Here is a 57,190-nt window from a genome sequence, read left to right on the forward strand (position 1 = left end):
CGCCATGCCAATGTAGGAGCGCGCCCTGCGCGCGATTTCGCGGGCAGGGCCCGCTCCTACAGGTTGCCGGGTGGCACGGTATTTCTTCCCCGTAGGAGCGGACCTTGTCCGCGATGGCCGGACATCCCGGCGCGTTTCGCGGATGAGATTCGCTCCTACGCCACCCCATCCATGCCATGCCAATGTAGGAGCGGGCAAGGGTGCGCCGAGGCGATTTTCGTAGGAGCGAGCTTGCTCGCGAACAGACTCCGCTGCGGGGCTCATTCGCGAGCAAGCTCGCTCCTACGAGAAGCCATGCTCGCCTGCTACAACCGTTCGCGGTTGTACGCCGCTCAGGCCCCGTCGTAGGCCCCGCGCAGCGCCGCGATATCCAGCTTCTTCATGCCCAGCAGCGCCTGCATCAGGCGTTGCGACGCCGCCGTCGCCGGGCCGGCTATCAAGTCCGCGAGCACGGCCGGCACTATCTGCCACGACAGGCCATACCTGTCCTTCAGCCAGCCGCACTGCTGCGCCTCCACCGGGCCGCCGGCGGACAGGCGTTCCCAGTAGTGGTCGATCTCCTCCTGGCTGTCGCAATTCACCTGCAACGACAGCGCCTCGCTGAACTTGAACAGCGGCCCGCCGTTGAGCGCGGTGAAGGCGACGCCGTCCAGCTCGAAGGCCACGGTCATCACCGAGCCCGGCGAGTGGCCGTGGATTTCCTGGCCAGCCTCGCCGTAATGGCTGATGGCGCCGATGCGCGAGTTGGGGAAGATGGCCGTGTAGAAGGCCGCGGCCTGCTCCGCCTGGTCGTCGAACCACAGGCAGGGGGTGATGCGCTGGATGCGGGACATGGGCTGTCTCCTCGTCTGGGCGCGCGGCCACCTTGGCCGCGCCCTGTTCCTGGTCGTCCGGCGGGACGCGGAATCGACAAGTCTGGAACAGCTCCGACGAACGCGCCCGCGCGCCGCTCAGCGGCCGAAGCGGCTGGTCTGCATCTCGCGCAGGCGGCTCAGGGTGCGGCGGAAGGGGAACTCCAGGCCGCCCTGGGTGTACAGCGCCTCCAGCGCCACCTCGGCCTCCAGGTACAGCGGCACGCCACGGTCGTAGCATTCGTCGACCAGGGCGATGAAGCGGCGCACGCCGTCGTCCCGGGCCGACAGCGCCGGCAATTGGCGGTCGCCAGCCACCACCCGCCGGGCGCCGTCCTCGGTGCCGCGGGCGATGCGCGCCTCGCGACGCTCGCCGCCCAGCTCGGGGATGTCGCCAAGCAGGATGGCGTGGAAGCGATCGCACAGGCCGATGAAGTCCTGGGCCGACCAGGGCCGCTCGCAGAGGTCGGCATAGCGGCACCAGAGCACCCCGCGGCCGTGGCGCACCACGGCCAGTTCGCGGTTGCCCAGCGCCAGCGGCGCCTCGCTGCCGCTGCCGGCCAGCGCGGCGAACACGTAGCCCAGGGCGCTGGGCACCTCGGCGCGGCACAGCCAGTAGCGCTGCACCGGCGCGCCCGGGTGCAGGCGGTGGTCCTGGCCGCCGTCGGTGGCCAGCACCTGCATGTGGCGCTCCAGGGCGGCGATGGCCGGGAGGAAGCGCTCGCGGTTGAAGCCGTCGGCGTACAGCCCATCGGGCGGCTGGTTGGAGGTGGCGACCACCACCACGCCCTGCTCGAACATGGCCTGCAGCAGGCCGCCCAGCAGCATGGCGTCGCCGATGTCGCTGACGAAGAGTTCGTCGAAGCACAGCACCCGCACCTCGCCGGCCAGTTCGGCGGCCAGCGCCTGCAAAGGCGCGGCGGTGCCGGACAGCTGGAACAGGCGGCGGTGCACCCACTGCATGAAATGATGGAAATGCTGGCGCCGCGCGGGCACCCGCAGGCTGGCGTGGAAGCGGTCCAGCAGCCAGGTCTTGCCGCGCCCCACCGGGCCCCACAGGTACACGCCCGCTGGCCGCTCGCCACGGTGCAGGGCCGCCTGGCATTCCTCCAGGCGCTGTGCCGCGTGCCATTGCGCGGCATCCTCGACGAACCCCCGCTCGCTCACAGCGAGGCGGTAGGCAGCCAATGGCGAAGACCGCTCCACGGCGACTCCTTACTCGGCCGGGACGATGATGGAGACCCGGCGGTTCTCCATGCGCCCGGCGGCGCTACTGTTGTCCGCCACCGGGCGCTGCATGCCGCGGCCGATGACTTCGAGGTTGTCCCGGGGCATGCCGATGCCGGCCAGCACCTGGGCCACAGACTGTGCCCGGCGCACCGAGAGCTGCTGATTGTAACCCGCATCGCCGTAGGAATCGGTATGGCCTTCCAGGCGCAGCTTGTCGATGCCCACCGCCAGCAACGCATGGCCGATGCGCTCGACCTCGCCGCGGCTGGACAGGTCGATGCTGTCGACGTTGTTGCCGAACAGCACCTTGCTCGACAGCCCCAGTTCCCAGCCCTCGTCGCCCAGCTGGAAGCCCTGCTGCTGGAGGGCCGCGACCTGCTCGGCGCTCAGCCCCTTCTGCGGCGCCGGCGGCGTCTGGCAGCCGGCCAGCAGCAGCGTCAGCAGCAGGCCGATGAACAGGCGGCTAGGTTTCAGGGGCTTGGCTATCACGGGCTATCTCCTTGTAGTCCTCGGTGTTGGAATCCGTGTCCTCGCCGGCCAGGCTGCGCATGCCCCGGCCGCGGCGCTTGGCCTGGTACATGGCGCCGTCGGCACGGTGCAGCAGCTCGGCCAGGGTGCGCCCGTGGCGCGGGTAGAGCGCCACGCCGACGCTCAGCGAGGTGCTGATGCTGCTGCCGTCCGGCAGGGCGATGGGCGCCGCCATGCTGGCCAGGATGTCGTCGGCGACGCGCAGCGCCGCGCGGCTGTCCGGCAGCGGCGCCAGCAGCACGGCGAATTCGTCGCCGCCCAGGCGCGCCACCAGGTCGCTGTCGCGCAGCTGGCCGCGGATGCGCTCGGCAATCGCTACCAGCACCCGGTCGCCGGCCGCATGGCCGAGTTCGTCGTTGATCGCCTTGAAGCGGTCGGAGTCGATGTACAGCACCGCTGCCTGTTCGCCGCGCTGGGCCAGTTCGCGCAGGGTGCGGCTCAGGCGGCCCTCGAAGAAGGCGCGGTTGGGCAGGTGGGTGAGGCTGTCGTGATTGGCCTGGTGCGCCAGGGAGGCGTTCTCGCGCTCCAGGTGCTGCTGCCAGGCTTCCAGCTCGTCGAGCAGCGCGTTGAAGTCGCCGCCCAGCTCGTCCAGCTCGGCGATGCGCGCCGAGGGCACGCGCCGCGAGAACTGGCGGTCGCGGCGCACCGCGTGGGCCACCCGGGCCAGGCGGTCGAGCGGCGTGACAATGCGGCTGACCATGCGCCGCGACAGGTAGAAGGCGCCCAGGGCGGTCAGCAGCAGGCAACCGAGCATGCCGCCCAGGCCGGTGATCAGGAAGGTCAGCAGGCGCCCGCCGGAGCCGGTCAGGCGGATCTCGCCGATCTGCCGGCCATCGTGGACGATGGGCTGCACTTCCTCGTGGTTGAGCCACCAGCGCCCGACGAAATGCCGCAGCGCGCTCACCCCGTGGCCGCGCTCCCAGGTCGCCAGCAGGCGGCCCTGGGCGTCGTACACGGCGCAGCGGCGCACTTCCTCGGTGCTGGCCACCAGGCGCAGGGCCTCCTCGGCGGCGGCGCTGTCGTTGAACACCACCGCGGCCTCGACGGTGTAGGCCATCGAACGGCCGATCAGGTGCAGGTTGTGCTCGGCATAGGCGCGCAGGGTGAGCAGGCCGACCACCGCCACCGCCAGCCCGGCCATGCACACCGAGGCCAGGGCCACCCCCAGGTGCGCGCGGTACAGCAGGCGGCCCAGCGACTTGCGCCGGGTGCTGCGGCGCTCGGTCAGGCGCGGCAGGTTCATGGCTGGCCCCTCCGCCGGCCGAGGTTGAGCACGTTGGGGTGCACCCGCACGCCGCTGTGCGCCACCGAATCCAGGTTCACCGCGAAGGACGGCGGCGTGGCGCTGAAGTCCAGGCAGAACACGCTGCCGACGCTGCAGTCGGGGTCGTGCTCGCTGAGCGACAGCACCGGATGCCCGGCGACCCCGGCGAACGCGCGCCGGCGCTGCGCCTCATCCAGCAGGCCGAGGTAGAGCACGTTGCAGCGCTCGCCCAGGGCGGGGTCGTCCACCTGGGCGCGGCGCACCTCGACGCGGCGGCCGTTGGCCTGCAGCAGGCTGCCCCGGCGCAGCAGGGCCTCGGCGTATTCGCTTTCGCCCAGCACGCACAGCTCCAGTGTCTGCGGCTCCCGCGGCCAGCGCACGTAGCTGAGGATGCCCAGCAGCATGCCGCGCAGGGCCGCGCCGTCGCCGTCCGCGGCGCCGGAAGCCGCCAGGCACAGGGGCGCCGCCAGCACCCACAGGGTGAGTACCAGGGCACGCTGCAGCAGTGCGGGACGAAGGGCGGGAAAAACGAAGGACACGATGACGGCTCGGCGAGTACCAATACGGCGACAGCACGCGCGGCATCTTAATGGATTGCGGCAGGAATGTGACGTAGAGCTGACTTTTAGTTTGACCTGAAACAAGTTTCGTCAGTTTTATGACGTCATTTTCAGCAGAGGCTTACCAAAGGTTGGCAGCGCGTCGGCTTCACTTGGCAGGATCCGATCCTCTGCATCGATTGCTGCCAAGGCGGCGCGGGCTTCCAATGGGGGCACGGCAGCACAGCGCCGCAACCACTCACCAGGAGGCCGCCATGACCCTCGACATCCAAGGGGTGAAAGTCCCCGACAGCCAGCTCGCCTGCGAGATCACCGAACTGGTGCGCGACACCGCCACCCCGCTGCTGTTCCACCACTCCTCGCGGGTGTACTACTGGGGCGCGCTGGCCGGCGCGCGCCGGGGCCTGCAGTACGACGCCGAGCTGCTGTACGCCGGCGCCATGTTCCACGACATGGGCCTGCTGCCGCGCTACTGCAGCAAGTGCGAGCGCTTCGAGGTGGACGGCGCCGACTGCGCCGCCGAGTTCCTGCGCAGCCACGGCATCGCCGAGCGCGACGTGGAGACCGTGTGGACCGCCATCGCCCTGCACACCACGCCGGGCATCCCGCAGCACATGCGTGCGGAGATCGCCCTGGTCACCGCCGGGGTGGAGATGGACGTGCTGGGCATCGACTACGCCGAGTTCCCCGAAGCCGTGCGCGACGCCGTGGTGGCCGCCCACCCGCGCGGCGGCGACTTCAAGAACGACATCATCGAAGCCTTCTACCAGGGCATCAAGGACAAGCCGCAGACCACCTTCGGCAACGTCAAGGCCGACGTCCTGGCGCTGAAGGACGCGCAGTTCGAACGCGCCGACTTCTGCCGGATCATTCTCGACTCGGACTGGCCGAGCTGAGGTTGCCCGCGGCCGGCTCAGAGGCCGGCCGCCTCCTCCACCAGGCCCTGCAGCCACTGCATGAACAGCCGCACCCGCGGCGGCTGGCGGCGGTGCGCGTAGAGCAGCGTCACCTCCAGCGGCGCCGGGCGCAGGTCCGGCAGCACCTCCACCAGACGGCCGTCGGCCAGGTAGTCGCGCAGGCCGTGGCGCGGCGCCTGGATGATGCCCAGCCCGCCCAGGCAGGCGCCCTCGTAGGCCTCGGCGTTGTTCACCGTCACGCTGCCGGCCATCGGCAGGAAGTGCGTCCTGCCCTCGCGGCGGTATTCGAAGCCCGCCGGGCGTGTGCCCAGCACGGGGACGTAGTGCACCAGGCGATGCCCGGCCAGGTCGTCCAGGCTGCGTGGGATGCCGAAGGCCTGCAGGTAGGCCGGGCTTGCGCAGTTGAGCTGCTCGAAGCCGCCCAGCGGGCGCGCCACCAGCGAGGCGTCCGCGGCTCCGCCCACGCGCAGCACGCAGTCGAAGCCCTCGCGCACCAGGTCGACGCGGCGGTCGGTGCTGCTCACTTCCAGTTCCAGCTGCGGATGGCGGGCGGTGAATTCGCCCAGGCGCGGCATCACCACCTTGCGCGCCACTATGGTCGGCATGTCCACCCGCAGGCGCCCGGCGAGCACCTCGCCGTCGCGGCGGAACAGCCCCTGCAGCTCGTCCATCTGCGCCAGCAGCTCCTTGCTACGCTCGTAGAACACCAGGCCGTCCTGGGTCGCCCGGACCTTGCGCGTGGTGCGCTGCAACAGGCGGGTGCCGAGCAGTTCCTCCAGCGCCTGGACCTGCTCGGAAACGCTGGAGCGCGGCAGCCCCAGCTGCTCGCCGGCCTGGGTGAAGCTGGAGAGTTCGGTGACGCGCACGAAGGTGCGCAACAGTTCGGGCTTGATCATGGGCGGCGGGGCCTGCGGATTGTTCGGCTATGACGAGCAGTATTTCCGATTCCGCCAGGTTTATCAGCAACCAGCAGGACAATAACCTTGTCCCCGAAGCCAACCCCCACAGGAGCCACGCCATGTCCCGCAAGATCGCCCTCATCACCGGCGCCAGCCGCGGCCTGGGCCGCAACGCCGCGCTGCACCTGGCCGAAGCCGGCGTCGACATCATCGGTACCTACCGCAGCCAGGCCGACGAAGCCCGCATCGTCGCCGACGAGATCGAACAGCACGGTGCCCGGGTGCGGATGCTGCCCCTGGACGTCGCCGACAGCGCCAGCTTCTCCGACTTCGCCCAGCGCGTGGAAAGCGTGCTGAAGGAGCACTTCGGCCGCCCGCAGTTCGACTACCTGGTGAACAACGCCGGCATCGGCATCCACGCGGCCTTCGCCGAGACCACCGAGGCGCAGTTCGACCAGTTGCTGAACATCCAGCTCAAGGGCCCCTTCTTCCTCACCCAGAAGCTGCTGCCGCTGCTCGCCGATGGCGGGCGTATCCTCAACGTCTCCACCGGCCTCACCCGCTTCGCCCTGCCCGGCTATGCCGCCTACGCGGCCATGAAGGGGGCGATGGAGGTGCTGACCAGGTACCAGGCCAAGGAGCTGGGCGGGCGCGGCATCTCGGTGAATATCCTCGCCCCCGGCGCCATCGAGACCGATTTCGGCGGCGGCCTGGTGCGCGACAACGCCGAGGTCAACCGGCAGATCGCCGGCAACACCGCGCTGGGGCGTGTCGGCCTGCCGGATGACATCGGTGGCGCCGTGGTGGCGCTGCTGGCCGATAACAGCCGGTGGATCAATGGCCAGCGGGTGGAGGCCTCTGGCGGCATGTTCCTCTGAGGGCCGGTCCACGCTCTGCTGCGTGTCGGCATAACTGCGTTAAAAGCAGGCGAGGAAGCGTAATGTTGTTCACTTAAGAAAGAATGCCGTTTCTCTCCATGAGAGAAACGGCATTTTCATGTGGGATGGGGCTAGGGCTTCGATCTCTAACCCGTCATTCCCGCGAACGCGGGACGCGGCTCCATCGCGAACAGCGCTTGCGCTGGCCCGAAGGGGAATAACCCAGCTGCCTTCTTGCTTGGTGTAACGCGCCGCACCGAGTGTTCGGAGATTTTTTGTTTCGCCCCCTCGGGCGAGTCCCTTTTGTCAAACGGTGGAAGGCCACCCCCGCAAAAAGGAACCAAAAAGGCTTGCCCCGCATACGGGCCCGATGGAGCCGGGCTACCCTCGCGAACTCCCCCGCCACGGAGGCCCGCCCCGAGGGTACGTCCCTGTAGCCCGCGGGGCTCTCGCGACATCCATGTCGCATGACCTCCTGAGCGCCGGTTTCGCTCGGCCTTCTGAAGGGGCGTTCCGGTGCGCGCGGAGGTTTCTCTGGAAGTCCAAGAGCAAACGCGCTTTTGCTTTTGCTCTTCGTAGGAGCGAGCTTGCTCGCGAACCTCTCGAACTGGCCGGCGACATCTGCGCCCGCGTTCAACTCCGCCCCCACACCTCTGCCAACCCTGGCTCCGCCCCCGCTTGAGAGGGGACCGTTCGGCATGAAGCGCAATCACGAAGCTCCCTGATTCCCCCCTGTCCAGCCAACCCCATCGCGGACGGAGTCCGCTCCTACGGTTCCAGGAAGCATGGGCGTAGGAGCGGACTTTGTCCGCGATCGGATTCACCGGCCCCACCGAACGCTCCGATGGCACGGCCAACGGCGTATAACCGCGAACGGTTATACGCCCTACGCTCCCGCCTTCGCTGAACCATGAACAGCATTACGCTCCCTCGCCTGCTTTCGCTCGCGAGATCGTGACCAGCTTTCAGGCGGCACCGGCTACTTCAGCTGGCGCTGGGCGCAGATCTCCGGCAGGTCGGTGCGTCGCAGGTAGGTCTGCAGCGCCTCGCCGAACTCCAGGCGCTCGGCGATGTTCTGCGCCTGGAGGATCTGCAGGCATTCGCGGCTGAGGGTCATCAGCTCGCCGGTCTTCTGCGCCCAGACGAACTCGCAGGCCGGGACGATGCTGTCCTCGTCCACGTCGAGGCCGAAGGAGTCCTCGCTGAAACGCACCAGGTACTTGCCAGTCTTGCGGTTGAAGCCGACGAAGCCCTTCAGGCGATCGGCGGCGGCGCAGATGTCGGCGGATGTCAGGGCCATGGTCTTTCCTCCCATTCTTTCTCGGATCGCGGCCCGCGCCCTCCCCCGGGCCAGGCCGGTGTGTCAGGCGTTCTGCGTCAGGTGCCGGGCGATGGCCTGGCGCAGCGGCGGCAGGCCCTGGGCCAGGCGCAGGCCGGCGTTGCGCAGCAGGCGCGCCGGCGGGCGCGGGTCGTTGTACAGCCCAGCGATCAGGCTGGTGGCCTGGTACAGCGGCCAGGTCGCCAGGCGGTGCGCCAGGGCGTAGCGGCGCAGCGGGCCCGCCGCGCCCGGGTCGCCACCCTTGCGCTTGGCTACCAGCACTTCGGCGGCCAGGCGCCGGGCGCTCTGCAGGCCGAAGTTGAAGCCATGGGCGGTGACCGGGTGCATGCCCACCGCGGCGTCGCCCAGCAGCGCGCAGCGCGGGCCGGCGAAGCGGTCGGCGTAGACGCCCACCAGCGGGTAGCAATGGCGCTGCCCGAGCAGGGCCATGCTGCCCAGGCGGTGTTCGAAGCGGCGCTCGATGTCACGGGCGAAGGCCGCCTCGTCCAGCGCCAGCACCTGGGCCATCTCGTGCTGCGGCAGGGTCAGCACCACCGACGAGACGTCGCCGTTGAGCGGCAGCAGGGCCAGGGTCTGGCCGTAGCCGAACCATTCCCAGGCCACCTGCTGGTGGGGCTTGGCGTGGGCCATGCGGCAGACCAGCATGGTCTTGCCGAAGTCTTCCATGCGCGCGCCTATGCCGAGCATGCGGCGGGTTTCCGAGAAGCGGCTGTCGGCGGCCACCAGCAGGTCGGCGGTCAGTTGCTCGCCATCGTCGAGGGTGAGCCGGGCGCGGTCGCCGGCGACCCTGGCCGATTGCAGTGCGCGGCCGTCGAGCAGGGTCACGTCGGCGCAGTCCTGCACCTCCTCGAAGGCGGCGCGGCGGATCGCCCGGTTCGGCACCAGGTGGCCGAGCTGGCCGGCGCCGGCCAGGCCGGCATCGATGCGCAGGGCGAATAGAGAGGGGCCGTTGAGCACCTGGGCATCGCGCAGCGGCGCGATGTCCTGCGCGGCCAGCCGCGGCCAGATGCCGAGCTGTTGCAGTTGGTTGCGCGAGGCGTGCGTCAGGGCGATCTCGCGGCCGTCTTCCGCCGGCTCGGCCAGGGCGGCGCGGGCCTGGCGCTCGATCAGCAGGATCGACAGGCCATGGCCGGACAGGGCGCGGGCCAGGCAGAGCCCGGCGGGGCCGGCGCCGACGATGGCGATATCCACGTGCATGGGTGACTCCTCTCGCGGGATGGGCGGTCACGGAGTCTAGGGCGGGCGCCCGGCGCGTTTCTTGTCGTGGATCAGTAGCCGGCGGCGGACGGGCCTGCGGCGCCGGCGCGCATACCCCCTTGGAGGCATCAGGTGCCGGCGCGCAGCGGCCCCAGCTCGCGCAGGCCATGGCGCACGCTCAGGCCTTCCAGCTCGGCGAGGTAGTCGTCCAGGCCCAGCAGGCCGACGCAGGGCGTGGCGCCGCGCTTGTCCAGGCGCCCGGCCGCCAGCTTGCGGGCCAGGGCAACCGCCGCCATGCAGGGGATGTTCGGCCCGTGATCGTCGGCCGCCTGCAGTTCCCAGCACAGGTGCAGGGGCCGGCCATCGGCGCCCTCGCCTTCCAGGCGCACGAACATGCCGCTGCGCCCGTCGCCCAGCGGCTCCAGGCCCTGGGCCAGGCGTTGCAGCCAGGGGCTCAGGCGGCTGGCGTCGCGCAGCACGCCCAGGCGCACCAGCCAGGACAGCGCCCAGGTACCGAAATGCGTGGTGCGCAGGCCCAGGCCGGCGCCGAAGCGCACCTCGCGCACCGTCGGGTAGCGCTGCGGGAAGAGTTCCAGGTCGGGCACGTCGCAGTTGGCCAGCCAGCGCCGCCCCAGGGGCGCCGGGAAGCGGTGGGCGACCAGGTCCTGCCAGCCGTACACCGCCTGCCAGCGACCGTCGCGCAACTGGCGCAGCGGCTTGCCGCAGTAGCCGAGCACGGCCGCCAGGGTGGCCTGGCCGGGAATCTTCGCCGACGAGCTGATGCCGTGGTGGATGACGTCCAGGCGGGCGAAGCGCGGCAGCAGTTCATCGACCACCGCGGCGCTGAGCGCCGGCACCGAGCTGGCGCCGGCGCACACCAGCACCCCGGCGCTGCGCGCCGCGCGGTCCAGCTCGCCGATGGCGCAGACGAACTCGCGGGCGTCGGCCAGGTCGACGTAGTGCGCCCCCGCCGCCACCGCGGCGCGCGCCGCCCGGTAGTCCTGGGCCTGGAACGGGCCGGCGGTGGAAATCAGCAGGTCCACCCCCAGCTCGCGCAGGCGCCCGGCGAGGGTCGGCTGGTTCATGTCCAGGCACACCGCCTCGCCGCCCACCTCCGCGGCCAGCAGGCCGGCGCGCTTGCGGTCGCGCCCGGCGACCAGCACGCGCATGCCGTCGATGCCGGCCAGGCGGCGAACGATCAGGCTGCCGAAATTGCCATAGCCACCGAGCACCATGACGCGAAAATGGCCGGGTGATGCCGACATCGTTCCTCCTTGACGATCAGCCACTCAAACGGCCCACAGGGTAACGCGCGGTGAACGCAACGAACATGACAACCTCGCCGCCGCGCTCAACCGGGCTTGCCGGCGGGATGGCGCGGCAGGTCGTCGTCCAGCGGCCACCAGTTGGCCGCCGAGGCCACGTGGTAGTGAGCCTCCGGACGGCTCGGCAACTCCCCGTCGAGGGCGCCGGCACGCAGCCGCAGGATGCCGGGCAAGGCGTCGCGTTCGCTGTAGATCGGCGAGCCGCAGCGCGCGCAGAACCAGCGGCGCTTGCCCGGCGAGGACTCGAAGGCGCGCAGCTGCTCCTGGCCCGCCAGCAGGCGCAGGGCCTCGCGGCGCACCGGGATGTTGGTGGCGAAAGGCCCGCCCTGGGCCTTGCGGCACTGCCCGCAGTGGCAGACCTGGATGGGCGCCAGCTCGCCTTCGAGCACGAAGGCGATGGCGCCGCACAGACAGCTTCCCCGGTACATGTGTCCTCCGACATGACAGGCGAGGCTGCAGTCTAAGGCAAGCGCCGGCCCGCTGCAGCCGGCGATCGGGATGGCGTGAGCGCCTCAGCGCGGTTGCGCGGCGATCTCCCCGCGCTGCCATTGCGCTTCGCGGTTGGCCAGGGCCTGGCCGATGTCCGCCAGGGAGTCGGACTTCAGCTGCGCCGGCAGCGGATCCAGCCCGACGCTGGCGAACACCTGGCCATAGGCGTTGCGCAGCTCGGCATAGGCCAGGTCGCGCTGCAGGTCGGCCTGCAGGTTGTTCAGCTCGCCCTGGATCAGCTCCAGCTCGCCGATGCCCTGGGCCTGCCGGCGGTTGCGCAACTCCTGGGTGATCTGCCCGTCCAGGCTGGCCAGCTCTTCGCTGGTCTGGAACTGCCGGCGCGCCTCCTGGTAGTTGGCGTTGGCCACGTAGAGCTGCGCCAGCACCGCCATGGACAGCGCCTGGCGGCGTGCCGCGGCGACATCCTCGCCGGCCTTGGCGACCTTGATCGCGGCCGGGGCGGAGAGCACGTTGAACAGGTTCCAGGTCACCTTCACGCCGTAGTCGGCCCAGCTCTGGTTGACCAGGTAGCTGTTGCTGTCGTAGTGGCCGCCGGCGGAGAACTCCAGGCCCGGCAGCAGGCGCAGCATGGCCTTCTTGGTCTCGGCGGCGCTGATCCGCGCCTGGTAGTCCTGCTCGCGCAGTTCCGGGCGCGAGGCCAGGGCCTCGCGTTCCAGGCTGTCCATGCCGACCTTGAGTTCCGGCAGCGGGTAGTCGTCGGCCGGCATGGCCAGCCGGACTTCGGTGCCCGGCGCCAGGTTGATCAGCGTGGCCAGTTCGGTCTTGGCCAGCGACAGCGCCTTGCGCTGCGCTTCCAGCTGGCGGGTGGCCTCGATCAGCGAGCGCTGGTAGCCCATCGCCTGGACCGGGTCGCCGATGCGCTGGCTGCTGAGGTTCTGGCTATCCTTGCGGGCCTGCTCGACGCGCGCCATCAGGCCATCGATACGGCCCAGCAGGCGTTCGGCGGCCACCGCCCGCCAGTAGGCCGAGCGCACGTCCTGGACGATGGTCTGGCGCACCTTGCGCCGGCGCTCCTCGATGATCAGGCGCTGGTCGGCCTGTTGCTTGGCGCTGACGTAGCTGACGCCGAAGTCCAGCACGTTCCAGACCATGGTCAGGTCGGCGACGTCGCGGTCGCGGTCCTGGGAGGTCGAGGGCTCCAGGGACTGCTGGTTGGTCAGCACGCTCTTGCTCGACGAGGCGCTGACGTTGTTGCGCCCGGCGTAGCCGGCCTCCAGGGCCATGCGCGGCAGCATGTCGAAGGTGGCGAGGTCGACCTGGCGCTGGGCCAGGGCCTCTTCCATGACCTTCAGGCGGCCTTCGAGGTTGTACTTGATCGCCCGCGCAGTGGCCTCGTTGAGCGTCAGCTCGCCGGTGAGCGGCTCCTGCGTGCGGAACATCCCGGCCAGATCGTCGCGGGCACGCTGTTCGCTCATCGCGCGGCTGATCGGTTCGCTGGTCACGGCGCAGCCGCTGATGGCCAGCGCCAGCAGGCTGACGCTGAAGAATCGGAAATGCCTGTTCATTGTTGTCGAGCCGCCCCCTGTACGGCTTCTGCTGTTTTCACGCCCCGCCATCAGCTGGCCGGCCGCTCCTGGCCGAGCTCGCCGAAGGCGTTGGCCAGGTCGGCGACCTGGCGCTGCTCGCGCTGATTCATTTCCTGCAACTGCTGTCCGAAGCCGGACGAAGTGAAGATCCCCCGCAGCCCCTGGCCGAGATCGCCCTGGCGCGGGCCGAAGGCCGACAGCGCTTGCTCGTCGCCCTCCCGCGCGGCACCGAAGATCGCTCCCAGCGTGGTCGAACCGAAGACGCCGGCATCGCCGCCACCGAAGCCGAGGAAACCATGCCCGCTGCCATCGCCGAAGGCGCTGTTGCCGGCATTGGCGAATATCTGTGCGATCTGCGTCTGGCTCGGCCCCTCGCGGAACAGGCTGCCGAGCAGCGACTGCGCCGCGCCACGGTTGCTGCTGTCCAGCAGCGGCGCCTGGCCGAGCGTCGGCGCGCCGAGGCTCTGCGACATCGGCGGCGGCGGCACGCTGCCGCCGGGAATGCTCCCGGGCAGCGCCGGCTGTATCCCCTGCTCGGCGCGGAACTGCGGGTCGCCGTCGCTCAGCGAGCCCTGCACCAGCAGGCCGCTGGTCGACGGCAGGCTGCCGAGTGCCAGGCTGGCGGCATTGCCCACGGCATCGCTCAGGCGTGCGCCATTGGCGAGTATCTGATCGCCCAACTGGATGCCGTCGATATCGGCCTGCCCGCTCTGCACGGTATAGGCGAACACCAGCCGGCTGCTGCCCGAGCCGGAAACGTAGTCGGCGTAGACCACCCCGCCACGGTCGAGGGTGATGGCGATGCGCGGCACGCCGGAATGGGTGTCCACCTGCACCGCTTCGCTGAAGTCGACGCTGAACTCCAGCGTCTGCCCCGGCGTGTAGCGGCCATCGGCCGGCAACTGCACGGCGGTGATCTGCGGGTTGCTGTGGTCCAGTGCGTAGCTCGGGCCGGTCAGGCCGGTGGCCAGCGCGTTGCCGGCCGCATCGCGGGCTACCGCGTTGGCGCGCACCGATAGGGTGAGAGTGCCGTCGCCACCGACCTCGCCCACGCTGACCCGCCAGGTCAGGTCGTTGAGCTGCACCACCGACAGAATCTGCCCGTGGGCGGAGCCGCTGGCCTGCAGGGCGAGGTCCTGGGCGCCGAGGAAGGCGACCCGCTCGGAGAAGCTGACGTCGTATTCCAGGGTATCGGCATTGCTCGGCGAGGCATCTACCCGGGTGATCGACGTGACCGTCGGCGCGGTGGTATCGACCAGCACCGCGCTGCTGTCGCGCACGCCATGCAGGGTCAGTTGCACATCGTTGCCGGCCTGGTCACGCATGACGGCGCCATGGGATTCGAGGCCGACGACCTGGATGCCATCGGCATCGTTGTCCCCCGGTTGTATCCGGTAGGAGAACATGCCGTAGGACGAGAAGTTGCCGATGAAGTCGGCGTAGACGGTGCGTCCGCCGATATCCAGCACCAGGCGCGGCGTGCCGTTGCTGGTATCCAGCAGGATGTTCTCGCTATAGCCGACCATCAGCATCAGCGAGTCGCCGGCCTTGTAGATCCCGTCATGGTAGACCGCAACCGACGTCACGCCGGGCGCAGTGGTGTCGACCACGGCGCCGGAGGTGTCGCTCAGGGCGGTGAGCGTGCTGTCCAGCGGGTTGCCGGCAGCGTCGGTGATGGTGCTGCCATTGGCCTGCAGGGAGAGGATCCGGATGCCACCGGCATCGTTGTCGCCCGGCTGCACCAGGTAGCGGAAGCTGATGCCGCTACCGGTGCTGGCGACGAAGTCGGCGTACACGGTGCGCCCGCCGAGTTCCACCAGCAGCCGCGGAGCGCCGCCGCTGGTATCGACCAGCAGGTTTTCGCTGCCGGTGATGGAGAAGTTCAGCGCGTCCCCCGCCTTGTAGTAGCCGGCGTAGGGGCCGGTGGCGAGCGTCACGGTCGGGCCGGTTGTATCCAGTAGCACGCCCTGCGTACTGCCGACCCCGTCGAGCGTCAGTTGCAAGGCATTGCCCGCTGCGTCGTGCAGGGCGCCGCCGTTGCTTTCCAGGTGCAGCACCTGGATACCGTCCGCATCGTTGTCGCCAGGCTGTACCTGGTAGCGGAAGGTCAGCGCCGTGCTGCCGGAGCCGGACAGGTAGTCGGCATAGATCGTCCGGCCGTCGAGGTCGAGCGCCAGGCGCGGCGTCCCGTTGCTCGTATCGACCAGTACGGCTTCGCTGGCGTTGACCGTGAAGGTCAGTTCGGTCCCCGCCCTGTAGCTGCCGTCGGCAGGCACGTCGACGCTGACGATGAGCGGCGCGGAGGTATCGACGATTACACCGGCGGTGCTGCCGACGTTGCTCAGGGCCAGGTTGGCGTCGTTGCCGGCATTGTCGCGCAGGGTGGCGCCATTGCCTTGCAGGCCCACCACGGTGATGCCATCGGCATCGGTATCACCGGCCTGCACCTGGTACTGGAACACCAACGCACCGGTACCGGAGCCCGAAACGTAGTCGGCGTAGACGGTGCTGGAGCCGATGGTCAGCGCCAAGCGCGGGCTGCCGTTGACGAACACCGCCTCGCTGGCATTGACCGTGAAGTTCAGCACATCGCCGGCGTTGTAATGACCGTTCGCCGGAACGCCAACGCCGGTCACCACCGGTGCGCTGGTGTCGACCAACACGCCCGCGGTGTTGCCGACGCTGTTCAGCGTCAGGACGGAGTTGTTGCCGGCGCCGTCGCGCAAGGTGCCACCGTTGGCGTCAATGGAGCCTACGGTGATGCCGTCGGCATCGTTGTCGCCGGCTTGCACCTGGTACTGGAACACCAGCGTGGAAGTACCGGAGCCGGAAACGTAGTCGGCATAGACCGTGCTGGAACCGATGGTCAGTGCCAGGCGCGGGGAACCGTTCACCGTGACCGTTTCGCTGGCGTTGACCGTGAAGCTGAGCAGGTCACCGGCCTTGTAGGTGCCGTCGGCGGGTACATCGACGCTGGAAACGACAGGCGCCAGGGTATCCACCCGCACATTCTGGCTGGGAAGAATGTTGTTCAGCGTCAGCAGGGCATCGTTTCCGGCGCTGTCCTTCAGACTGCCGCCGTTGGCCTGCAGGGACGTGATGGTAATGCCGTCGGCATCGTTGTCCCCCGCCTGCACGAGGTACTGGAACTCCAGTTGGGTACCGCCGGAGCCGGCGACATAGTCGGCGTAGACGGTTTCCGAACCCATGACGAAGGCCAGGCGCGGGATGCCGCCCTGGGTGCTCACCTGCACCGCTTCGTTGGTAGAAACAGAGAAAACCAGGATGTCGCCGGCCTTGTAGGTGCCATCTCCCGGGCCGAGCACCAGGCTGACCTGGGGAGCGCTGTGGTCGATGGCATAGGTTTCGCCCTGCAACCCACCGCTGAGGGCATTGCCGGCCTGGTCCTTGATGCTGTTGTCGTTGGCCAGGTCGAGTCGCAGGGTGCCGGTACCGGCCACGGCGGACACCACCACGCTATAGGTGCGCGAATCGACGGTGCTGACCGAGCTGACGACTCCGCTCGCTGTCTGGCTGCCCACCAGCACGAAGTCGGAAGCATCCACGCCGCTCACCGCTTCGCTGAAGGTGACGGTGTAGCGCACCGAGGTTCCATTGCTGGGCGACGCATCGACGCGAACGATGCCGCTGGCCGAGGGGGCGACGCTATCCACCAGCACGCCGCTGGTGGCGCCGACGTTGTTGAGCGTCAGGTTGGCAGCGTTGCCGGCGATGTCGTGGATGCCGCCACCATTCAGGTCGACGCTGCCGATGCTGATGCCGTTGCTGTCCAGCTGACCCGACGGCACGCCGAGACGGAACACCAGCGCACTGCTGCCAGTGCCGGAGAGATAGTCGGCGTAGTAGGTCTGGCCGCCGATATCCACGGCGAGCCGCGGCGTGCCATCGACTATGGCCGCCTCGCTGAGATTCAGGGTGAAGTCGAGGTTCTGCCCCGCGCGATAGATGTCGTCGGACGGCACGCTGACGTTGCCGATCAGCGGAACCACGCCGTCGACCACTATGTTCGCGTTGGCGCCCAGAGAGCCGGCGGCGCCCGGTGCTGCCAGGGTCAGCGTGGCAACGTCACCGCCGGCATTCTTGATGCTCCCGCCGTTCAACTGCAGCGCCGAAGTGGCGGCGACGTCGAGGTCGGCACTTACGTCGCCGGCCTGCACGGTGTAGAGGAAGGTCAGCACATTGCTGCCGGAGCCGCCGGAATAGCTCGCGACGCGGTCGACCAGTCCGGTCTCCAGCAACAGGCCTGGCGTGCCGTCGACGAACACGTTCTGGTCGAATGTCACCTGCAGCTGGATGGTGTCGCCGGCCTTGTAGGTGCCGTTCGGAGTCAGGGCCACGACGTCCTGCGCCTGCGGGTTCGGGATGCGAACCTGCAGGGCCACGCTGGTGGTGGTGGTGCCCCCGGATCCGTCGGTGACCGTGACCACCAGGGTATCGCTGCCCTGGTATCCGCTAGTGGGTTGGTAAACGAGGCCGTTCAGGAAAGCGTTCAGGCCGGACAGGGGCCCAGCGGTTGACCATGTCTGAGAGGGCATGCCGGAGTACAGGATGGAACCATGGCTGACGGAAACGCTCAGCAAGAAACCACTGTCCGCATTGTCGACATCGCTCACCACTATGGCGTTGCCGTTGGCGTCGCTGAACGTCAGGCTGCCGAGTGAAGAAACGCTCTGCGCCCCCGGAACGCTGACGGTCGGCGCATCGTTGACCGCGTTGATCGTGAGGCTGACGTTCGCCAGGGCGCTCAGCGCATCGGCCGGGCCGCTACCGCCGTTGCCGCCATCGTCGATGCCGATGGTCAGTTGCACGCTGCCGTTGAAATTGGCGGCCGGCATATAGGTCAGGTTGTTGCCGGCAATGAAGGCATTGAGGTCCGCCAGGCTGCCGCCGAGGGTCAGTTGGCCACTGCCCGTGCCGCTGACTGTCACGCCAGCGCCGCCCAGGGCGAACAAGGCGCCGCTGGGCACGCTGAAGGTCACGCTCATGGTGCCACTGCCGGCATCCACGTCGCTGAAGCTGATGCCGCTCAGCGCCAGGCTGGTGTCTTCGTTGGAAGAATAGGCCAGAGGCGCGGTGATCTGCGGCGCATCGTTGACCGCCACCACGTTCACGCTGCTGGCCACGGCCAGGTTGGTCGTGTCGATCCCGCCGTTGGTGGTGCCGCCGCTGTCTTGGATATGCGTCAGCGTCACCACGCGGCTGCCGGCGCCGGGGGTGTCGCCGAGGACACGATAGCTGAGCCCGGCCACCAGGTTCTGGGCATCGCTCGTGCTGATGCCGCCGGCCTTGCCGATGGTCACGCTGGCGGTGCTGCCACTGACCGACACCGTCACGCTCATGCCATTTGTGGTGGTCAGGGCGTTGCCATTGACCAGCGCGACATCGGTGCCGTCGATGCGCAGAATCTCGTTGCCGCCATCGCGCAGGCCGCTGACGCTCAGGCCGATGCCGGTGATCGACTGGCCGCTTTCGCCGGCGCTGATGACCACGTCGCCGAACAGGGAGACCGCCGAGCCATTCTCGACGTAGGTCGGCGCGCTGCCGGTAGCGGTGAGGCTCGGCGGGTCGTTCACCTCGACCACGTTCAGCGTGAGGTTGGCGGCGCTGCTGGTGGCGCCGTCGCCATCGTTCACGGTGAGGCTCAGGGTACGCGTCGCGGTGGATGGGTCGTTCAGGTTGCTGTTGCGGTAGGTGATGGCGTGGATCAGTGCCTGCACCGCCTGCGCAGTGGCGTTGGCGCTGGTGAAAGTGACGACCAGGTCGTCGCTGCCGGAGCCGCCGGCAAAGGTCCCGATGACGACGCCGCCATAGGTCACGCTGTTACCTGAGACACCGATCTGGCCGGTGCCTGTGCCCTGGTCGAGGATGCCCAGCAGATCCTCGCCAGTCGCCCGGTTGGCGGTGATCGAGACAGTCAGGTTGCCGCCGTTGAAATCACTGGAGTCGCTGTCGCTGACGGTGGCGGAACCCGCGGCGTCGAGCAGTACCGCCGCGCCGCCCTCGGTATGGCTGACAGGGCCGCTGCCCAGGTTGTCGATCACCGGCGCCTGGTTGACAGGTCCGGCCAGGATGAAATCGTTGCCGGTGCCGCCAACGTAGCTGACCGTCAGTTCCGTGCCATTGCCGGCGGCCAGGACGGTGCTGCCTTCGGCGAGGCCGGAGAAGGTGCCGGATATGGCATCGCTGCCATCGTTGACGATCACCGCGTAACTGTCGCCCAACCCCGCCGGGTAGCCATGGCTGACCGATAGGGTCGCCGCGCTGCTGAGGAAGACGAGGCCGTTGACCAATACCTGGTCATAACTGCCCGGGGCGCTACCGTTGATCTCGGCCTGCAGGACCGAGCCGCTGTTCATGATCAGGTTGCCGTTGATGCTCAGGGTGCCGGCCCCGCCATTGCCGGGTGACAGCGTGCCGCCGCTGGCGATCACCACAGCTCCGGCCAGCGTCGCCGTGCCGGTGCCGCCCAGCGTCGCGCCGGAGAGCACGCTCAGGCTGCTACCCGCCAGCGAACCGTTCAGCATCAGGGTACCGCCCTGTATCGAGGTGGCGCCGGTATAGCCGCTGCTGCCGCTGAGGGTGAAGGTGCCGGTACCGGTCTTGGCCAGGCTGCCGCTGCCGTTGATCGAGCCGGCGAAGGTCGTGCTCAGGTTGGCGCCGCCTACGGTCAGGGTATTGCTGCCAAGTTGCACCGCGCCGGCGCCGGCCAGCGCGGCCAGGGTTTCATTCGACGACAGCGACAGGCTGGCGCCGCTGTTCACCGTCACGCTGGAAACATCGGCAATGGCATTGCCGCCGCTGAGCGCCAGCGTCCCGCCGGCCACCATGGTGTCGCCGGTATAGGTATTGCTGCCCGCCAGCATGGCGGTGCCGCTGCCGGTCTTGGTCAGGCTGCCGCCGCCCGAAACCACCCCGGCCAGGGTCGCCGTGCCGCCGGAGATGGCCAGGGTGCCGCCGGCGCCGCCGAGCACGACGGCGTTGTCGACGGTGAAGGATGCGCCGTTGTTGCTGAGGGTGCCGCCATTGAGCGTCAGGGTGCCGGAGGAAAGCTGGTCGTCGCTGGAAATCTGCAGGGTGCCGCCGGCGACGTTGATGCCGCCGGACATGCCCGCCTCGTTGCTCGCGCTGGTCAGCCCCAGGGTGCCGCTGCCGGTCTTGCTCAACGCACCGCTGCCGGCCAGGGCGCTGCCCAGGGTGACGGTGTCGCCGGCGCCGTTGCTCAGCGTCAGGGTGGTGCCGCCGCCGAGGCTGATGGTTCCGCCGGTGATCAACAGCCCACTCGCCGCATCGGTGTCCAGCGTCAGGCTCTCGCCGATGCTGAGGTTGCCGGCCAGGTTGATGGTCTGCCCTGCCAGGGCGCCGCTGAAGACGATGGTCTGGCTGCCGGTGGCATCGGCCGCGGCGATAGCTACCGCCTCGCTGAAGCTGACGCCGTTGCCGGGGTCGATGGTCGCGGTGTCGGTGGCATTGGTGACGTAGATGAAATCGCTGCTGGCAACGACGTCCGCGCTCGCGCTGGAACTGCCGTCGCTGAGCGTGAAGCGGATGCTGGTATCGCCGGACGGCGTGTCGTTGCGGTAGGTGATGTGCCGCGCGACATCGTTCACCAGCGCGGTGGTGGCCGCGGTGCCGCTGCTGGTGTAGGTGATGGTCAGTACGCCGCCGCTGTTGGTGAACGTGGCGAAGGTCAGCCCACCCGCCTGCAGGTTGTTGCCGCTGACCGTGAACGAGGCGTCGCTGGTGTTGAAGTCGAAGCTGTCGGTGGAAACGGCAGCGCCCGGGCGCTGTACCGTGAGGCTGGCGCCGCTCCAGTCGCCGCTGCCGGCGTTGCGCGCGCCGAACTCGGTGTCACTGAGGGTGGCGTTGCCGCCCACGTCGAGCGTCACGCTGCTGCCGACGCCAGCCCAGGCGACGCTGTCGCCATTGAGGTTGCCCAGGCTGGGTGCCGAGTTGATCACGATGGCCTTGTTGGCCCCCAGGGACCCGGCTGTGCCAGGGCTGGCGAGCGTCAGGGTGGCATCGTTGCCCGCCGCATCGCGGATGCTGCCGCCATTGAGGGACAAGGCGTTGCTGGCGAGGTAATCGAGGTCGGCGCTGCTGTCCCCCGCCTGGACCGTGTAGTTGAAGGTCAGGGTGGAGGTGCCGGAACCGCTGACGTAACTGACCGCCCGGTCGGTGGCGCCGGTTTCCAGCGTCAGTTGCGGGGTGCCGGTGACCGTGACCGCCTCGTTGAAGGAGACCTGGATCGAGATGACGTCGCCTGCCTTGTAGACGCCGTTGGCAGTGGACGAGGAAACCGAATTGACGGAGGGCACCAGGGTATCGATGGCGTAGTTGCCGGAGTCCTTCGTGCCGGAACCGGCCAGGCCGCCCTGCACGGCGTTGACCCCGCCCAGGTTGACGGTGATCACGTTGCTGGCATCGGTGACGCCGGTGTTGGGGGTGAGGATCCCGCTCCAGGTGACGCCACCATCGCTGGAGCTCAACCCGCTGATGACACCGTTGGGCACGGTCAGGTCGGCGGTGGTGAAACCGGTGACGGCGGTGTTGAACGTGAAGGTGACACCGGAGGTCTCGCCGGCGTTCAGGTTGCTGTCGGTGAAGACGACGGAAAGCAGGTCGGGCGCGGTGTTCAGGCTGACCACGGAGCCGACGCTGGTGGCAATGCTGCCGCTGTTGTCGCCGGTCCAGTTGGCCGAGTTGGTCACCCGTGCCAGCCAGGTGGCACGGTCGGCCGAGGTGGTCGGGCCGGTGTACTGGATGTTGTCCAGCTCCAGCGAGCCGCCGCCGGGGATGCCGACCGCGTTGATCCCATTGCTCAGGGCGTTCTGGCTGTTGACGCCGTCGGGGAGCATCGAATCGCGCAGGGTGACAGCGATCGAAGTGTTCCAGCCGTTGGCGTCGACCGCTCCGGCGGAGTTGTTGAAGCCGAAGATGAAGTAGGGGTTGCTGTCCGTGTCCTGGTAGATGAACAGGCCATCGCCGGCCAGGTTCAGCGGGTCGGTGATGGTGTAGGGGGTCACGCTTATCTGCGAACTGAGGTCGATGCCGGTAGTGACGTTGGTCAGGGTGGTCGCCTGGTCGGAACCACCGAAGAACAGTTGCAGGCGGGTGCCGGCGGCGATGGTGCCGGTGGTGGTCCAGGTGACGGTGCCGTCGCCCGTGGAGCTCGTGGTGAAGGCATCGGAGGCCTGGTCCCAGCCCTTGTCGGTGAACTTGATGACCGTGCCGGCGGGGATGTCGACCAGGGTCGCCAGGGTCACGGTGTCGGTGAGCGCGTTCCAGCCGAGCACCACCATGTCGCCGGCATTCAGCGTGTTGAGCACGTGGTCGTAGCTCACGCCCGCCAGCACCGACTTGCTCTCGATGGCGCCGGTGGCGGCTTCCAGCACCCAGTCGCCGCCCTTGTCGGCATCACCGCTCCAGTCGGTCGAGGCCGCCACGTCGGCGTCGGTGTAGCCGGCCAGCTTGGCCAGAAATGCCGAGCCGTCCGCGCCCTTGCCGACATCGCAACCATAGATCAGCAGGTCGCCGTCGGCACCGAGGCTGGCGCCGATCTGTTCGAGCTGGGCCTTGGCGGTATCGACGTTGTCCAGGGTCAGGCGCGTGGAGCCCACCTGCACGCTGGCTTCGCCGCCATGGGAAATCAGGTGGATCGCGTCGAGGTCGGTCCGCCCCTTGAGGTAGTCGGCCATCTGCTGCAGGCCGTTCTTCGACGGGTCCAGCACCACCACTTCGCTGCCCTTGGGCAGTTGGCTGGTCAGCTGCTTGTAGTCCTGGACGTTGCCGTCGACGAAGACCACCTCATGCCGGGCTTCGGTTGCCGTTGCCGCCGAGGCCGGCGCTGCGGCAGTGTCCTTGCCCGCGACGTCGTGCTGGCCGGCAGCCTCGACCGCCTGCGCCGCCTGGTCGGCCACCACCGGCACCGAGGCGTCGAACATCATGCGCGGTTCGAGTGCCTGGATGAGCGAGGCCCTGTGCGCATGGCTGGTTGGTTTGCCGCCAGTCTTGTTGCGTTTCCAGAATGCCATGCTGACCTCGAACGGAGTGCCGCCTGGGCGGCTGGGGACCGGTGCCCCTGGCCTGCCGACGGGCAAGTGCCTGAACTACGTTGCGGAACGGGCGCCGTTGCCGGCGCCTGTCCGAAACCCTGGTGTTGCTGCCCCGTGCCTCAGTTACGGCTCGGGAAGATCCCTTCCAGGGCGATGATGAAGTTGATGCCCTGGAAGGGATTGCGGATAGCCACCGGCATGTTGTTGCCGACCGAGGCGGTCTGGCCGGTGACGTTGGCGTTGAAGGGCGCCAGCGTGGTGCTGCCCGGCGCCTGGGCATACACCTTCACTTCGGCGCCAGCGGTGTTGTCGACGGTGGTGGCCAGGACGCTGGTGTTCGAGGGCGACATGCTGGTGCCCTCGGTCGTGGCTACGGGGATCGAAACCGAGGCCGTGCCCGTGACCGTATGGGCGTGAGCCGGCAGATTGTTGATGGTGAGGGTGATGGCCTCGCCGCCGCCGACCTGCCCCAGGTCCACAGGGCTCAGTCCAGGCTGCTGCCCGAAGCCGACCGGGCTGCGGCCACGCAGATCCGGCAGGGCGAAAGTCTGCACGCCGTTCCCGCCGTAGGTGACGCCGAGGATGGAAAACAACGCAGCGTTCTGCGCAATGCTCATAGTCTGCCCGTAACACAGGGCATAGCCCCTGGGCGCGAAATTGCCGCCGAACATCTTGATCTCACCGAGGAACGGATCACTCATTGCCTGCCTCTCCCTTGCCTGTCGCTATTGGGGCGGGCACTGCGCCCGCCGGAATCGGTAGCCCCGTCATGCGGGGTTCTCCATGTGGAACACCGCCTGCAATACCTGGCGCCCGTGCTCGTCCGGCAGGCTCGGGCTCATCAGCAGCAGCCAGCCTTCGTCGCCCGGCGGCGACACGCGGAACACCGCCTGTTCGGCGCGCAGGCCGGACGGCAACGCGAAGTGCGCGGAGAAACACTGGTATCCGGGGCTCATCGCAATGCCGTCGATGACCTCCAGCAGTTCCACGTCTATCGTCTGCGCGGCATCGATCCACAGTTGAAAGGTCTTCCCCGTGGCCTGCTGAAGCGCTTCGCGGGTGGGCATCGGATACATGCGTGATTCCTGGCCTTCAGTGGCTGGTCGGACGGCTGCCGGAAGCCGGCCTCCGCATCTTCAGGTAGACCCCGTTCTCGCCCTCGACGACGAACCCGTGGCGCAGGTAGAGGCGTTGCGCCGGGTTGTAGTTCTCCACGTACAGGCCGACGCTGAGGCCTTGCGCGTCGGCCCGCCCCAGCCACTGGCGCAGCAGCGCGCCGCCGATGCCGCGGCCACAGGCCTCGGGCAGCAGGGCGAGATCGATGATCTGCAGGTGCTCGGGCCCCCAGAACAGGTAGGCGCGGCCGACCGACTGGCCACCGGCCTCGATCACGCAATAGTCCGCATCGGGGAAATGCGCCTGGTAGTAGCTGTGCTGGGCGTCGAACTGCTGGGAAAGGAAGGCGTCGATAGCTGCCGGGGCCCAATCGACCTGGGCCATCTCGCCGGCTCGGGTGGAGGCGTATAGCGCACGCAGGAACGCCTGATCGGCGTCCACGAGAGGGCGAAGCTGCAACTCGAAAGTTGGCATGGCGTCGTGCATCCTTGCGACGGCCCCTCTTCGGGAGCCACATCCGTTATCGTTTTTGTGTTGAACCGAACGCTGGAAGCCTATCCGATGCTGAAGGCGTATCGCCAGCATTTACTGAAAGAAACGTAAACTTTTTCTCAATCACTCGTATGAATTCAACAGGCGCAGAGCCTCCAACCTGTCATAAGGCTCCTGGGCCCAGCGCCGTACCGCCTCGCGGACCGCTTCTGTCGCGGACTCGCGCTTGTGCAGGCTGTCCGCGCTGAAGGCCTGCGACGGCTGCTTGGCGTCGACCGCGGCGATCTCCTGCAGCCGTGCCAGGTCGGCCTCGCGCACCCCGAACAATCCGCCCAGGCGGCCCCAGAGCGCGCCAGGCAGCTCGGTGTAGTTCAGCGCAATGCCGCCCTCCTCCCGGCACAGGCGCAAACCCCGCTCGAGGATCTGACCGACCATCCGGCAGCTGTATTCCAGCATCGGCATGTCCTGCCCGCCCGGCAGCGCCTCATCCAGCCCCGATGGCCCCAGCAGCCCCGGCACCCGCTGCATGCCCGGCTGGCGCAACTGCGAGACGACGATCTCCAGCGGGTCGCGATAGAGGAAGAGGCGCGGCGTGTCCGGGTACAGCCCGCACAGCAGCGAGGCCTCGAAGACGTTCCAGGCGTCGAGCTTCACCAACAGCCGCCCTTCCCCGCCCAGGCGGCGCTGGCCATAGGCGGAAAACAGCGCGCGCACCCAGTCCGCCTGCCGCCCGGCCACGCCGGGGTCGCGGTAATGCGCGCGCAGCACGGCATCCAGCGGTGGCGGTTCGGAAAGCACGGTGTGGCGCGGCAACCCGGCAAGCATCTGCGCCAGCAGCGTCGAACCGCAGCGCGAGGCATGGAAGATCAGTACGCCGGGCGCAAGTCCCGGGCTGGCCCGCCGCCAGCCGAGCAAGGCGTCGACGGCGGTCTCGCGGCGAAACGCCTGGTTGAACGGCAGGCGCAGGGCCTGCTCGACGTCGTCGCGGAAGAACGGCCGGGTCGGCGCCCGGTCACCGAACCAGCACCAGTCCACCCGCCATTCGCCGTCCCGCGGCCAGATGCGGATGGGCAGCCAGCCATACAGGGTTGCGCAGGTCATCGTACTGTCCATTGTTCGCTCCAGGCCTGGCGCCCCTGGCGCATCGCCGCCCGCACTTCCGCCTCGGCGAAGCACAGGCCCGCGGCTTCACCCTGGCGGATGGCTTCGCGGATGAAGGCCTGGGAATCGACGCATTCGCGCAGGCGCCGCGCCAGGGCCGCATCCTGCTCCACCCGCCGACGAAACTCGAGGAATGCCCGCACCGCGCGGCCCGGCAGCAGCTCAGGCGTGCCCTCCAGCCCCTGCTCGACGAGCGCCAGCAGCCAGGGCTCGGGCGCACAGTCCAGCACCAGGTGGATGCGCGCCTGCGTGCTGGGGTTGTCCACCCGGTGGGGTCGCGACAGGTCGAGGAACCAGCATTCCCCCGGACGCATCGGCACCTGCAAGCCGTCGAGCAGGAACTCCACCGCCTCCGCGCTGCGCAGTGGCACGTGCAGGCGCAGATCGCCGCCGGGCATCCCCAGGTCGGGATCGCAATGCTCGTGGATCCGCGCCCCGGGCCCGAGGCGCAGCAGGCGCGCGCTGCGCACGCTGCTGCGGAAGACGCCCAACAGCTGGTGCCAGGCTGCCTCCTGCTGCCACCAGTCGCTGGCGCGGGGCGCGCCATGGCCGGGAGCCAGCGGCAAGGGGGCATCGACCGCCGAAATCAGCGCCACGCCGCTCCAGTCGCCTTCGTAGTAGCCACTGTTGAAATGATGCTGCCAGGCCCCGGGCTCCACCCGGTCCAGCGCCGCCAGCAGCGGCGGCAGGTCGATGGCGATGGGCAGGCGCGAACAGCTTGGCCGGGGCTTGTCTGGCATGGACGGTTTCCTTGTCTCTCAACGGGCGGCGCCGTGCCGCGTCAGAATCCACTCTCGCGCACGCCCAGCGCGGCCAGGCGCCGCCAGGCGTAGCCGAGCACCGACTGGCCACGTCCATCCAGCACCACGACGCCGCGCAGGGGCTGTGCGGGCGCCTGCGGCGCATCCAGCAGGCTCAGGCGCACACCGTACTGGGCCTGCACCGGCTCCGCGCGCTGCTGGGCATCGCGGCGCACGGCGATCGGGCCCTGGTGATCGGAACTCAGGGCCTCCAGCTCGAGGAAGGCCACGCCGTTGGCGTCGACGCTGTCCAGCCGCACCGCCAGGGCCGGGCGCGCCGGATCGTCGGCGATGAAACGCCCGTCGGCCCCCGCCGCCACGCGCCAGAGGTCATCTTCGGCCAGGTAGCCGCGCAGGCGCAGGCCGGGCTCGACCACGCGCACCAGGGTGTCGGCGGGCTTCAGCCAGCGCCCCGGCTCCAGGTCCGGCAGCAGGTCGCGCACCATCCCGGCTTGCGGCGCGCGCAGCTGCAGGCGCTCGCGCTGGGCGGCGAAGCCGCGGTACTCGGCCACGGCCTCGGCCAGCTGCTGTTCGAGAATGCCGGCATCGGCCGCCGTTTCGCTGCGGCCGGACTGGCGGCGCAGCTGCAACTGGAGGATGTCGATCTTGTGCCGGGCGATGGCCTGGCGCGAATCCAGGTCGGGAGACTCCAGCTCCAGCAGCAGGTCGCCCTGCGCCACGGCCTGGCCATCCTTCACGTACGACTGCTTCAGGCGCGCCGCCACCGGCGCGTGCAGGGCGTTGGTGCGCACCGCCTCCAGCAGCGCCGGCACCTCGACCGAACTGCGCCAGGGCAGCACCAGCAACGCCAGTACGGCCAGCAGGCCGGCACCGCTGAGCAGGACCTTGCCCGGAGCGGCCTGGTCGCGGCGTCGCCACCACTCGTGCAGTTCCTTCCAGATCGGCAGGCCGAGGAACCAGACCAGCTCCACCAGCATGAGGAAGATCCCCAGCACCTTGAAGAACAGGTGGTACACCGCCAGGGCGATGCCGAAGAACAGCACGGCGCGCCACAGCCAGGAACCGTAGCCCCAGACCAGCAGACGCCGCGCCATCGACGGCGACCAGGGCTCCGGCGCCGGCTCGCCGTAGCCGAACAGCGCCTCGCGCAGGCGCCAGCGGCACAGCGCAAAGGCCCGTGCCTGGAGGTTCTCCACGCCCCACAGGTCGCTGAGCAGGAAATAGCCGTCGAAGCGCATGAAGGGGTTGAGGTTGATCGCCAGGGTGGTGATCCAGGTGGCGCTGGCCAGCATGAACGCGGACGTCCGCAGCGGCCCGTCCGGCAGCAACGACCAGGCGAGCAGCGCCAGCACCGCCAGCACCAGCTCGGCGAGCACGCCGCCGGCGCCGATCAGCAGGCGCGAGCGGCGGTCGTTGACGCGCCAGGCGTCGCTGACGTCGGTGTAGAACATCGGCAGCAGCACCATGAACGCCACGCCCATGCTCTGTACCCGGCAGCCGGCGCGCTTGGCCATGAACGCATGGCCGAACTCGTGGCAGAGCTTGGCGAAGGTCAGGGCCACGCCGAAGGCCAGCGCGCCACCGAAGCTGAACAGGTGCGGGAAGGTGGCGATGAAGCGCTCCCAGTCGCGCGCCACCAGGAATACGCCCAGCCCCAGCACCAGCGGCAGCCCCCAGCGCAGCAACCAGCCGCCATGGCGCGCCAGCAGCGGCCAGGCGCGGTTGAGGAAGACATCCGGACGCCACAGCGGCACCCGGAAGAACAGGTACTGATGCAGCACGCGACGCCACAGGCTCTGGCGCAAGGCGCCCGCCTTGGCGCCATAGCTGGCCCGCTGCTCGGCATCGACGGCGGCGATCAGGTCATGGCCGCGGAGGAAGCGCAGCAGTTCCTCCAGCTCGGCCTCGCCCAGCGGCCCGCCGGTTTCCGCATTGGCGGCCTCCAGCACCCGCCGCGGGTCGACCAGCGACCAGTGCCGGAGCAGGCGGACGGCAGCGGCCCCGAGCTTGAAATAGCGCCCGCGCAGCGGGTCGGCCAGGGTCCATTGCGGCGAGCCGTCGAAGCCCGCCGCAGCCGGCGACAGGCTCAGGTCGGGGCGCAGTGCCGGCAACATCAGAAGCCGAGCCTCTGGCGCAGCGCCGCCAGGGGCCGGCGCAACAGGTAGTAGGCCAGCGGCGCACGCTCACCCGACAACTTGGCCGTGCCGCGCAGGCCGATACGCGGCGGCGCGTCGAGGAAGGCCGCGTCCAGGCGATAGGCCAGTTGCCCGGCAGCCGTGGCCTGGGCCTCGTAGGCGGAGCGTTCGAGACGGGCGGCCTGGCGGTTCAGCGGATCGCTGTCGAGGAACAGCGCGACCTCGGCCCCCGGTGCCAGGGCGATGGCATCGCCCACCGGCAGTTCGATGCGCAGCTCGGCCTGGGCCGGGTCGGCAATCTGCATCAAGCGCTCGCCGGTCTGCACCGGCCTGCCGGTCCAGCGCTCGGCATCGGCGAACACCGCAATGCCGGCGCGCTCGGCGCGTACTTCGCTGCGGGCCAGCAACTGGCGGGCGTAGTCCAATTCGGCACGCTTCTGCTCCACGCGGGCGGCCAGCAGGTCGATCCGCGCGCTGGATTCGGCGTCGGTGAACGCCCGCTGGGTGCTGGACTTCAGCTCGGCCTCGGCAACCCCCAGGGCGCGCTCGGCGACATCGGCCTGGGCCTTGAGGCTGGTGGCCTCGAAGCGCACCAGCAGATCGCCGGCGGCCACCGGTTGGTTGGGCTTGACCAGGAATTCGGCGATCACCCCGTCCAGCGGCGCGGCGACCACCCGCCCGCCCAGGGGCACGACTTCCGCGGGCGCCAGCACCGACTGGCGCACCGGCAGCAGGAGCAACAGGCAAAGCGCGCCGGCGATCGCCAGCACCTTCTTCTTCGGCCAGCGCAGGCGCCAGGGCTTGCGCGGCTGCAAGGCCAGCCAGGCATGGGCATAGGTGCCACCGAGCTGGTTCAACAGCGCCTGCTCGGCCTCGCTGAAGGGGCGCTCACGGGCCAGCCAGAGCCCACCGAACGCCTCGCCGCTGCGGTCCAGCAACGGCAGCCAGTAGGCCTGGGCCACCGACAAGGCCTGCCAGTCGGCCCGGCTATCGCCATCCAGGCTTTCGCTATCGACGGCGCCGGCGAAGCCCAGCTGCGCCTTCGCCTGCAATTGCCCGACGGCGCGCTCGACGAAAGCCACGAATGGCGCATTGGGCTCCACCACGCTGACACCGGTAAGCGCGCGGACCTTGCCGGCGATCAGCAGGGCCGCATGGTGGTAGCCGAACAGCAGTTGGCCATCGTTGACCATGGAGAAGGCCAGTTGCTCGGTGCTGGCGGCCTCGCGCGCCTGGCGCTCGAGGCCGAGGAACTGGGCGAAGACCCGCTCGGCGCCGCCGACGGCTGCGTTCATGGGTTCTCCGCGAATTGCGCGGTGCCGCTCATGCCCGCCACCAGGCCGTCGCCGGCCGGAGCGCTGGCGATCAGCAGCAGGGTCTGGCTGGCTTCGTCGATGCGCGCGCCCAGGCGTTTTATCTCCACCTGCAGCGGCTGGCCGGTTTCGTCCGGGGTGAAGCTGAAATGCTGGCCGGGCTTGAGCTTGGCCAGCCAGCGCGAGGGCACCAGCAGGCGGATCTCCAGGCTGCGGTTGTCGACGATCTCCAGCAGCGGCGCGCCGCTGGCCACGCTCTCGAACGGCTGCGCCTTGCGCTGCACCACCTGGCCATCGTAGGGAGCCTGCACGCTGCAGCGGCGCACCTGTACCTGGTAGACCTGGGCCTGGGCCTGGGCTTCGGACTGCTTGGCCTCGGCCAGGGCCACTTCATAGCGGCCGACGGAGTTCAGCGAGGCCAGCTGGCGATTGTGCGAGAGTTCTTCGCCGGCGGCCCGCACCGCGGCCTGGGCGGCATTGAGCTGGGCCTGGTAGGCAGAGCAGTCGAAGCGCACCAGCACGTCGCCCTTGTGGAAGGCCTGGCCTTCGGCGAACGGCATTTCCAGGATGCGCCCGGCCAGTTCGCTGGACAGCATCGCCTGCTCGCGGGCATGCAACACGCCACGGACTTCACGCTTGGCGCCTGCCGAGCCGTCCACGGCCGGTAGCGGCAACAGCGGGTCCGGCGCCGCTTCCTGCGCAGCCTGCGCCTGCCCTGCCAGTCCTACCGCGATCGATATCGCGTACCACATGCGCCTCTGCATTCCCTGCCCTCCACGACCGGATGCGCGGAGTCTAAGGGAGTGGCGTTCTGTAGGAAATGGCCTTCTGCCATTTCGCCTGACGGACTTCTCCCGCCGCGAGTCAGTCGCCGTAAGGCGGGTATTGCTCGCCCGGCGCGCGTTTGTGGCGCTGCGGGCTGGGGCCTTCGCGGGGTGGGTGAGGTGGCTGCGGCGGGTCGATCTGTGGGTCGGCCAGGTCCGGCGAGTCGGGGTCGAAGCCCAGACTCCTGACGATTTCCGCGTCCTGCTCGGCGTCCTGCGGGTAGCCCGGCAGACCGCGGGCGGCGTTTTCGCCGTCGCGTTGCGGCCAGGGTTTGCCCAGCCATTTGTGCAGAGTCGGGTTCATGGCGACCTCCGGTCGATGCGGCGATGGCCATTGGAGGACGATGGCGGGCGCAGGTTCGCTCTTTTCGTCGGACAGCCGTTCAATGTCCGGCCGGCGGTGGCAGACGGATGTGCCGCGCCAGTTCCTCGAACAGCGTGACCACGGTGCGCAGGGCCCGGCAGTCCGGCCGCGTCAGCAGCCACAGCGCAGTGGCGCAACCCGGCAGGTCGGGCCGCAGCACGCGCAGGCCGTCGCCTTCGCGCAGCAGGTAGTCCGGCAGCGCCGCCAGGCCCAGGCCGGCGCGGCACAGTTCGAGCACCGAGAGGATGCTGCCGCAGCGGTAGGCCGGGGTGAGCGCCGGGTACAGCTGGCGGCGCCAGGCGACGCTGGGGTGGTCGGGCATGAATTCGTCCGGGGCGATCCAGCTCAGTTCGCTCCAGTCGCGCCCGGCCTGGGCGGCCAGGTAGCTTTCGTGGGCGCACAGGGCGTAGCGCACCTCGCCCAGGCAGCGGCCCACCAGGTAGTCCGGCGGCGCGGTGGTCAGGCGCAGGGCGACGTCGGCATCGCGCCGGCTGAGGTTGGCGAAGGCGTTGGAGGTGGAAAGCTCCAGGTGCAGGCCGGGGTAGCCGCCCATGAAATGACCCAGCGCCGGCAGCAGCAGGCCGTGCAGCACGGCGTCGGTGCAGGTCAGGCGCACCGTGCCGCTGAGCACTTCGCGGCCCTGCTCCAGGCCCACCCGCGCCGCCTCCAGGGCCTGCTCGGCCAGTTCTGCCTGGCGCGCCAGCTGTTGCGCGGTGGCGCTGGGCAGGTAGCCGGCGCGGCCCTTCTCGAACAGCGCCATGCCCAGGGCCTTCTCCAGCCGGCGCACCGCGCGGAACACCGTGGACACGTCCACTGCCAGCAGTTCCGCCGCCCGCGCCAGGCTGCCGCCGCGCACCAGGGCCAGTACCAGGGAAAGGTCGGCGTATTCCAGTCGATATTGCATTGGCGCACTCTTGAATTGCGCAACCGCCCATTTCGATTGCATCGGCGCAACTATAAATTGCCCGGAGAAGCCCGCCAACGGGCGCCAGCGCAGGGGGAACGAGCGATGCGGAAGGTGCGGAAACTACTGCGGATCGGCCTGATCGGCGACCGCGACAGCCGGGTCACCGCGCACTGGGCCATTCCCCTGGCGCTGCAGCAGTCGCTGCTGCCCCACGCCGGCGCCCTGCGCCTGGAGTGGCTGGATACCGAGCGGCTGGCCAACGGCCTGGCGCTGGACGCCTACTCCGGCTTCTGGTGCACCCCCGGCAGCCCCTACCGCAGCACCGAGGGCGCGCTACGCGCCATCACCTACGCGCGCACCCGCGGCGTGCCCTACCTGGGCACCTGCGCCGGCTTCCAGCACGCGCTGCTGGAGCGAGCCCGCAACGTCCTGGGCTGGGACGACGCTGCCCACGGCGAGGTCGAGCCCCGCGCGGCGCGGCCGGTGATCCACGCCCTGCCCTGTTCGCTGATCGAGGTGCGCGAGGACATCCGCCTGCAGCCCGGCTCGCGCCTGGCCAGCGTCTACGGCAAGCCGAGCATCCGCGAAGGCTATCGCTGCAGCTATGGCGTCAACCCGGATTACCAGGCGGCGCTGTTCGACAGCGGCCTGCACGCCACCGCCCATGGCGAGGACGGCAGCATCCGCGCCCTGGAGGCCAGCGACCATCCGTTCTTCGTCGCCACCCTGTTCCAACCCGAGCGCAAGGCCCTGGCCGGGGTCAGCGTGCCGCTGGCCGAAGCCTTCCTGCGCGCCGCCAACCAGTACGCCAGGAGCGCAGCATGACCGCCACGACGCCGGAGCCGCCCTACTTCGCGGTGATCTTCACCTCGCTACGCACGCCGCTGGAAGCCGGTTATGGCGAGGCGGCCGAGCGCATGCTCGAACTGGCCGCGGGGCAGCCGGGGTTTCTTGGGGTGGAGTCGGCGCGTGGAGAGGATGGGCTGGGGATCACGGTGTCGTACTGGCAGGACGAAGACAGCATTCGCCGGTGGCGGGAGAATGCCGAGCACAAGCTGGCGCGTGAAGGTGGGCGGCGGGATTGGTACGAGCGCTTTCGCGTGCGGGTGGCGAGGATCGAGCGGGCCTATGGATTTGAGCGTCAGGGCTGAAGGCTTTTCGTAGGAGCGAGCTTGCTCGCGAATGAGCCCCGCAGCGGCGTCTGTTCGCGAGCAAGCTCGCTCCTACATTATGACGATTACGCCCACCACCGAACCTACCTGTAGGAGCGCGCCCTGCGCGCGATTCGCTACAACCACCAACGCAACAGGAAGAACACCCCCATGCTGAGCAGCACGCTGAGCAGCGTGTTGCGCGTCCACAGCACCAGCCCCACCGCCACCAGCGAACCCAGCAGGTAGGGGTTGTCCGGGCGCAGGTTCAGCTGGTGCTCGGGCAGGAACACGATGGGCCCGCAGATGGCCGTGAGCATGCCCGGCACCGCGAAGCCGAGGAATTGCCGGACGTTGCTGCCCAGGCGGATGGGCAGGCGCGGTTCGAGGAACACGTAGCGGTTGAAGAAGACGATCAGCCCCATGCCGATGATCACGGCCCAGACCATCATGCCGACCTCCCGCTGAACTTGTTGCAGACAAAGCCCGCGGTCATGCCCGCCAGGCCCGCGAGCACCAGGGCCGAGCCCAGTTGCCAGTAGCTGAACAGCACCGAGCAGAACAGCGACACCGCCACGCAGACCACCGTCGGCACGCTGCGCACCACCGGCGCGATCAGCGCCACGAAGGTGGCGGCTACCGAGAAGTCCAGGCCCAGGTGCTCCAGGCCCGGGATGCTGCTGCCCAGTAGCACGCCGGCCAGGGTGAAGAGGTTCCAGGCCACGTAGAAGGTCAGGCCCACGCCTAGGGCGTACCAGCGGTTGAAGGTCTCGCGGTCGTGCTGGCTGGTCAGGGCGAAGAATTCGTCGGTGAGCAGGAAGCCCAGGCCCAGGCGCCAGCGCCCGGGCAGTCCGGCGATCACCGGGCGCATGCTCATGCCGTAGAGCAGGTGCTGCGAGGTCAGCAGCAGCGTGGTGATCATGATCGAGAAGAACCCGGCGCCGCCCTTGAGCATGCCGATGGCCACCAGTTGCGCGGCGCCGGCGAAGACGATGGCCGACAGGCCCTGGCCGTGCAGCGGCGAGAGGCCGGCCTCGATGGCCAGGGAGCCGGCCAGCAGGCCCCAGGGCAGCACCGCGATGGACAGCGGCATGATGGCGATGGCGCCCTTGAGGAAGGCGCGGGAGGGAAGCAGTTGTTCTGACATGGATGACGCTTTCGAGGCAGTAAGGCGCCCAGCTTGGCAGAAACCTTCGTCGCCCGCCTTGAACGTTCTTGCGCACTTGCCAGTGGCACATCGGAAAGTGTTAGGCACTTTCTGCCTGGAGTAGATGAATTTTCCGACTGACCGTTCGTAGGCCGATACCTAGGATGGCTGCAGCTCCCACTACCTCCTTGCGGTCCCTGTCGTGCGTATCTTCCTGCTGTCGTTGTTCTGCCTGTTTCCCCTGGCCACATCGGCCGATCTGCTGGACGCGCCGACCTGGCGCAGCTACCAGGCGCAGGAAGGCGCCCTGACGCAGTTCTTCCGCCCCGGCGCGCAGCCCGGCCTGAAGCCCGGCGCCCCGGACGGCGACATGCACCGCCTGCTGCAGAGCGCGCAGGAACTGGTGGGCACGCCGTACCGCTGGGGAGGTACCTCGGCGAAAACCGGCTTCGATTGCAGCGGCCTGCTGGTCTACCTGTTCCGCAAGGAGATCGGCCTGGAACTGCCGCGCACCACCCGCTCGATGATCCGCCAGAAGCACCGCCAGGTGCCGCGCCACGCGCTCAAGCCGGGGGATGCGGTGTTCTTCAGCCACAACGGCGGCGCGCGGGTCAGCCATGTCGGGCTGTACCTGGGCGATGACCGCTTCATCCATGCGCCGCGCAGTGGCAAGTCGGTGCGCATCGATTCGTTGAGCAACAATTATTGGGATCGTAATTTCACTACGGCGCGGCGGTTCAGGCACTGAAGGCCCACCCACGCCATTCCCCCGTCCGCGATGTGCATCGGACTCGCACCGGGGGCGGATCGCGGATAAATCCGCTCCTACAAGGTGCAGGGGAAACCGCCATCTGCACGGCTGAAGGCATTCACTTGTAGGAGCGGACCTTGTCCGCGATAACCGGACATATCGGCGCGATTCGCGGATGAGATCCGCTCCTACGCCGCCCCACCTACGCTGTTCCATGTAGGAGCGCGCCCTGCGCGCGAATCGCGGGCAAGGCCCGCTCCTACAGGTCCGGCGCGGGTCCGCACCGGGATAGATCACACGTTACAGGCGAACACGGCTTTTCGTAGGAGCGAGCTTGCTCGCGAATGAGCTCCGCTGCGGAATTTGTTCGCGAGCAAGCTCGCTCCTACGAAGAGCGGTTCGGCGCAGGTCAATCGGCCTTGGCCGCCTTCTCGCCTTCGGCGGCGATCTGGCCGGCGTCCCAGCCGCCGCCCATGGCGGCTATCAGTTGCACGCTGGCCACCAGGCGGTTGCCGTAGAGGCTCAGGACGTTGCGCTCGTTGGACAGCGCGGTGGTCTGGGTGGTGACCACGCTGTTGTAGTCCACGGTGCCGGCCTTGTACTGGTTGCTGGTCAGGCGCAGGGCTTCGCGGGCGGCGTCCAGGGCTTCGTTCTGCGCCCCGCTCTCCTCTTCCAGCACCTTGAGCTGGACCATGTAGTCCTCCACCTCGCGCATGCCGTCGAGCACGGTCTGGCGGTAGCTGGCCACGGTCTGGTCGTAGCTGGCCTCGGCCTGTTCCACCTGGGAGGAAATCAGGCCGCCGTCGAACAGCGTCATGGCGAACTGCGGGCCGATGGACCAGTAGCGGTTGGGCGTCTCGATCCAGTCGTGGAAGCTGCCGCTGCGGTAGCCGCCGGCGGCGCTGAGGGTCAGGTCCGGGTACCAGGCGGCCTTGGCTACGCCGATCTTGGCGTTGGCCGAGATCACCTGGCGTTCGGCGGAGGCGATGTCCGGGCGCCGCTCCAGCAGCTGCGAGGGCACCAGCGCCGGGATCGGCGGCAGCTTCGGCACCTGGCCGGTGGCGGCCAGGCCGAAGTTGGCCGGGGCCTGGCCCACCAGCACGGCGATGGCATGCTCCAGCTGCGCGCGCTGGTACTTGAGGTCGATGGCCTGGGCCTCGGTGCTCTTGAGCTGGGTGCGCGCCTGGGCCACGTCGGCCTTGGTGACGATGCCGGCGTTGTACTGGTTGGTGGTCAGCTTGAGCGCGCGTTCGTAGGCCTCGACCGTGTCGTTGAGCAGCTTGATCTGCTGGTCCATGACGCGCAGCTGCAGGTAGTTCTGCGCCAGTTGCGACTGCAGCGACAGGCGCGAGGCGGCCAGGTCCGCGGCGCTGGCGTCGCGGCTGGCGGTGTCGGCTTCCAGCTGGCGGCGCAGCTTGCCCCACAGGTCCAGTTCCCAGCTCACGCCCAGGCTCGCGCTGTAGCTGTTGCTGATGCCGCCGCTGCCGCCACTGCTGACCGTGGAGCCATCGGGCAGGCGCACGCTGCCACTGCCACTGCCGCCCTGGCCGGAGCGGGTCTTGCCGACGTCGGCGCTGATGGTCGGGAAGAAGGAGGCGCGCGAGCCCTTCACCAGGGCCGCGGCCTGGCGGTAGGACGCCTCGGACTGCGCCAGGGTCTGGTTGGCCTTGAGCAGGCGCTGCTGCAGATCATCCAGCACCGGGTCGGCGTACAGCGTCCACCACTGGCCATGGCCCGCCAGGTCGGCCGGCTGCGCCTGGCGCCAGCCCTCGCCTTCCTTGAAGGCGGCCGGCACGCTCAGCTCGGGGCGCTTGTAGTCGGGGCCGACCGCGCAGCCGGCGAGCGCCGCGCACAGCGCCAGGGCGAGCAGGCTGCGGGATGGGTTCGGGCGGTTCATAGCGGAGTCTCCAGGGCGCCGTCGGTGCGCACGCCGCGCTTCTGGTTGACCCAGTGGCGCAGGCGGTCGAGGTAGAGGTAGACCACGGGGGTGGTGTAGAGGGTGAGCAGCTGGCTGCCGATCAGGCCGCCGACGATGGTCATGCCCAGCGGGCGGCGCAGCGCGGCGTCGCCGCCGATGCCGAAGATCAGCGGCAGCGCGCCGAGGATGGCAGCCAGGGTGGTCATCATGATCGGCCGGAAGCGCTTCATGCAGGCTTCGAGGATGGCTTCGCGCGGCGACAGGCCAAGGGTGCGTTCGGCGTCCAGGGCGAAGTCGATCATCATGATGGCGTTCTTCTTGACGATGCCGATCAGCAGGATCACCCCGATCAGCGCGATCAGCGACAGCTCGGTGCGGAACAGCATCAGCGTAAGCAGCGCGCCCACGCCCGCCGAGGGCAGCGTGGAGAGGATGGTCAGCGGGTGCACGTAGCTTTCGTAGAGGATGCCCAGGACGATGTAGACCGCCACCAGCGCCAGCAGGATCAGCCAGGGCATGTCGTTCTGGGTGTCCTGCACGGCGCCGGCGTTGCCTTCGAAGCTGGCCTGGATCTCCAGCGGCAGGTGCAGCGGCTCCAGTGCCGCCATCACGGCGTCGCGGGCCGGGCCGATGAGCGCGCCGGGGGCCAGGTTGAAGGAGAAGGTGGTGGCGGCGAACTGCCCCTGGTGGTTGACCGACAGCGGCGCGCGGCTGGGCTCCACGTGGGTGAAGGCCGACAGCGGCACCTGCTGGCCGTCGCTGCCGATCACGTAGACCTGGCGCAGCTCTTCGGGGGTCTGCTGGAACGGCTGGTCCACCTCCATCACCACGTGGTACTGGTTCAGCGGGTTGAAGATGGTCGACACCTGGCGCTGGCCGTAGGCGTTGTTCAGCACCGCATCCACCGCCGCCACGTCGATGCCGAGGGTCGCCGCGCGGTCGCGGTCGATCACCAGGCGGCTCTGCACGCCCTTGTCCTGGGCGTCGCTGTTGACGTCCACCAGTTGCGGGACCTTGTTCAGCACCGCCTCGACCTTGGGCGCCCAGTCGCGCAGCAGGGTCAGGTCGTCGCTGCGCAGGGTGAACTCGTACTGCGCGTTGCTCTGCCGGCCGCCGATGCGCACGTCCTGCCCGGCCGTGAGGTAGAGGTTGGCGCCGGGGATTTCCGCCAGCTTCTTGCGCAGCCGCGCGGCTATGGCCTCGGCGGAGTCGCGCTCGGTGATCGGCTTGAGGGTGACGAAGAAGGAGCCGGTGTTGCTCGACTGCCACCTGCCGCCGCCGACGAAGCCGAGCACGTTATCCACCCCCGGGTCCTGGGAAAGGATGTTGCGGAACTCCGCCATCTTGCGGTCCAGGGCCTGGAAGGAAATGCTCTGGTCGGCCACCGCGAAGCCGCGCAGGCGCCCGGAGTCCTGCTGCGGCAGGAAGCCCTTGGGCACGATGGCGAACAGGTAGAGGTTCAGCGCGATGCAGCCGAACATGATCACCACCATCAGCCGCGAGTGCTCCAGCGCCCAGCTGAGGCTGGCGCGGTAGCGCAGCATGAAAGCGACGAAGTAGCGGTTGCTCTGCCGCGCCACCGAGGCCTTCTGCGGCCGCTCGGCGCGGCGCAGCAGGCGCGCGCAGAGCATGGGCGTGAGCGTCAGGGAAACCACCAGCGAGACCAGGATGGCCGCCGCCAGGGTCACCGAGAACTCGCGGAACAGCCGCCCGGTGATGCCGCCCATGAGCAGCAGCGGGATGAACACCGCCACCAGCGAGAGGGTCATCGACAGCACCGTGAAGCTCACCTCGCGGGCGCCGCGGATGGCCGCCCGGACCGGGTGGTCGCCCTCCTCGATGCGCCGGGCGATGTTCTCCACCACCACGATGGCGTCGTCCACCACGAAGCCGGTGGCGATGATCAGCGCCATCAGCGACAGGTTGTTCAGCGAGAAGCCGCACAGGTACATGACAGCGAAGGTGCCCACCAGCGACACCGGCACCGCCAGGCTGGGAATCAGCGTGGCGCGGCCGTTGCGCAGGAACAGGTAGACCACCAGGATCACCAGCAGCACCGAGATCACCAGGGTCAGCTCGGCCTCCTCCAGGGAGGAGCGGATCGACGGGCTGCGGTCGTCCATGACGCTGAGCTTGACCTGCGGACCGAGCACGTCCTGGATGATCGGCAGCTGCGCGTGGATGGCGTCGGTGGCCTCGATGATGTTGGCGCCGGGCTGGCGGGTGACGATCAGCAGCACGGCCGGCAGGTTGTCGGAGAAGCCGGCGTTGCGCACGTCTTCCACCGAGTCGCTGACCTTGGCCACGTCGCGCAGGCGCACCGCGGCGTTGGTCTCGGCGTTGTAGTGGATGATCAGCGGCGCGTACTCGCTGGCCTTGCGCAGCTGGTCGTTGGCGTCCACCTGCCAGTGCCGCTCGCCGAACTCCAGGGCGCCCTTGGGCCCGTCGGCGTTGGTGTTGGCGATGGCGGTGCGCACCGTATCCAGGGAAATGCCGTAGTGGCTGAGCTGGTCCGGGTTGACGTCCACCCGCACCGCCGGCAGCGAGGAGCCGCCGATGCTCACCTGGCCCACGCCCTTCACCTGGGCCAGCTTGGGCGAGACGATGGTCGAGGCCAGGTCGTACATCTCGCCGCGGGTATAGGTGTCCGAGGTCAGGGTGAGGATCATGATCGGCTGGTCCGACGGGTTCGCCTTGCGGTACGTCGGGTTGTTCGGCATGCCGGTGGGCAGCAGGCTCATGGCCGCGTTGATCGCCGACTGCACCTCGCGGGCGGCGCCGTCGATGTCCTTGGACAGGTCGAACTGGATGATGACGGTGGTGTTGCCCAGGGAGCTGGTGGAGGTCATGTCGGTGACCCCGGCGATGCGCCCCAGCGAGCGCTCCAGCGGCGTGGCCACGGTGCTGGCCATGGTCTCCGGGCTGGCGCCGGGCAGCGACGCCTGCACCACGATGGTCGGGAAATCGACGTTGGGCAGCGGCGCCACCGGCAGCAGGCCGAAGGACAGCGCCCCGGCCAGCAGCAGCGCCAGGGTCAGCAGGATGGTCGCGACCGGCCGCAGGATGAACGGGCGGGAGATGTTCATCAGCCCTGCTCCAGGCCTTCGTCGGGGCTGTTCACGTCCAGCCCGTGGCGCTTGCGCCAGTTGGCCCAGCGCAGCGCCAGGCGGTCGAAGTAGAGGTAGATCACCGGGGTGGTGAACAGCGTCAGCAATTGGCTCAGCAGCAGGCCGCCGACCATGGTCACGCCCAGCGGCTGGCGCAGCTCGGCGCCGGCGCCGCCGGCGAGCATCAGCGGCAGCGCGCCCAGCAGCGCGGCCATGGTGGTCATCAGGATCGGCCGGAAGCGCAGCAGGCAGGCCTGGTAGATGGCCTCGTGGGGCGGCTTGCCCTCGTTGCGTTCGGCGTCCAGGGCGAAGTCGATCATCATGATCGCGTTCTTCTTGACGATGCCGATCAGCAGGATGATGCCGATGATCGCCACGATGCCGATGTCCTGCCCGGCCAGCATCAGCGCCAGCAGCGCGCCCACGCCGGCCGAGGGCAGCGTGGAGAGGATGGTCACCGGGTGGATGAAGCTCTCGTAGAGGATGCCCAGCACGATGTACATGGTGACGATGGAGGCCAGCACCAGCAGCAGGGTGTTGGACAGCGACGACTCGAAGGCCTCGGCGGCGCCGCGGAAGCTGCCTTCCAGGCTGGCCGGCATCTGCATCTGCGCCTCGACGTCGCGGATGGCCTGCACCGCCTCGCCCAGGGCCACGCCCTTGGCCAGGTTGAAGGACAGCGTCGCCGAGGGGAACTGGGCGATGTGGTTGACCGCCAGCAGGGTGTGGCGCTCTTCCACCCTGGCCAGGCTCGACAGGCGCACCTGGGTGCCGTCGCTGGCCGGCACGTAGAGGTTCTCCAGCGACTGCGGGCCGAGCTGGAAGTCCGGCGCCACCTCCAACACCACGCGGTACTGGGTGGCCTGGGTGAAGATGGTGGAGATCAGCCGCTGGCCGAAGGCGCTGTAGAGCACGCTGTCGATGCTCGACAGGCTCACGCCCAGGCGCGAGGCGGTGTCGCGGTCGATGTCGATGTAGGCCTGCAGGCCCTTGTCCTGCCAGTCGCTGGCCACGTCGGCCAGTTGCGGCAGCTGCTGCAGGCGTTCCACCAGCTTCGGCACCCATTCGGCGAGCACCTCGGGGTCGGCGTCCTGCAGGGTGAACTGGTACTGGGTGCGGGCGATGCGGTCCTCGATGGTGAGGTCTTGCACCGGCTGCAGGTACAGCTTGATGCCGGCGACCTTGTCCAGTTCCGGCTGCAGGCGGCGGATCACCTCGCTGGCGGTGAGGTCGCGCTCGCTGTGGGGCTTGAGGTTGATCAGCATGCGCCCGGTGTTGAGGGTGGCGTTGCTGCCGTCGACGCCGATGAAGGACGACAGGCTCTCCACGTCCGGGTCGGCCAGGACCACCCTGGCCAGTTCCTGCTGACGGCTGGCCATGGCCTGGAAGGAGATCGACTGCGGCGCCTCGGCGATGCCCTGGATCACCCCGGTGTCCTGCACCGGGAAGAAGCCCTTGGGCATGAACAGGTAGAGCGCGGCGGTCAGCAGCAGGGTGCCGATGGCCACCAGCAGGGTCAGCCCCTGGTGGCGCAGCACCACGCGCAGGGCGGCGGCGTAGCGCTCGATCATGCGTTCGATGAAGCGCCCGGCGGCGCGGGCGAAGCGGCCTTCCTGCTCCGGCTCGATGTGCTTGAGCAGCTTGGCGGCGAGCATCGGCGTGAGGGTCAGGGAGACGAAGCCGGAAATCAGGATGGCCACCGCCAGGGTCACGGCGAATTCGCGGAACAGTCGCCCGGCCACATCGCCCATGAACAGCAGCGGGATGAGTACGGCGATCAGCGAGAAGGTCAGCGAGATGATGGTGAAGCCGATTTGCCTGGAACCCTTGAGCGCCGCTTCCAGGGGGCTGTCGCCCTGCTCCAGGTAGCGGGCGATGTTCTCCACCATGACGATGGCGTCGTCCACCACGAAGCCGGTGGCGATGGTCAGCGCCATCAGCGTCAGGTTGTTGATGGAGAAGCCGGCCAGGTACATGACGCCGAAGGTGCCGATCAGCGACAGCGGCACGGCGAAGCTGGGGATCAGGGTGGCCGAGAGGTTGCGCAGGAACAGGAAGGTGACCATCACCACCAGGCACACGGCGAGGAACAGCTCGAACTGCACGTCAGCCACCGAGGCGCGGATGGTGGTGGTGCGGTCGGTGAGCACCGTGACTTCCAGGTTGCCCGGCAGGGTCGCCTGCAGCTGCGGCAGCATCTTCTTGACGCTGTCCACCACCTCGATGACGTTGGCCCCCGGCTGGCGCTGGATGTTCAGCACCACCGCCGGGGTGTTGTTGGCCCAGGCGGCCAGGCGCACGTTCTCGGCATCGTCCTCGACGCTGGCGACGTCGCGCACGCGCAGCGGCGAGCCGTTCTTGTAGGCGATGATCAGGTCGCGGTAGGCGTCGGCGGACTTGAGCTGGTCGTTGGCGTCGAGGGTCGAGGAGCGCGTCGGGCCGTCGAAGCTGCCCTTGGGCCCGTTGAGGTTGTTGCTGGTGATGGTGCTCTGCAGGTCTTCCAGGCTCAAGCCGGCGGCGGCCAGGGCCGCGGGGTTGGCGCGGATGCGCACGGCCGGGCGCTGGCCGCCGCTGATACTGACCAGGCCGACGCCGGAGATCTGCGAGATTTTCTGCGCGAGGCGCGTATCGACCAGATCCTGGATCTTCGGCAGCGGCATGTCCGGGGACATCACCGCCAGGGTCAGGATGGGCGCGTCGGCCGGGTTGACCTTGCTGTACACCGGCTGGTTGGGCAGGTCCTTGGGCAGCAGGCTCTGCGCGGTGTTGATCGCCGCCTGCACTTCCTGCTCGGCCACGTCCAGGTCGACCTGCAGGCTGAACTGCAGGGTGATCACCGAGGCGCCGCCGGAGCTGGTGGAGGACATCTCGTTGAGGCCCGGGATCTGCCCCAGCTGGTTCTCCAGCGGCGCGGTGACCGAGGAGGTCATGATGTCCGGGCTGGCGCCGGGGTACAGGGTGACCACCTGGATGGTCGGGTAGTCCACCTCCGGCAGCGCCGAGATCGGCAGGAAGCGGTAGGCGATGATGCCCGACAGCAGGATCGCCACCATCAACAGCGTGGTGGCGACCGGCCGCAGGATGAACAGGCGCGACGGGTTCATTCGCTCTTACCGCTGTCCTGGGCCGGGGAGCCCGAGCCGAAGGGTTTCGGCGAGGCCGCCTCGCCCTCCTCGGTGGCGGCGGCGCGGGCCTGTTCGTCGCTGGCGACTATGTGCAGGAGGGTGCCGTCGCGCAGGCGGTCGGTGCCCTCCACCACCACGCGCTGGCCTTCCTTCAGGCCCTCGGTGATGACCACCCGCTCGTTCTCGCTGGTGCCCAGGCCGACCAGCTGGCGCTTGGCCTTGTTCCCGGCGTCGGCGATGTACACGTAGGTGCCGTCGTTGCCGCGCTGCACGGCGTTGGCCGGGATGGTCAGCACGCCATGCAGGGTCTCGGCGAGCAGGCGCACGTTGACGAACTGGTTGGGGAACAGCTTCTGGTCGGCGTTCTCGAAGGCGGCCTTGAGCTTGACCGTGCCGGTGGTGGTGTCGATCTGGTTGTCGAGGGTCTTGAGCACGCCGCTGGCGAGGGTCAGGTTCTGGTTGCGATCCAGCGCCTCCACCGGCACCGGCTGGCTGCCGGACAGCTGGCGGGCGACGGTGCCCAGCTGCTGCTGCGGCAGGCTGAACACCACGGAGATCGGCTTGACCTGGGTGATCACCACCAGCGGCGTGGTGTCGCCGGAGGTGACCAGGTTGCCGACGTCCACCTGGCGCAGGCCGACGCGGCCGGAGATAGGCGCGCGCACCTGGGTGAATTCGAGGTTGAGCTTGGCGTCGTCGACCTGGCCCTGGTTGGTGCGCAGGGTACCCTCGTACTGGCGCACCAGGGCTTCCTGGGTGTCGAGGGTCTGCTTGGCGATGGAGTCTTCGGCGTACAGGCCTTTGTAGCGCGCCAGGTCGATCTGCGCGTTCTTCAACTGCGCCTGGTTCTGCTGCAGGGTGCCCACCGCCTGGTCCAGCGCCGCCTGGAAGGGCCGCGGGTCGATCACCGCGAGGACGTCGCCGGCCTTCACCTGCTGGCCTTCCTGGAACGGCACCTTGACCAGTTGGCCACTGACCCGCGCGCGCACGTTCACCGTGTTGTAGGCAGTGACGGTGCCCAGCGCATGGTAGTGCACCGGCAGGTCGCCCTTGGCCACCGGCGCCACGCTGACGGTGATGGCCGTGCCGCCACCCTGCCCGCCCGGCCCGCGCCCGGCCATGGCCGCCCCGCGTCCGCCGCGCCCGCCGCCGGCCTGGGGCTCCGGCGCCGAACTGGTCTTGTGCAGCCACATGCTCAGCCCCACCACAGCGGCGAAGACGGCGGCGGTGATCAGCCAGGGGCGCAGCTTGCGGAGTTTCGAGGGCGTTCCATTGCTTGGAGTCATAGCGGTCATCAGGCGGCCAAAGGTTTGGATGATAACGAGGCGCAAGGCAAAGCGCCGCATCCACGACGCGGCGTCCACACTTCTATACCTTCAGGGTCGAACGATAAGCACAGCAAGGCGCCGGGCAAAGTCTCTTTACCCGCTATTTACCTTTGTTTTACCGAGAGTTACGGCGCCTGGGCGAGGTTGCGCCGCAACTGTTCACACAGCAGCAGGGCCTGGGCTGCTGCTCCCTGCACAGCGCCAAAAACGAAGATGCCGCCCGGCCATTGGGCGGGGCGGCATCCGGGGCCTGCGGCAGCCGGGGCTGCGGCGGGCGATCAGCTCAGCGCGGCGACGGCGGCGGCGTAGTCGGGCTCGTCGGCGATCTCACCGACCAGTTGGCTGTGCAGCACCTGGTCGTTCTCGTCCAGCACCACCACGGCACGGGCGGCCAGGCCGGCCAGCGGGCCGCTGGCGATGGCCACGCCGTAGTTGGCCAGGAAGTCGGCGCCACGCATGGTCGACAGGTTAACCACGTTCTCCAGGCCTTCGGCGCCGCAGAAGCGCTTCTGGGCGAACGGCAGGTCGGCGGAGATGCACAGCACCACGGTGTTGGCCAGTTTGCTGGCCTCGACGTTGAACTTGCGCACGGAGGTGGCGCAGGTGGGGGTGTCGACGCTGGGGAAGATGTTCAGCACCTTGCGCTTGCCGGCGAAGTTCTCCAGGGTCACGTCGGCCAGGTCGCCGCCGACCAGCTTGAAGGCCGGGGCCTTTTCGCCTTTCTGCGGCAGTTTGCCGTCGACGTTGATCGGGGAGCCCTTGAGGGTGACTTGAGCCATTGCGGTATTCCTTCTATCGAGGGGATGGCCCCGCCGGAGAGGCCGGCGGGGCCGGGGATTTCGGGGCCGGGCGTCATCCTAGCATGAACTTGTCCGAGTGAATCTGTCGGGAATGGCTTACGCGAGGTTGAATGACTTACGCAAGGTTGTAGGAGCGAGCTTGCTCGCGAACCTTGGTCCTGCGCTCCCAACCTAATCCGTCATTCCCGCGAACGCGGGAACCCAGAGACTTCTTGTTTGGGTGTAGCGCGCCGCTCCGAGTGCGTTGATGTCTCTGGTTTCGCCCCCTCGGGCGAGTCCCTTTTGTCAAACGGTGGAAGGCCACCCCCGCAAAAAGGAACCAAAAAGGCTTGCCCCGCATACGGGCCCGATGGAGCCGGGCTACCCTCACGAATTCCCCCGCCACGGAGGCCCGCCCCGAGGGTACGTCCCTGTAGCCCGCGGGGCTCTCGCGACATCCATGTCGCATGACCTCCTGAGCGCCGGTTTCGCTCGGCCTTCTGAAGGGGCGTTCCGGAGTGCGCGGATGTTTCTCTGGAAATCCAGGAGCCAAAGCCAGAGCAAACGCGCTTTTGCTCTTCGTAGGAGCGAGCTTGCTCGCGAACCCCGCAGTCTCTGGGTTCCCGCGTTCGCGGGAATGACGGGTTAGGTTGGGAGCGCAGGACCAAGGTTCGCGAGCAAGCTCGCTCCTACAGTTCCATGAAGGCATCGGCGCACCGGCCAACGGCGTATAACCGCGAACGGTTATACGCCCTACGAACCTGCCGGCTAACACTGTGTCATCCCCCCACGCCAAACGGCCCCCTCTCCCTCTGGGAGAGGGCTGGGGTGAGGGGACGGACTCCGCCCCCACACCTCTGCCAACCCTGACTCCGCTCCCCCTCCCTAACCCTCCCCCGCAAGCGAGAGAGGGAACCGTTCGGCATGAAGCGCAATCACCAGGCTCCCTGAACCACAATGCGCAAACCGCAGGCGAACGGCTCCAGGAAAGCACGGTCGTAGGAGCAACTGTCTTGCGGGCCGCACCGGGGCGCTCTTCGTAGGATGGGTTGAGCTTGCGAAACCCATGCGGTTGCGGTGATGGGTATCGCTTCGCTCAACACCATCCTACGAAAAGCCATGCTCACTCATGCGGTAGGAGCGGACTCCGTCCGCGATCGCCCCACCAACCGCACCGGACCATTCGACGACACAGCCCCCCTGCGACGCTATCCTGCAACGACACCCTCAGGAGGCTCCATGCGACCGCTTTATCCCGCCCTGCTCCTCGCCCTCGCCCTCCCCGCCCTCGCTCAGACCGACGGCCCCTGCCAGATCACCGCCGTCACCAGCGGCGATCGCCTGACCTGCCGCCTGGCCGAGCGCAGCGTCGATGTGCGTCTGCGCGGCATCGAGGCGCCCAGGGCCGGCGAACCCTATGCCCAGGCTTCGCTAGACAACCTGCGGCGCCTGGCCGAAGGCCGCAACGCCACCCTGGTGTTGCCGCGCGAGGAAGCCGCCGGTGCGCTCAGCGCTGTGGTGTGGGTGGAGCCCGCGGACTGTCCGGGCTGCGGCCATACCCTGGACGTCGGCCGGGCGCAGCTCGCCGTGGGCATGGCGCGCTGGCGGGTGGACGATCCCCAGGGCGAGGAAGAGCGCGCCCAGTACAACTTCGAGGAACAGGAAGCGAAAGCGCGCAAGGTCGGCCTGTGGCAGCCGGCGCGCACGCCCTGAAAGCACGAAGCCCCGGCACTGCCGGGGCTTCGTCGTTCCACTCGCAGCGAATCAGGCGCTGGCGAAGGTCGAGGCGATTTCCGCGCGGGCGCCCTTGATGGCGTTGGCGCGCGGTTCCTCGCCGTAGGCCAGGCCCTCGGCGCGGATCACTTCGATGTCGGTGATGCCGAGGAAGCCCAGCACCAGCTTCAGGTAGTCCTCGTGGGCGGCGCCGCTCGGCTGGCCGGCGTGCAGGCCGCCGGCGGTGGAGACGATGATCACCTTCTTGCCGCCAGCCAGGCCCTGCGGGCCGTTCTCGGTGTAGCGGAAGGTCTTGCCGGCCACGGCGATGCGGTCGATCCAGGCCTTCAGCTGGCTGGGCACGGTGAAGTTGTACATGGGCGCGCCGATGACGATGGCGTCGGCGGCGAGGAATTCCTCGATGCTGTTCTCGCCCAGGGCGGCTTCGTGCTTCTGCGCGGCGTCGCGCAGTTCCGCCGGGGTGCCGGCGGCGACCAGGCTGGCGGCGGACAGGTGGCTGATGGCGTCGGCGGCCAGGTCACGGTAGGTCACCTGTACGCCCGGCTCGGCGGCGGCCCAGGCCTGGACCACTTCCTGGCTGAGCTGGCGGGAGGCGGAGGCGTCGCCGAGGATGCTGGAATCGATGTGCAGAAGTTTCATGGGGTGGCTCCTGTGAATGGGGGTAGGAAGCGATGGGACGGATGCTACGCATGTAGCCAATGAGCGATAAGTCGGCAAAAATGCGATGAATCGTCCCACCAGCAGGACAATCCCATGCAGGACCTCAACGATCTCTTCTATTTCGCCAAGGTGGTGGAAGCCGGTGGCTTCGCCGCCGCGGGCCGCGAACTGGGGCTGCCGAAGTCGCGGTTGTCGCGGCGCATCGCCGAACTGGAGGCGCGCCTGAACGCGCGCCTGCTGCAGCGCACCACGCGCAAGCTGGCGCTCACCGACATCGGTGAGCGCTACTACCGGCACTGCCAGGCGATGCTGGTGGAGGCGGAGATGGCCGACGAGGTGGTCGCCCAGCTCAGCGCCGAGCCCCGCGGGCGGGTGCGCCTGTCCTGCCCGGTGGCGATGGCCGAGACGTCGCTCAACGCCATGCTGCCGGGCTTTCTCGCCAGCTATCCGCAGGTCAACCTGGAGCTGCTGCTGACCAACAGGCGCGTCGACCTGGTCAACGAAGGCGTGGACGTGGCGCTGCGCGTGCGCGCCCCCGGCGACGAGGACCCGTCGCTGGTCACCCGCCGCCTGCGCCCGGCCGCGGCAGTGCTGGTGGCCACACCGGAGCTGCTGCGCGGCCGCCGGTTGCAGGGCCCGGACGACCTGGCCGGGCTGCCGGTGTTGGGCGCCATCGGCAACGACCGCAAGGTGCACCTGCAGTTGCACGGCCCCGGCGGCGAAGTCCGCGAACTGGCCCTGGAGGCGCGCCTGGCCGCGGAAGACTTCAACCTGCGCAAGAACGTGGCGCTGGCCGGCCTGGGCATCACCACCCTACCCCTCTATTACTGCCTGGAAGAACTGGCCAGCGGCCAACTGGTGCGGGTGCTGCCCGACTGGCAGGAACCGGCGGCCTTTCTCCAGGCGGTGTACCCGCACCGGCGCGGGCTGCTGCCGGCGGTACGGGCGCTGATCGATTACCTGGCCGAGGGCTTCGGCCGCAGCGACGAACCGCTATAAGGCGGCTCAGAACGCCGGCAGTACCCGCGCCAGCAGCACACCACCGAACAGGCGGTCCAGCCAGAACACCTGGTGCAGCAGCACTATCGCCCAGAACACCAACTGGTAGCTGGGCTTGCGCGTCTTGTGGCGCAGCAGGCGCTGGGCCAGGAAGGCGCCCGGCCAGCCGCCCAGCAGTTCCAGCAGGTGCAGGGTCTGTTCCGGCGTGCGCCAGGCGCCCTGCTCGGCGCTGCGTTTGTCGCGCCAGTAGGCGAAGAAGGCGACCAGGCTGAACAGCGGGTAGGCCAGCAGCCACCAGGGCGCGGCGCCGGCGAGCAGCAGGCGGCCGGCGCCGACCGCAGGCAACAGCAGCAAGGCGGCGAGCCAGCCCAGCACCCTGCCCCAGCCGTTCGGCCGGGACGGCTCGGCGATCTGCCGGCCGCTGCGGACCTTGGCGCGGGTCGCAGGCGCCGTCGGCTTGCGACGGATCCCGGGCACATCCACGGCCAGCCCGGCCAGGCGCGCATGTTCGGCGCGCGGGCGGCCCTGGCGATCGGAACCTGCGACGAAGCGCACCGCATCGCCGGCCTGGGGCCGGCGGTCGCCGCGGAATGCCGAGATGTGCAGGAAGAGTTCCTCGCCGCCGGCGCGCGGGCGGATGAAACCGAAGCCCTTGTCGTCGTCCCAGCGGCTGATGACGCCGTCCTTTTCCATGTTCATCCGCGCGGCCTCAGGGAGCGGCGCTGCTCCAGTCGATCAGGCTGAACTGCCAGGTCGCCAGGATCAGCAGGCCGAAGCCGATGCGGTACCAGGCGAACATCGCGTAGCTGTGGTTGGCGATGAACTTCAGCAGCCCGCGCACGGCGATCATGGCGAAGATGAAGGAGGTGACGAAGCCCACGGCGAACACCGGCAGGTCGCTGGGCTGGAACAGGTCGCGGTACTTGTAGCCGGAATAGACGGCGGCGCCGACCATGGTCGGCATGGCCAGGAAGAAGGAGAACTCCGTGGCCGCCTTGCGCGACAGGCCGAACAGCAGGCCGCCGATGATGGTGGCGCCGGAGCGCGAGGTGCCGGGGACCAGCGCCAGGCACTGGGCGCAGCCGACCTTCAGGGCGTCCTTCCAGGTCATGTCGTCGACGCTCTCGGCGCGGATGCGGTGCTCGCGCTTCTCGGCCCAGAGCATGACCACCCCGCCGACCACCAGCGCCGCCGCCACCGTGATGGGGTTGAACAGGTAATGGTGGATCAGGTCGGCGAAGGCCACGCCCAGCACCACGGCGGGGAAGAAGGCGACCAGCAGGTTGATGGTGAAACGCTGTGCGCGAGGCTGGCTGGGCAGGCCGCAGATGACCTCGAGGATCTTGCCGCGGAACTCCCAGACCACCGCCAGGATGGCGGCCAGCTGGATGATGATGTTGAAAGCCTGTGCCCGCTCACCGACGAACCCCAGCAGGTCGGCGACTATGATCTGGTGTCCGGTGCTGGACACCGGCAGGAACTCGGTCAGCCCCTCGACCACTCCCAGGACGAACGCCTGAAAGGCACTCCAAAACTCCATACTGCTTCCCCCGAAGGCGCATTTCTTTTCGTGTTCTTCTGTTTTTCCGTGCAACCGTCGAGCACCCGCGGTGGGGCCCGACGAAAGGCTGGGCATGCTACTGCATTGCGCTGCCGCGGGTCAGTGTGTAACGAAAATTTCTCGCATCCACGCCATCCAGCGTCCGGCCATGGCCGCAAGCAGGCGGTGGGATGAGACACCCGGCCCCGGCGATCATTCCCTTAACACTTCCATTCCCGTCGCTAAGCCCTTGAAATAAAACGTGCACATTCGTACCAAAAGCAGGCTTTCCTGGCCATCATGTATCACCTCTGAAACAGCCGCAGGCCGCCAAGCCTCAGGAATGACGCAGACATCGATGGCATCACGGAAAACTGTTTCAGCGCTGATACGCCTATACGCAAAGCCCCATTCCAGAGCACTTGCCCCACTTTTGGTGGGGATGGCCACCCGCCCTTCTGTCTCAACGGCGAAACAGGTTTCTCTCAGGGGTTTCTGACAGTCATTCGTAAGCCCATGAATTTCAAGCGATAAGCAAAAGCGGCACGGCTTCTGCTCCATCCCGGTACTGCTGTTTAGGGCACAGCGCACCAGAAGGGATCGCCATCATGGGGAACATCGACTCAAGGATCGTCGGACTGCTCGCCTCCCTCGCCTGCATGACCGCTGCTGCGTTGCCGTCAACGGTTCAAGCGGGTGACGGCACCATCGTCATCCAGCGCACCGTACAGCCACGGGTCGCCACCCGCCCGACCATGGTGCCCGATCCGAATCCGATCACCGTCAATCCGAACATCTCCGCCCAGATCAACCGCCAGGTCGGCAACGCCGAACTGGATGACGCCGAGTTCGCCCGCGTCACCAGCGGTTCGAGCCTGTCCCAGCGGATTCTCCCGGGCGGCAACCTGGTGGGCATGGACAACGGCGCCAACCAGACGCTGCAGTCCGGCAGCCTGGGTGGCGGCGGCGGCAGTGGCGCCGGCATCTCCAACTCGGTCAATCGCACCGTGCAGCAAGGCCTGTCGCCGCTGCGCATGCTGACGGGAGATCGCTGACATGAAAGCACGCCTGACCCTTCTCGCCCTGCTCTGCTGCTCCAGCGCCTTCGCCGCCGACCCGCAGTTGGTGAACAACGCCAGCATCGACAACGCCGGGCGCAGCTACAACGGCGTGGCCAGCGTCAACCAGGCCGCCGGCGACGAGCAGCAACAGGCCAACGGCCGCGCTATCGCCATCGGCACCAGCGGCGGCGCCAGCACCCAGTTCCATCAGACCGTCATCACCACCGCCGACCCGAGCCAGGCCGCCAAGGCCTCGATCACCGGCAACTCATTCTCCAACGGCAGCGGCGCCCTGGGCGTGAACCAGGCCGCCGGTACCGCCAACCAACAGGTCAACGCCATGAGCATCAGCGTCACCGCGGTGCCTCAGAGCGTCGACGACAACGTGCTGTCCCAGCAGAACATCACGTTGTCCCAGAACTCCGGCCCAGCCGGTTCCACCATGGGCAGTCGGCAGGTCGTCACCAGCGACCAGGCATTCGCCGGCAGCCGGGGGGTGGTCCAGGTGAGCCAGAGTGCCGGTATCGGCAATCGCATTGCCAATACCTTGAGCATCCGGGTCGCAGATTGACCCACGCCAACAACCAGAAACACTAAGCACACTAAATGCAAGGAGATACACCATGAAACCTACAATGGCCCTCAAGCCTCTGGTTTTCGCTGTTACGGCAGTCATGGCTGTAAGTGTTTACGCAGGCAATGATCGCGGCCCCCGTCACGGCCATGATCACGACAACCACCATGGCCAACAGCAGTACGATCCGTACAAGGATCCGCGGATTCCGGCCGGTGCCAGCGCTACCGTTACCGATAGCCAGAACAGCTACGACAACAACGTCATCAACCAGGGGACCAAGAACACCGCAGGTGTCAGCAACTCCCTGGGCGGCGCTTCGGGCAACGTCGGGGCCAACGTCGCCGCTGGCGACATGAACCAGCAGGCCAATGCCGCCGCGCTGGCCACCGCGGATGAACACTTCATCTTCGGCTCCGCCTACGCGTCCACTTCGGTGACCCAGAGCAACACCAACAACACTGCCTGGAACTTCTCCACCGCCAACAACGCCGCTCTGAACAGCTCGGCCAACGGCGCCTCGGGCAACGTCGGCATCAACATCGCCGCCGGCAACTACAACCAACAGAAAAACGACATGGCCGCCGCCGTTTCCGGTGGGCGCCTGGCCGGTGCCAACAGCGGCGCCAGCCAGACCTCCAGCGGCAACAACGTAGCCAACCTGGGCATCGCCACCTTCGACACCAAGACCCTCAAGTCCAGCTTCTACGCTCATGGCACCTACCAGGGCCATGGCTCGGGCGTAGTGCTGGATGACCCGGAGAAAGGTGGTCATCACGGCGGCTATGACAACAAAGGCAAGGGCCACGACAAGGTGGACAAGGATCCGCTGTACTTCAGCGAGTCGGGCACCATCGATCTGCGTGGCCAGGCTACCTATCAGGTCCTGGTTCCCACCGGCTGGAAGGACCCGGTCGTGAACAACGCCTCCATCAACAACTCGCTCAACGGCGTGTCGGGTAACGTAGGTGTGAACGTTGCTGCCGGCGTCGGCAACCAACAGAGCAACTCGCTGTCCATCGCCGCCGGTTGCCAGGCTTGCGTAAGCACTGGCGCAGTCACTGGCTTCTAAGCGACACCGTGCTGTACCTGGAGGCTCCGGCAACGGAGCCTCCCCTTTCTCAGCGCTGGCATAGGCGTCACGATCATGCGCACGCTCGCTTTCCTGCTCCTCGCACTCTGCTCCGGCCTGCTCCAGGCCGCGCAGCTGCCCTTCGCCATACTGCCCGGGGGCACGCTGGCCTATAAGCATGTGGAGAGCATCCGCGAACGTCGCTTCAGCAACCTGGTGGAGCAGAAGACCGACTTCAGCTGCGGCGCCGCCGCCCTGGCCACCATCCTGCGCACCGGCTACAACCTCGACGTCGACGAGGAGTTCGTCATCCGCGGCATGCTGGTCAAGGCCGACCCCCAACTGGTGCGTACCCAGGGCTTCTCCATGCTGGACATGAAGACCTACCTGGAAAGCATCGGCATGCGGGCCCGCGGCTACCGCATCCCGGTCTCCTCCCTGGAAAAGCTGACCATTCCAGTGATCGTGCTGCTGGACGTGCGTGGCTACAAGCATTTCGTCGTGCTGCAGCGCACGCACAACGGCTACGTCTACGTGGGCGACCCCGTGCTCGGCCACAAGCGCTACACGGAAGAAGATTTTCTCAAGGGCTGGAACGGCATCATCTTCGCCATCATCGGCCCCGGCTATGACAGGGCCAACGCCCTGATGAGCCCGCCGGAACCCCTGACCGCGAAGAACCGCCTCGATACCTTCCGCCCCGTCAAGGACGCGGAGCTCATGGATTTCGGATTCATCCAGAGCGACTTCCTGTGAGCCAAACGATAACGAGAGGTGGGATCCTCTCGGGGAGCGAACGATGAGAACCATTCCGCTGCTCGCCACCGCCTGCCTGGTGGCCAGCCTGCCGATCCAGGCCTCCGAGATTTTCCGGCCGATCGAGCTGCACGACCAGGAGCTGGCCCAATTGCGCGGCCGCTACGTCATGCCCGGGCGCATCATCAGCTTCGGCATCGTCATGAGCAGTACCTGGAAGAACGCCGTCGGCGACAACATCGGCGCCAAGGTGAGCATGCAGATCCAGGAATCCACCATCAAACCGCAGTTCTACGTCACCACCACCAAGGAAACCGGCAACGGCGGCACACCCTCGGCCGCGACCGGCAGCATCGTCGGTGGCGCGGGGCTCAACCAGACCCAGGGCGTCACCCAGAGCGCACGCTCGGCGGGTGACTACAACACCGCCTACAACAACGTCGGCATCAACGTGAGCGAAGCCGACCAGGCGCCCGCCGCAAGCAACCAGGGCACGCCCCTGAACGGCACGGTCAGCGCCAGCAACGGCGCCGGCACCGTCACCGTGTCCCCCGGCAGGGGGAACATCCAGTTGGCGATCAATGCCAACGGCCAAGGCTCGAGCCTCCAGCAACTGGGGGCCGGCGGCCTGGTGCAGGCCACCAACCTGCTGGGTAGCAGCAACCTGGTCAACAACCTTACCCAGCTGAACGTGGTCCTGCGTAACAACGCACCTTCCGTCGGAGCGCTGGATTGCAATCTCGACCAGCTCAAGGGCCTGCGATCCATGGGAATGTGATCTACGCTCAGTGGCGGAAGTAGTGCCCAAACGATAAAGATAGGGATAGCGCGCCATGCACCGATCGCTCACGCTTCGCACCGCAATCTGTGTATCCGCTTTGCTCCCCTCGGCCTTCGTCCATGCTGCGACGGAGGCCGAGGTGGAGGCTCTGAAACAGGAACTCATCGAGCTCAAGCAACGCTACGAGTCGCAACAGAAAGCGCTCATGGTGCTGGAGCAGCGGGTTCGCCAGGTAGAGGAACAGCCGGCGGCGACCCCGGCGCAGCCCAAACGCCTGGTCACTGCCACCAACAAGCCGACGCCGCCGGGCACCGGCAGCTCCTACGGCGAATCGCTCAAGGACGACAGCAACAACCCGCCCAAGAGCGTGGAGAACCTCTACGACGAGGCCAGCGGCTTCTTCGGCAACGGCGCCTTCAGCTTCGAGACGGGCCTGACCTACACCCACTACGACACCAAGCAGCTGATCCTCAACGGCTTCCTGGCGCTGGACACCATCTTCCTGGGCAACATCGGCGTGGACAACATCAAGGCCGACAACTGGACCCTGGACCTGACCGGCCGCTACAACTGGAACAACCGTTGGCAGTTCGACATCAACGTGCCCGTGGTCTACCGCGAGAGCACCTACTCCTCGGCCGGCGCCGGCAACTCCACCGCGCAGTCCACCGACGAGAAGGTCGACCGCGACCCGACCCTGGGCGACGTCAACTTCGGCATCGCCTACAAGTTCATGGACGAGACCGAGTCGCGCCCGGACGCGGTGTTCAGCCTGCGGGTGAAAGCCCCCACCGGCAAGGACCCGTACGGCATCAAGCTGGTCCGCGCGCCGGACAACGACAGCCTCAACGTGCCCGACGACCTGCCCACCGGCAACGGCGTCTGGTCCGTCACCCCGGGCATCTCGCTGGTCAAGACCGTCGACCCGGCGGTGCTCTTCGCCAGCCTGAGCTACACCCACAACTTCGAGCGCGACTTCAGCGACATCAGCCCGCAGCAGGGCACCAAGCTCGGCGGCAAGGTGGACCTGGGCGACTGGTTCCAGGTCGGCGCCGGCGTGGCCTTCGCGCTGAACGAAAGGACCAGCATGTCGTTCTCCTTCTCCGACCTGATCTCGCAGAAGAGCAAGCTCAAGCCCGATGGCGGCGACTGGCAGTCGATCACCGACAGCGATGCCAACGCGGCCTACTTCAACTGGGGCCTGACCTACGCCTGGAGCAACAACCTGACCATAGTGCCGAACCTGTCCATCGGCATCAGCCCCGATGCCCCGGACTTCAGCTTCAGCGTCAAATTCCCCTACTACTTCTGAACCCCGCACACGACAACGGCCCCTTTCGGGGCCGTTGTCGTTTCTGCACCCTGCTCAGCGCAGCTGGTGCTTGTGCAGCAGGCGGTAGAAGGTCGGCCGCGAGATGCCCAGCATGCGCGCCGCCAGGCTCAGGTTGTCGCCGTGGCGGGCCAGGGCATCGCACATGGCCTGGCGCTCGGCGCCCAGCTTGTACTCCTCCAGGGTCACCAGCGGCACCTTGCCGGAGCCGCCGCGCTGGCGCTCCAGGCCCAGGTCGCGGGCCTCGATCTGCCTGCCTTCGGCCAGCACCAGGCCACGGCGCACGCGGTTGGCCAGCTCGCGCACGTTGCCCGGCCAGGCGTGCTCGGCCATCGCCGCCAGGGCGTCGTCGCTGAAGCGCCGCGGGCGGCGGCCGGTCTCGACGCTGTAGAGGTGGGCGAAGTGGTTGGCCAGCAGCGCCAGGTCGCCATTGCGCTCGCGCAGCGGCAGGGTGGAAACCTGCAGCACGTTCAGGCGGTAGTACAGGTCCTCGCGGAAGCTGCCGGTGCGGATGGCGTTCTCCAGGTCCAGGTGGGTGGCCGCCAGCACGCGCACGTCCACGGCGATGGGCTGGCTGCCGCCGACGCGCTCGATCTGCTTCTCCTGCAGCACCCGCAGCAGGTTGGCCTGCAGCTCCAGGGGCAGGTCGCCGATCTCGTCGAGGAACAGGGTGCCGCCGTTGGCCTGCTCGAAGCGGCCGATCTTGCGCTGGTGCGCGCCGGTGAAGGCGCCCTTCTCGTGGCCGAACAGCTCGGACTGGATCAGGTGCTCGGGAATCGCCCCGCAGTTGATCGCGATGAACGGCCGGTTGGCCCGCCGCGACTGGCGGTGCAGGGTACGCGCCACCAGCTCCTTGCCGGTGCCGCTCTCGCCGCGGATCAGCACCGGCGACTCGGTGGGCGCGAACTTCGCCAGCAGGCGGCGCAGCTCCTGCATCGAGCGGCTCTCGCCGAGCAGCTCGTGCTGGTGCTCCAGGCTGTGGTAGGTGCCGCCGCGCCCGCGCAGGCGCGCCATGCCGAAGGCGCGGCCGAGGGTGACCTGCACCCGCGCCACGTCGAACGGCAGGGTATGGAAATCGAAGAACCATTCGCAGACGAAATCGCCCACCTCCTGGATGGGCAACGCGTCCGGGCTGAGCACCGCGATCCACTCGGTGCCGCTGCGGGTGATGAGGTCCTTCACCGACTCCGGGCGCTCCAGGTGTTGC

The 57,190-nt window shown here is 68.3% G+C and carries 47 protein-coding genes (1 of these 47 cut by a window edge); 13 read left to right on the forward strand and 34 right to left on the reverse strand.

The window, feature by feature from the left end; all coding sequences use genetic code 11:
• Positions 1-332: 332 nt before the first annotated feature.
• From BM060_RS15725 to yfiR, 5 genes are all read right to left on the reverse strand, one after another.
• Positions 333-833 carry a VOC family protein gene (locus tag BM060_RS15725; protein ID WP_074980884.1) on the reverse strand — a complete coding sequence of 167 codons (501 nt, stop codon included), beginning with the start codon at positions 831-833 and terminating at the stop codon, positions 333-335.
• A gap of 117 nt (positions 834-950) precedes the next feature.
• Complete coding sequence (zapE, locus tag BM060_RS15730; protein ID WP_074980885.1) at positions 951-2,057, reverse strand: cell division protein ZapE; 1,107 nt, start codon at positions 2,055-2,057, stop codon at positions 951-953.
• A gap of 9 nt (positions 2,058-2,066) precedes the next feature.
• Entirely contained in the window at positions 2,067-2,570 is a 504-nt protein-coding gene (gene yfiB, locus BM060_RS15735; RefSeq protein WP_074980886.1) for an outer membrane lipoprotein YfiB, read from the reverse strand.
• Positions 2,545-3,852 carry a diguanylate cyclase DgcN/YfiN gene (dgcN, locus tag BM060_RS15740; RefSeq protein WP_074980887.1) on the reverse strand — a complete coding sequence of 436 codons (1,308 nt, stop codon included), beginning with the start codon at positions 3,850-3,852 and terminating at the stop codon, positions 2,545-2,547. Before dgcN ends, yfiB begins: the two co-directional genes overlap by 26 nt.
• Complete coding sequence (yfiR, locus tag BM060_RS15745; RefSeq protein ID WP_074980888.1) at positions 3,849-4,412, reverse strand: regulatory sequestration protein YfiR; 564 nt, start codon at positions 4,410-4,412, stop codon at positions 3,849-3,851. The genes dgcN and yfiR overlap by 4 nt, the downstream gene beginning before the upstream one ends.
• A 275-nt stretch (positions 4,413-4,687) precedes the next feature.
• Between yfiR and BM060_RS15750 the strand changes: the two genes are divergently transcribed.
• Positions 4,688-5,329, forward strand: coding sequence for an HD domain-containing protein (locus BM060_RS15750; protein ID WP_074980889.1), 642 nt, complete (start codon positions 4,688-4,690; stop codon positions 5,327-5,329).
• Positions 5,330-5,346: 17 nt separating this feature from the next.
• Here the strand turns inward: BM060_RS15750 and BM060_RS15755 are convergent, their stop codons facing one another.
• Entirely contained in the window at positions 5,347-6,246 is a 900-nt protein-coding gene (locus BM060_RS15755; protein ID WP_074980890.1) for a LysR family transcriptional regulator, read from the reverse strand.
• Between the two features lie 122 nt (positions 6,247-6,368).
• Between BM060_RS15755 and BM060_RS15760 the strand changes: the two genes are divergently transcribed.
• A complete protein-coding gene (locus BM060_RS15760) occupies positions 6,369-7,127 on the forward strand; it encodes an SDR family NAD(P)-dependent oxidoreductase (RefSeq protein ID WP_074980891.1) in 759 nt (252 codons plus the stop codon).
• 979 nt (positions 7,128-8,106) lie between these two features.
• Here the strand turns inward: BM060_RS15760 and BM060_RS15765 are convergent.
• The 16 genes from BM060_RS15765 to BM060_RS15840 form a co-directional block, all read right to left on the reverse strand.
• Positions 8,107-8,427 (reverse strand): DUF2025 family protein, encoded by a 321-nt coding sequence (locus BM060_RS15765; protein WP_009621849.1) that lies wholly within the window; start codon positions 8,425-8,427, stop codon positions 8,107-8,109.
• Between the two features lie 63 nt (positions 8,428-8,490).
• On the reverse strand, positions 8,491-9,663 hold the full coding sequence (ubiM, locus tag BM060_RS15770) for a 5-demethoxyubiquinol-8 5-hydroxylase UbiM (RefSeq protein ID WP_074980892.1): 1,173 nt from the start codon (positions 9,661-9,663) through the stop codon (positions 8,491-8,493).
• A 128-nt stretch (positions 9,664-9,791) separates the two neighbouring features.
• Positions 9,792-10,928 carry a saccharopine dehydrogenase family protein gene (locus tag BM060_RS15775; protein WP_074980893.1) on the reverse strand — a complete coding sequence of 379 codons (1,137 nt, stop codon included), beginning with the start codon at positions 10,926-10,928 and terminating at the stop codon, positions 9,792-9,794.
• 86 nt (positions 10,929-11,014) lie between these two features.
• On the reverse strand, positions 11,015-11,416 hold the full coding sequence (locus tag BM060_RS15780) for a GFA family protein (RefSeq protein ID WP_043316721.1): 402 nt from the start codon (positions 11,414-11,416) through the stop codon (positions 11,015-11,017).
• 84 nt (positions 11,417-11,500) lie between these two features.
• The gene (locus BM060_RS15785) at positions 11,501-13,003 is read right to left on the reverse strand and encodes a TolC family protein (protein ID WP_074980894.1); all 1,503 of its coding nucleotides are present in this window, start codon (positions 13,001-13,003) and stop codon (positions 11,501-11,503) included.
• A gap of 50 nt (positions 13,004-13,053) precedes the next feature.
• Positions 13,054-23,076: a DUF4347 domain-containing protein gene (locus BM060_RS15790; RefSeq protein WP_074980895.1), complete on the reverse strand. Its 10,023-nt coding sequence runs from the start codon at positions 23,074-23,076 to the stop codon at positions 13,054-13,056.
• Between the two features lie 140 nt (positions 23,077-23,216).
• The gene (locus BM060_RS15795) at positions 23,217-23,798 is read right to left on the reverse strand and encodes a phage tail protein (RefSeq protein ID WP_074980896.1); all 582 of its coding nucleotides are present in this window, start codon (positions 23,796-23,798) and stop codon (positions 23,217-23,219) included.
• Positions 23,799-23,864: 66 nt separating this feature from the next.
• A complete protein-coding gene (locus tag BM060_RS15800) occupies positions 23,865-24,173 on the reverse strand; it encodes a DUF6916 family protein (protein ID WP_074980897.1) in 309 nt (102 codons plus the stop codon).
• Between the two features lie 16 nt (positions 24,174-24,189).
• Entirely contained in the window at positions 24,190-24,597 is a 408-nt protein-coding gene (locus BM060_RS15805) for a GNAT family N-acetyltransferase (RefSeq protein ID WP_307661048.1), read from the reverse strand.
• A 231-nt stretch (positions 24,598-24,828) separates the two neighbouring features.
• Positions 24,829-25,818 carry a sulfotransferase family protein gene (locus BM060_RS15810; protein ID WP_083426784.1) on the reverse strand — a complete coding sequence of 330 codons (990 nt, stop codon included), beginning with the start codon at positions 25,816-25,818 and terminating at the stop codon, positions 24,829-24,831.
• Complete coding sequence (locus BM060_RS15815; protein ID WP_074980899.1) at positions 25,803-26,606, reverse strand: aspartyl/asparaginyl beta-hydroxylase domain-containing protein; 804 nt, start codon at positions 26,604-26,606, stop codon at positions 25,803-25,805. Before BM060_RS15815 ends, BM060_RS15810 begins: the two co-directional genes overlap by 16 nt.
• A gap of 41 nt (positions 26,607-26,647) precedes the next feature.
• Positions 26,648-28,744: an efflux RND transporter periplasmic adaptor subunit gene (locus BM060_RS15820; RefSeq protein ID WP_174672445.1), complete on the reverse strand. Its 2,097-nt coding sequence runs from the start codon at positions 28,742-28,744 to the stop codon at positions 26,648-26,650.
• Complete coding sequence (locus BM060_RS15825; protein ID WP_074980901.1) at positions 28,741-30,057, reverse strand: efflux RND transporter periplasmic adaptor subunit; 1,317 nt, start codon at positions 30,055-30,057, stop codon at positions 28,741-28,743. The genes BM060_RS15820 and BM060_RS15825 overlap by 4 nt, the downstream gene beginning before the upstream one ends.
• The gene (locus BM060_RS15830) at positions 30,054-30,839 is read right to left on the reverse strand and encodes an efflux RND transporter periplasmic adaptor subunit (RefSeq protein ID WP_074980902.1); all 786 of its coding nucleotides are present in this window, start codon (positions 30,837-30,839) and stop codon (positions 30,054-30,056) included. The genes BM060_RS15825 and BM060_RS15830 overlap by 4 nt, the downstream gene beginning before the upstream one ends.
• A gap of 100 nt (positions 30,840-30,939) precedes the next feature.
• Positions 30,940-31,203 (reverse strand): DUF6021 family protein, encoded by a 264-nt coding sequence (locus tag BM060_RS15835; RefSeq protein ID WP_245322926.1) that lies wholly within the window; start codon positions 31,201-31,203, stop codon positions 30,940-30,942.
• A 79-nt stretch (positions 31,204-31,282) separates the two neighbouring features.
• On the reverse strand, positions 31,283-32,167 hold the full coding sequence (locus tag BM060_RS15840; protein WP_074980903.1) for a LysR family transcriptional regulator: 885 nt from the start codon (positions 32,165-32,167) through the stop codon (positions 31,283-31,285).
• Between the two features lie 105 nt (positions 32,168-32,272).
• Here BM060_RS15840 and BM060_RS15845 point away from each other — a divergent pair, with 105 nt between their 5' ends.
• Complete coding sequence (locus BM060_RS15845; protein ID WP_064583137.1) at positions 32,273-32,995, forward strand: CTP synthase C-terminal region-related (seleno)protein; 723 nt, start codon at positions 32,273-32,275, stop codon at positions 32,993-32,995.
• Positions 32,992-33,321 carry an antibiotic biosynthesis monooxygenase family protein gene (locus tag BM060_RS15850; protein WP_074980904.1) on the forward strand — a complete coding sequence of 110 codons (330 nt, stop codon included), beginning with the start codon at positions 32,992-32,994 and terminating at the stop codon, positions 33,319-33,321. The genes BM060_RS15845 and BM060_RS15850 overlap by 4 nt, the downstream gene beginning before the upstream one ends.
• 137 nt (positions 33,322-33,458) lie before the next feature.
• Here the strand turns inward: BM060_RS15850 and BM060_RS15855 are convergent, their stop codons facing one another.
• Both BM060_RS15855 and BM060_RS15860 read right to left on the reverse strand, forming a co-directional pair.
• The gene (locus tag BM060_RS15855; protein ID WP_058489844.1) at positions 33,459-33,773 is read right to left on the reverse strand and encodes an AzlD domain-containing protein; all 315 of its coding nucleotides are present in this window, start codon (positions 33,771-33,773) and stop codon (positions 33,459-33,461) included.
• Entirely contained in the window at positions 33,770-34,468 is a 699-nt protein-coding gene (locus tag BM060_RS15860; RefSeq protein ID WP_074980905.1) for an AzlC family ABC transporter permease, read from the reverse strand. Before BM060_RS15860 ends, BM060_RS15855 begins: the two co-directional genes overlap by 4 nt.
• A gap of 202 nt (positions 34,469-34,670) precedes the next feature.
• Here BM060_RS15860 and BM060_RS15865 point away from each other — a divergent pair, with 202 nt between their 5' ends.
• Complete coding sequence (locus tag BM060_RS15865) at positions 34,671-35,216, forward strand: C40 family peptidase (RefSeq protein WP_009621828.1); 546 nt, start codon at positions 34,671-34,673, stop codon at positions 35,214-35,216.
• A gap of 412 nt (positions 35,217-35,628) precedes the next feature.
• On the opposite strand, the gene BM060_RS15870 is transcribed toward BM060_RS15865, so the two are convergent.
• The 5 genes from BM060_RS15870 to tpx form a co-directional block, all read right to left on the reverse strand.
• Positions 35,629-37,116, reverse strand: coding sequence for an efflux transporter outer membrane subunit (locus tag BM060_RS15870; RefSeq protein ID WP_074980906.1), 1,488 nt, complete (start codon positions 37,114-37,116; stop codon positions 35,629-35,631).
• Complete coding sequence (locus BM060_RS15875) at positions 37,113-40,223, reverse strand: multidrug efflux RND transporter permease subunit (RefSeq protein ID WP_074980907.1); 3,111 nt, start codon at positions 40,221-40,223, stop codon at positions 37,113-37,115. The genes BM060_RS15870 and BM060_RS15875 overlap by 4 nt, the downstream gene beginning before the upstream one ends.
• The gene (locus BM060_RS15880) at positions 40,223-43,348 is read right to left on the reverse strand and encodes an MdtB/MuxB family multidrug efflux RND transporter permease subunit (protein ID WP_074980908.1); all 3,126 of its coding nucleotides are present in this window, start codon (positions 43,346-43,348) and stop codon (positions 40,223-40,225) included. The genes BM060_RS15875 and BM060_RS15880 overlap by 1 nt, the downstream gene beginning before the upstream one ends.
• A complete protein-coding gene (locus BM060_RS15885; RefSeq protein ID WP_074980909.1) occupies positions 43,345-44,655 on the reverse strand; it encodes an MdtA/MuxA family multidrug efflux RND transporter periplasmic adaptor subunit in 1,311 nt (436 codons plus the stop codon). The genes BM060_RS15880 and BM060_RS15885 overlap by 4 nt, the downstream gene beginning before the upstream one ends.
• Positions 44,656-44,975: 320 nt before the next feature.
• A complete protein-coding gene (gene tpx, locus BM060_RS15890; protein WP_009621821.1) occupies positions 44,976-45,476 on the reverse strand; it encodes a thiol peroxidase in 501 nt (166 codons plus the stop codon).
• A gap of 1,239 nt (positions 45,477-46,715) precedes the next feature.
• Between tpx and BM060_RS15895 the strand changes: the two genes are divergently transcribed.
• Complete coding sequence (locus tag BM060_RS15895; protein WP_074980910.1) at positions 46,716-47,189, forward strand: thermonuclease family protein; 474 nt, start codon at positions 46,716-46,718, stop codon at positions 47,187-47,189.
• A gap of 51 nt (positions 47,190-47,240) precedes the next feature.
• On the opposite strand, the gene BM060_RS15900 is transcribed toward BM060_RS15895, so the two are convergent.
• Positions 47,241-47,849, reverse strand: coding sequence for an FMN-dependent NADH-azoreductase (locus tag BM060_RS15900; protein WP_043316694.1), 609 nt, complete (start codon positions 47,847-47,849; stop codon positions 47,241-47,243).
• A gap of 114 nt (positions 47,850-47,963) precedes the next feature.
• On the opposite strand from BM060_RS15900, the gene BM060_RS15905 reads away from it, so the two are divergent.
• Positions 47,964-48,869 (forward strand): LysR substrate-binding domain-containing protein, encoded by a 906-nt coding sequence (locus BM060_RS15905; RefSeq protein WP_074980911.1) that lies wholly within the window; start codon positions 47,964-47,966, stop codon positions 48,867-48,869.
• 6 nt (positions 48,870-48,875) lie between these two features.
• On the opposite strand, the gene BM060_RS15910 is transcribed toward BM060_RS15905, so the two are convergent.
• The 3 genes from BM060_RS15910 to BM060_RS32490 all read right to left on the reverse strand — a co-directional run bounded on the left by BM060_RS15910 (position 48,876) and on the right by BM060_RS32490 (position 50,970).
• Positions 48,876-49,562 carry a DUF1294 domain-containing protein gene (locus BM060_RS15910; protein ID WP_074980933.1) on the reverse strand — a complete coding sequence of 229 codons (687 nt, stop codon included), beginning with the start codon at positions 49,560-49,562 and terminating at the stop codon, positions 48,876-48,878.
• Positions 49,563-49,578: 16 nt separating this feature from the next.
• Positions 49,579-50,409, reverse strand: coding sequence for an undecaprenyl-diphosphate phosphatase (locus tag BM060_RS15915; protein ID WP_074980912.1), 831 nt, complete (start codon positions 50,407-50,409; stop codon positions 49,579-49,581).
• Between the two features lie 213 nt (positions 50,410-50,622).
• A complete protein-coding gene (locus tag BM060_RS32490; protein ID WP_135499776.1) occupies positions 50,623-50,970 on the reverse strand; it encodes a hypothetical protein in 348 nt (115 codons plus the stop codon).
• A gap of 47 nt (positions 50,971-51,017) precedes the next feature.
• Here BM060_RS32490 and fapA point away from each other — a divergent pair, with 47 nt between their 5' ends.
• The 6 genes from fapA (at position 51,018) to fapF (ending at position 55,965) form a co-directional block, all read left to right on the forward strand.
• A complete protein-coding gene (gene fapA, locus BM060_RS15920; protein ID WP_074980913.1) occupies positions 51,018-51,464 on the forward strand; it encodes a functional amyloid chaperone FapA in 447 nt (148 codons plus the stop codon).
• A gap of 1 nt (position 51,465) precedes the next feature.
• On the forward strand, positions 51,466-52,041 hold the full coding sequence (gene fapB, locus BM060_RS15925) for a fibril amyloid subunit FapB (protein WP_074980914.1): 576 nt from the start codon (positions 51,466-51,468) through the stop codon (positions 52,039-52,041).
• A gap of 52 nt (positions 52,042-52,093) precedes the next feature.
• Positions 52,094-53,116, forward strand: a complete 1,023-nt coding sequence (fapC, locus tag BM060_RS15930) for an amyloid-like fimbrin subunit FapC (protein ID WP_074980915.1) — start codon at positions 52,094-52,096, stop codon at positions 53,114-53,116.
• Positions 53,117-53,191: 75 nt separating this feature from the next.
• Complete coding sequence (fapD, locus tag BM060_RS15935) at positions 53,192-53,872, forward strand: fibril amyloid maturation endopeptidase FapD (protein WP_074980916.1); 681 nt, start codon at positions 53,192-53,194, stop codon at positions 53,870-53,872.
• A gap of 43 nt (positions 53,873-53,915) precedes the next feature.
• On the forward strand, positions 53,916-54,650 hold the full coding sequence (gene fapE / locus BM060_RS15940; RefSeq protein WP_074980917.1) for a fibril amyloid subunit FapE: 735 nt from the start codon (positions 53,916-53,918) through the stop codon (positions 54,648-54,650).
• Positions 54,651-54,705: 55 nt separating this feature from the next.
• Entirely contained in the window at positions 54,706-55,965 is a 1,260-nt protein-coding gene (gene fapF / locus BM060_RS15945; RefSeq protein WP_043272906.1) for a fibril amyloid transporter FapF, read from the forward strand.
• Positions 55,966-56,019: 54 nt separating this feature from the next.
• On the opposite strand, the gene BM060_RS15950 is transcribed toward fapF, so the two are convergent.
• Positions 56,020-57,190, reverse strand: partial view of a sigma-54 dependent transcriptional regulator gene (locus BM060_RS15950; RefSeq protein ID WP_009621799.1) — the 3' portion only. The gene runs 167 nt beyond the window's last position; the window shows 1,171 of its 1,338 coding nt (coding positions 168-1,338); the start codon falls outside the window, past its right edge — the gene reads right to left on this strand; the stop codon is at positions 56,020-56,022.

The sequence above is a fragment of the Pseudomonas citronellolis genome, from assembly GCF_900112375.1.
In the GTDB taxonomy this organism is placed as follows: domain Bacteria; phylum Pseudomonadota; class Gammaproteobacteria; order Pseudomonadales; family Pseudomonadaceae; genus Pseudomonas; species Pseudomonas citronellolis.

Excerpts from the sequence above, each read along its gene's own strand:
- BM060_RS15725 (WP_074980884.1), bottom strand. The coding sequence starts at position 833 with ATGTCCCGCATCCAGCGCATCACCCCCTGCCTGTGGTTCGACGACCAG.
- dgcN (WP_074980887.1), bottom strand. The coding sequence starts at position 3,852 with ATGAACCTGCCGCGCCTGACCGAGCGCCGCAGCACCCGGCGCAAGTCG.
- BM060_RS15750 (WP_074980889.1), top strand. The coding sequence starts at position 4,688 with ATGACCCTCGACATCCAAGGGGTGAAAGTCCCCGACAGCCAGCTCGCC.
- BM060_RS15755 (WP_074980890.1), bottom strand. The coding sequence starts at position 6,246 with ATGATCAAGCCCGAACTGTTGCGCACCTTCGTGCGCGTCACCGAACTC.
- BM060_RS15760 (WP_074980891.1), top strand. The coding sequence starts at position 6,369 with ATGTCCCGCAAGATCGCCCTCATCACCGGCGCCAGCCGCGGCCTGGGC.
- BM060_RS15765 (WP_009621849.1), bottom strand. The coding sequence starts at position 8,427 with ATGGCCCTGACATCCGCCGACATCTGCGCCGCCGCCGATCGCCTGAAG.
- ubiM (WP_074980892.1), bottom strand. The coding sequence starts at position 9,663 with ATGCACGTGGATATCGCCATCGTCGGCGCCGGCCCCGCCGGGCTCTGC.
- BM060_RS15775 (WP_074980893.1), bottom strand. The coding sequence starts at position 10,928 with ATGTCGGCATCACCCGGCCATTTTCGCGTCATGGTGCTCGGTGGCTAT.
- BM060_RS15780 (WP_043316721.1), bottom strand. The coding sequence starts at position 11,416 with ATGTACCGGGGAAGCTGTCTGTGCGGCGCCATCGCCTTCGTGCTCGAA.
- BM060_RS15785 (WP_074980894.1), bottom strand. The coding sequence starts at position 13,003 with ATGAACAGGCATTTCCGATTCTTCAGCGTCAGCCTGCTGGCGCTGGCC.
- BM060_RS15790 (WP_074980895.1), bottom strand. The coding sequence starts at position 23,076 with ATGGCATTCTGGAAACGCAACAAGACTGGCGGCAAACCAACCAGCCAT.
- BM060_RS15795 (WP_074980896.1), bottom strand. The coding sequence starts at position 23,798 with ATGAGTGATCCGTTCCTCGGTGAGATCAAGATGTTCGGCGGCAATTTC.
- BM060_RS15800 (WP_074980897.1), bottom strand. The coding sequence starts at position 24,173 with ATGTATCCGATGCCCACCCGCGAAGCGCTTCAGCAGGCCACGGGGAAG.
- BM060_RS15805 (WP_307661048.1), bottom strand. The coding sequence starts at position 24,597 with ATGGCCCAGGTCGATTGGGCCCCGGCAGCTATCGACGCCTTCCTTTCC.
- BM060_RS15810 (WP_083426784.1), bottom strand. The coding sequence starts at position 25,818 with ATGGACAGTACGATGACCTGCGCAACCCTGTATGGCTGGCTGCCCATC.
- BM060_RS15815 (WP_074980899.1), bottom strand. The coding sequence starts at position 26,606 with ATGCCAGACAAGCCCCGGCCAAGCTGTTCGCGCCTGCCCATCGCCATC.
- BM060_RS15825 (WP_074980901.1), bottom strand. The coding sequence starts at position 30,057 with ATGAACGCAGCCGTCGGCGGCGCCGAGCGGGTCTTCGCCCAGTTCCTC.
- BM060_RS15830 (WP_074980902.1), bottom strand. The coding sequence starts at position 30,839 with ATGCAGAGGCGCATGTGGTACGCGATATCGATCGCGGTAGGACTGGCA.
- BM060_RS15835 (WP_245322926.1), bottom strand. The coding sequence starts at position 31,203 with ATGAACCCGACTCTGCACAAATGGCTGGGCAAACCCTGGCCGCAACGC.
- BM060_RS15840 (WP_074980903.1), bottom strand. The coding sequence starts at position 32,167 with ATGCAATATCGACTGGAATACGCCGACCTTTCCCTGGTACTGGCCCTG.
- BM060_RS15845 (WP_064583137.1), top strand. The coding sequence starts at position 32,273 with ATGCGGAAGGTGCGGAAACTACTGCGGATCGGCCTGATCGGCGACCGC.
- BM060_RS15850 (WP_074980904.1), top strand. The coding sequence starts at position 32,992 with ATGACCGCCACGACGCCGGAGCCGCCCTACTTCGCGGTGATCTTCACC.
- BM060_RS15855 (WP_058489844.1), bottom strand. The coding sequence starts at position 33,773 with ATGATGGTCTGGGCCGTGATCATCGGCATGGGGCTGATCGTCTTCTTC.
- BM060_RS15860 (WP_074980905.1), bottom strand. The coding sequence starts at position 34,468 with ATGTCAGAACAACTGCTTCCCTCCCGCGCCTTCCTCAAGGGCGCCATC.
- BM060_RS15870 (WP_074980906.1), bottom strand. The coding sequence starts at position 37,116 with ATGAACCGCCCGAACCCATCCCGCAGCCTGCTCGCCCTGGCGCTGTGC.
- BM060_RS15875 (WP_074980907.1), bottom strand. The coding sequence starts at position 40,223 with ATGAACATCTCCCGCCCGTTCATCCTGCGGCCGGTCGCGACCATCCTG.
- BM060_RS15880 (WP_074980908.1), bottom strand. The coding sequence starts at position 43,348 with ATGAACCCGTCGCGCCTGTTCATCCTGCGGCCGGTCGCCACCACGCTG.
- BM060_RS15885 (WP_074980909.1), bottom strand. The coding sequence starts at position 44,655 with ATGACTCCAAGCAATGGAACGCCCTCGAAACTCCGCAAGCTGCGCCCC.
- tpx (WP_009621821.1), bottom strand. The coding sequence starts at position 45,476 with ATGGCTCAAGTCACCCTCAAGGGCTCCCCGATCAACGTCGACGGCAAA.
- BM060_RS15895 (WP_074980910.1), top strand. The coding sequence starts at position 46,716 with ATGCGACCGCTTTATCCCGCCCTGCTCCTCGCCCTCGCCCTCCCCGCC.
- BM060_RS15900 (WP_043316694.1), bottom strand. The coding sequence starts at position 47,849 with ATGAAACTTCTGCACATCGATTCCAGCATCCTCGGCGACGCCTCCGCC.
- BM060_RS15905 (WP_074980911.1), top strand. The coding sequence starts at position 47,964 with ATGCAGGACCTCAACGATCTCTTCTATTTCGCCAAGGTGGTGGAAGCC.
- BM060_RS15910 (WP_074980933.1), bottom strand. The coding sequence starts at position 49,562 with ATGGAAAAGGACGGCGTCATCAGCCGCTGGGACGACGACAAGGGCTTC.
- BM060_RS15915 (WP_074980912.1), bottom strand. The coding sequence starts at position 50,409 with ATGGAGTTTTGGAGTGCCTTTCAGGCGTTCGTCCTGGGAGTGGTCGAG.
- BM060_RS32490 (WP_135499776.1), bottom strand. The coding sequence starts at position 50,970 with ATGGAGCAGAAGCCGTGCCGCTTTTGCTTATCGCTTGAAATTCATGGG.
- fapA (WP_074980913.1), top strand. The coding sequence starts at position 51,018 with ATGGGGAACATCGACTCAAGGATCGTCGGACTGCTCGCCTCCCTCGCC.
- fapB (WP_074980914.1), top strand. The coding sequence starts at position 51,466 with ATGAAAGCACGCCTGACCCTTCTCGCCCTGCTCTGCTGCTCCAGCGCC.
- fapC (WP_074980915.1), top strand. The coding sequence starts at position 52,094 with ATGAAACCTACAATGGCCCTCAAGCCTCTGGTTTTCGCTGTTACGGCA.
- fapD (WP_074980916.1), top strand. The coding sequence starts at position 53,192 with ATGCGCACGCTCGCTTTCCTGCTCCTCGCACTCTGCTCCGGCCTGCTC.
- fapE (WP_074980917.1), top strand. The coding sequence starts at position 53,916 with ATGAGAACCATTCCGCTGCTCGCCACCGCCTGCCTGGTGGCCAGCCTG.
- fapF (WP_043272906.1), top strand. The coding sequence starts at position 54,706 with ATGCACCGATCGCTCACGCTTCGCACCGCAATCTGTGTATCCGCTTTG.